Source organism: Streptomyces sp. SDr-06 (genome assembly GCF_003324565.1).
Lineage (GTDB): Bacteria > Actinomycetota > Actinomycetes > Streptomycetales > Streptomycetaceae > Streptomyces.
In genome coordinates, this window is record NZ_QOLA01000027.1 from 55,343 (window position 1) to 97,890 (window position 42,548).

49 protein-coding genes (1 of these 49 cut by a window edge) are annotated in these 42,548 nt (G+C 70.1%); 26 read left to right on the plus strand and 23 right to left on the minus strand.

Annotated elements, in window-relative coordinates; translation table 11 throughout:
* A protein-coding gene (locus tag DT019_RS34155; RefSeq protein WP_114040917.1) for an IS5 family transposase crosses the window boundary here: on the plus strand, window positions 1-536 show its 3' portion. 334 nt of this gene lie to the left of the window's left edge; the window shows 536 of its 870 coding nt (coding positions 335-870); its start codon lies off the left edge, out of view; the stop codon is at window positions 534-536.
* Window positions 537-649: 113 nt separating this feature from the next.
* Here DT019_RS34155 and DT019_RS34160 read toward each other — a convergent pair whose 3' ends face one another.
* Together DT019_RS34160 and DT019_RS34165 are read right to left on the minus strand one after the other, a co-directional pair.
* Entirely contained in the window at window positions 650-1,270 is a 621-nt protein-coding gene (locus DT019_RS34160) for a LysE family translocator (RefSeq protein ID WP_114040870.1), read from the minus strand.
* A 26-nt stretch (window positions 1,271-1,296) separates the two neighbouring features.
* Window positions 1,297-2,040 carry a metallophosphoesterase gene (locus DT019_RS34165; RefSeq protein WP_114040871.1) on the minus strand — a complete coding sequence of 248 codons (744 nt, stop codon included), beginning with the start codon at window positions 2,038-2,040 and terminating at the stop codon, window positions 1,297-1,299.
* 165 nt (window positions 2,041-2,205) lie between these two features.
* Between DT019_RS34165 and DT019_RS34170 the strand changes: the two genes are divergently transcribed.
* Window positions 2,206-2,823 (plus strand): CGNR zinc finger domain-containing protein, encoded by a 618-nt coding sequence (locus DT019_RS34170; RefSeq protein WP_114040872.1) that lies wholly within the window; start codon window positions 2,206-2,208, stop codon window positions 2,821-2,823.
* Window positions 2,824-2,827: 4 nt separating this feature from the next.
* Window positions 2,828-3,346, plus strand: coding sequence for a hypothetical protein (locus tag DT019_RS34175; RefSeq protein ID WP_114040873.1), 519 nt, complete (start codon window positions 2,828-2,830; stop codon window positions 3,344-3,346).
* Window positions 3,347-3,607: 261 nt separating this feature from the next.
* On the opposite strand, the gene DT019_RS34180 is transcribed toward DT019_RS34175, so the two are convergent.
* On the minus strand, window positions 3,608-4,207 hold the full coding sequence (locus DT019_RS34180) for a hypothetical protein (RefSeq protein ID WP_147267379.1): 600 nt from the start codon (window positions 4,205-4,207) through the stop codon (window positions 3,608-3,610).
* A 448-nt stretch (window positions 4,208-4,655) separates the two neighbouring features.
* On the opposite strand from DT019_RS34180, the gene DT019_RS34185 reads away from it, so the two are divergent.
* Complete coding sequence (locus DT019_RS34185) at window positions 4,656-5,351, plus strand: alpha/beta fold hydrolase (protein WP_114040875.1); 696 nt, start codon at window positions 4,656-4,658, stop codon at window positions 5,349-5,351.
* 29 nt (window positions 5,352-5,380) lie between these two features.
* Here the strand turns inward: DT019_RS34185 and DT019_RS34190 are convergent, their stop codons facing one another.
* Complete coding sequence (locus tag DT019_RS34190) at window positions 5,381-6,148, minus strand: AraC family transcriptional regulator (RefSeq protein WP_114040876.1); 768 nt, start codon at window positions 6,146-6,148, stop codon at window positions 5,381-5,383.
* A gap of 93 nt (window positions 6,149-6,241) precedes the next feature.
* Between DT019_RS34190 and DT019_RS34195 the strand changes: the two genes are divergently transcribed.
* From DT019_RS34195 to DT019_RS34205, 3 genes are all read left to right on the plus strand, one after another.
* Window positions 6,242-7,051 (plus strand): sulfite exporter TauE/SafE family protein, encoded by an 810-nt coding sequence (locus DT019_RS34195; RefSeq protein ID WP_114040877.1) that lies wholly within the window; start codon window positions 6,242-6,244, stop codon window positions 7,049-7,051.
* A gap of 326 nt (window positions 7,052-7,377) precedes the next feature.
* The gene (locus DT019_RS34200; RefSeq protein WP_223279896.1) at window positions 7,378-7,590 is read left to right on the plus strand and encodes a hypothetical protein; all 213 of its coding nucleotides are present in this window, start codon (window positions 7,378-7,380) and stop codon (window positions 7,588-7,590) included.
* A complete protein-coding gene (locus DT019_RS34205) occupies window positions 7,587-7,985 on the plus strand; it encodes a hypothetical protein (protein WP_114040879.1) in 399 nt (132 codons plus the stop codon). Before DT019_RS34200 ends, DT019_RS34205 begins: the two co-directional genes overlap by 4 nt.
* Before the next feature lie 370 nt (window positions 7,986-8,355).
* Here DT019_RS34205 and DT019_RS34210 read toward each other — a convergent pair whose 3' ends face one another.
* The 3 genes from DT019_RS34210 to DT019_RS34220 all read right to left on the minus strand — a co-directional run bounded on the left by DT019_RS34210 (window position 8,356) and on the right by DT019_RS34220 (window position 11,379).
* Window positions 8,356-8,973 (minus strand): dihydrofolate reductase family protein, encoded by a 618-nt coding sequence (locus tag DT019_RS34210; RefSeq protein ID WP_114040880.1) that lies wholly within the window; start codon window positions 8,971-8,973, stop codon window positions 8,356-8,358.
* Between the two features lie 562 nt (window positions 8,974-9,535).
* On the minus strand, window positions 9,536-10,891 hold the full coding sequence (locus DT019_RS34215; protein ID WP_114040918.1) for an OFA family MFS transporter: 1,356 nt from the start codon (window positions 10,889-10,891) through the stop codon (window positions 9,536-9,538).
* 152 nt (window positions 10,892-11,043) lie between these two features.
* Entirely contained in the window at window positions 11,044-11,379 is a 336-nt protein-coding gene (locus tag DT019_RS34220; protein WP_114040881.1) for a toxin Doc, read from the minus strand.
* Between the two features lie 192 nt (window positions 11,380-11,571).
* On the opposite strand from DT019_RS34220, the gene DT019_RS34225 reads away from it, so the two are divergent.
* From DT019_RS34225 to DT019_RS34250, 6 genes are all read left to right on the plus strand, one after another.
* Window positions 11,572-13,134, plus strand: coding sequence for a right-handed parallel beta-helix repeat-containing protein (locus DT019_RS34225; RefSeq protein ID WP_189390183.1), 1,563 nt, complete (start codon window positions 11,572-11,574; stop codon window positions 13,132-13,134).
* 7 nt (window positions 13,135-13,141) lie between these two features.
* Window positions 13,142-14,494, plus strand: coding sequence for an MFS transporter (locus DT019_RS34230; protein ID WP_223279897.1), 1,353 nt, complete (start codon window positions 13,142-13,144; stop codon window positions 14,492-14,494).
* Window positions 14,495-14,532: 38 nt separating this feature from the next.
* Window positions 14,533-15,738, plus strand: a complete 1,206-nt coding sequence (locus tag DT019_RS34235; RefSeq protein WP_189390185.1) for an ROK family transcriptional regulator — start codon at window positions 14,533-14,535, stop codon at window positions 15,736-15,738.
* Between the two features lie 110 nt (window positions 15,739-15,848).
* A complete protein-coding gene (locus DT019_RS34240) occupies window positions 15,849-16,775 on the plus strand; it encodes a mandelate racemase/muconate lactonizing enzyme family protein (RefSeq protein ID WP_114040884.1) in 927 nt (308 codons plus the stop codon).
* A gap of 5 nt (window positions 16,776-16,780) precedes the next feature.
* Entirely contained in the window at window positions 16,781-17,515 is a 735-nt protein-coding gene (locus DT019_RS34245; protein WP_147267380.1) for an SDR family NAD(P)-dependent oxidoreductase, read from the plus strand.
* Window positions 17,516-17,744: 229 nt separating this feature from the next.
* Window positions 17,745-18,536, plus strand: a complete 792-nt coding sequence (locus DT019_RS34250) for a maleylpyruvate isomerase family mycothiol-dependent enzyme (RefSeq protein WP_114040886.1) — start codon at window positions 17,745-17,747, stop codon at window positions 18,534-18,536.
* Window positions 18,537-18,654: 118 nt separating this feature from the next.
* Here DT019_RS34250 and DT019_RS39940 read toward each other — a convergent pair whose 3' ends face one another.
* A complete protein-coding gene (locus DT019_RS39940; protein ID WP_189390188.1) occupies window positions 18,655-18,825 on the minus strand; it encodes a hypothetical protein in 171 nt (56 codons plus the stop codon).
* A gap of 99 nt (window positions 18,826-18,924) precedes the next feature.
* Between DT019_RS39940 and DT019_RS34255 the strand changes: the two genes are divergently transcribed.
* A complete protein-coding gene (locus DT019_RS34255) occupies window positions 18,925-19,125 on the plus strand; it encodes a hypothetical protein (protein ID WP_114040887.1) in 201 nt (66 codons plus the stop codon).
* 330 nt (window positions 19,126-19,455) lie between these two features.
* Here DT019_RS34255 and DT019_RS34260 read toward each other — a convergent pair whose 3' ends face one another.
* Both DT019_RS34260 and DT019_RS34265 read right to left on the minus strand, forming a co-directional pair.
* Window positions 19,456-20,280 (minus strand): ABC transporter permease, encoded by an 825-nt coding sequence (locus tag DT019_RS34260; protein WP_114040888.1) that lies wholly within the window; start codon window positions 20,278-20,280, stop codon window positions 19,456-19,458.
* Window positions 20,277-21,197, minus strand: coding sequence for an ATP-binding cassette domain-containing protein (locus DT019_RS34265; protein WP_189390190.1), 921 nt, complete (start codon window positions 21,195-21,197; stop codon window positions 20,277-20,279). Before DT019_RS34265 ends, DT019_RS34260 begins: the two co-directional genes overlap by 4 nt.
* Window positions 21,198-21,405: 208 nt before the next feature.
* On the opposite strand from DT019_RS34265, the gene DT019_RS34270 reads away from it, so the two are divergent.
* Both DT019_RS34270 and DT019_RS34275 read left to right on the plus strand, forming a co-directional pair.
* Window positions 21,406-22,581: a sensor histidine kinase gene (locus tag DT019_RS34270; protein WP_223279898.1), complete on the plus strand. Its 1,176-nt coding sequence runs from the start codon at window positions 21,406-21,408 to the stop codon at window positions 22,579-22,581.
* Window positions 22,582-22,663: 82 nt separating this feature from the next.
* Window positions 22,664-23,326: a response regulator gene (locus DT019_RS34275; RefSeq protein ID WP_114040891.1), complete on the plus strand. Its 663-nt coding sequence runs from the start codon at window positions 22,664-22,666 to the stop codon at window positions 23,324-23,326.
* Window positions 23,327-23,848: 522 nt separating this feature from the next.
* On the opposite strand, the gene DT019_RS34285 is transcribed toward DT019_RS34275, so the two are convergent.
* Window positions 23,849-24,052, minus strand: coding sequence for a hypothetical protein (locus tag DT019_RS34285; RefSeq protein WP_114040893.1), 204 nt, complete (start codon window positions 24,050-24,052; stop codon window positions 23,849-23,851).
* Window positions 24,053-24,449: 397 nt separating this feature from the next.
* Between DT019_RS34285 and DT019_RS34290 the strand changes: the two genes are divergently transcribed.
* On the plus strand, window positions 24,450-25,406 hold the full coding sequence (locus DT019_RS34290) for a hypothetical protein (RefSeq protein WP_114040894.1): 957 nt from the start codon (window positions 24,450-24,452) through the stop codon (window positions 25,404-25,406).
* Between the two features lie 1,234 nt (window positions 25,407-26,640).
* On the opposite strand, the gene DT019_RS34295 is transcribed toward DT019_RS34290, so the two are convergent.
* The 6 genes from DT019_RS34295 to DT019_RS34320 form a co-directional block, all read right to left on the minus strand.
* On the minus strand, window positions 26,641-26,850 hold the full coding sequence (locus tag DT019_RS34295; RefSeq protein WP_114040895.1) for a hypothetical protein: 210 nt from the start codon (window positions 26,848-26,850) through the stop codon (window positions 26,641-26,643).
* Between the two features lie 130 nt (window positions 26,851-26,980).
* Window positions 26,981-27,298: a hypothetical protein gene (locus tag DT019_RS34300; RefSeq protein WP_223279899.1), complete on the minus strand. Its 318-nt coding sequence runs from the start codon at window positions 27,296-27,298 to the stop codon at window positions 26,981-26,983.
* A gap of 46 nt (window positions 27,299-27,344) precedes the next feature.
* On the minus strand, window positions 27,345-27,878 hold the full coding sequence (locus DT019_RS34305) for an SMI1/KNR4 family protein (protein WP_223279900.1): 534 nt from the start codon (window positions 27,876-27,878) through the stop codon (window positions 27,345-27,347).
* A gap of 205 nt (window positions 27,879-28,083) precedes the next feature.
* Window positions 28,084-28,263 (minus strand): hypothetical protein, encoded by a 180-nt coding sequence (locus tag DT019_RS34310; protein ID WP_114040897.1) that lies wholly within the window; start codon window positions 28,261-28,263, stop codon window positions 28,084-28,086.
* 42 nt (window positions 28,264-28,305) lie between these two features.
* Window positions 28,306-29,646: a hypothetical protein gene (locus DT019_RS34315; RefSeq protein WP_189390191.1), complete on the minus strand. Its 1,341-nt coding sequence runs from the start codon at window positions 29,644-29,646 to the stop codon at window positions 28,306-28,308.
* Window positions 29,647-29,671: 25 nt separating this feature from the next.
* Window positions 29,672-30,121: a hypothetical protein gene (locus DT019_RS34320; RefSeq protein WP_189390193.1), complete on the minus strand. Its 450-nt coding sequence runs from the start codon at window positions 30,119-30,121 to the stop codon at window positions 29,672-29,674.
* A gap of 63 nt (window positions 30,122-30,184) precedes the next feature.
* Between DT019_RS34320 and DT019_RS34325 the strand changes: the two genes are divergently transcribed.
* Both DT019_RS34325 and DT019_RS34330 read left to right on the plus strand, forming a co-directional pair.
* Window positions 30,185-30,448 (plus strand): hypothetical protein, encoded by a 264-nt coding sequence (locus DT019_RS34325; protein WP_114040899.1) that lies wholly within the window; start codon window positions 30,185-30,187, stop codon window positions 30,446-30,448.
* Window positions 30,445-30,933, plus strand: coding sequence for a hypothetical protein (locus DT019_RS34330; protein ID WP_147267381.1), 489 nt, complete (start codon window positions 30,445-30,447; stop codon window positions 30,931-30,933). The genes DT019_RS34325 and DT019_RS34330 overlap by 4 nt, the downstream gene beginning before the upstream one ends.
* Before the next feature lie 512 nt (window positions 30,934-31,445).
* Here DT019_RS34330 and DT019_RS34335 read toward each other — a convergent pair.
* On the minus strand, window positions 31,446-31,826 hold the full coding sequence (locus tag DT019_RS34335; protein ID WP_114040901.1) for a winged helix-turn-helix transcriptional regulator: 381 nt from the start codon (window positions 31,824-31,826) through the stop codon (window positions 31,446-31,448).
* A gap of 118 nt (window positions 31,827-31,944) precedes the next feature.
* Between DT019_RS34335 and DT019_RS34340 the strand changes: the two genes are divergently transcribed.
* Both DT019_RS34340 and DT019_RS41160 read left to right on the plus strand, forming a co-directional pair.
* Window positions 31,945-32,874 (plus strand): NADP-dependent oxidoreductase, encoded by a 930-nt coding sequence (locus DT019_RS34340; RefSeq protein WP_114040902.1) that lies wholly within the window; start codon window positions 31,945-31,947, stop codon window positions 32,872-32,874.
* A 979-nt stretch (window positions 32,875-33,853) separates the two neighbouring features.
* Window positions 33,854-34,549, plus strand: coding sequence for a hypothetical protein (locus DT019_RS41160; RefSeq protein WP_411292765.1), 696 nt, complete (start codon window positions 33,854-33,856; stop codon window positions 34,547-34,549).
* A 296-nt stretch (window positions 34,550-34,845) separates the two neighbouring features.
* Here the strand turns inward: DT019_RS41160 and DT019_RS39215 are convergent, their stop codons facing one another.
* From DT019_RS39215 to DT019_RS34360, 3 genes are all read right to left on the minus strand, one after another.
* A complete protein-coding gene (locus tag DT019_RS39215; protein WP_147267382.1) occupies window positions 34,846-35,202 on the minus strand; it encodes a hypothetical protein in 357 nt (118 codons plus the stop codon).
* 590 nt (window positions 35,203-35,792) lie between these two features.
* Window positions 35,793-36,086 (minus strand): hypothetical protein, encoded by a 294-nt coding sequence (locus DT019_RS34355; RefSeq protein ID WP_114040903.1) that lies wholly within the window; start codon window positions 36,084-36,086, stop codon window positions 35,793-35,795.
* Between the two features lie 29 nt (window positions 36,087-36,115).
* Window positions 36,116-36,634: a hypothetical protein gene (locus DT019_RS34360; RefSeq protein WP_114040904.1), complete on the minus strand. Its 519-nt coding sequence runs from the start codon at window positions 36,632-36,634 to the stop codon at window positions 36,116-36,118.
* Between the two features lie 342 nt (window positions 36,635-36,976).
* On the opposite strand from DT019_RS34360, the gene DT019_RS34365 reads away from it, so the two are divergent.
* The 4 genes from DT019_RS34365 (at window position 36,977) to DT019_RS34375 (ending at window position 38,604) form a co-directional block, all read left to right on the plus strand.
* Window positions 36,977-37,186: a hypothetical protein gene (locus DT019_RS34365; protein ID WP_114040905.1), complete on the plus strand. Its 210-nt coding sequence runs from the start codon at window positions 36,977-36,979 to the stop codon at window positions 37,184-37,186.
* Window positions 37,187-37,262: 76 nt separating this feature from the next.
* Window positions 37,263-37,943 carry a restriction endonuclease gene (locus DT019_RS34370; RefSeq protein ID WP_114040906.1) on the plus strand — a complete coding sequence of 227 codons (681 nt, stop codon included), beginning with the start codon at window positions 37,263-37,265 and terminating at the stop codon, window positions 37,941-37,943.
* A 131-nt stretch (window positions 37,944-38,074) separates the two neighbouring features.
* Window positions 38,075-38,206 carry a hypothetical protein gene (locus tag DT019_RS40845; RefSeq protein WP_262985361.1) on the plus strand — a complete coding sequence of 44 codons (132 nt, stop codon included), beginning with the start codon at window positions 38,075-38,077 and terminating at the stop codon, window positions 38,204-38,206.
* Between the two features lie 236 nt (window positions 38,207-38,442).
* Window positions 38,443-38,604, plus strand: a complete 162-nt coding sequence (locus DT019_RS34375) for a hydrophobic protein (protein WP_114040230.1) — start codon at window positions 38,443-38,445, stop codon at window positions 38,602-38,604.
* A gap of 387 nt (window positions 38,605-38,991) precedes the next feature.
* Here DT019_RS34375 and DT019_RS34385 read toward each other — a convergent pair whose 3' ends face one another.
* Window positions 38,992-39,549 (minus strand): GNAT family N-acetyltransferase, encoded by a 558-nt coding sequence (locus DT019_RS34385; RefSeq protein ID WP_114040908.1) that lies wholly within the window; start codon window positions 39,547-39,549, stop codon window positions 38,992-38,994.
* A gap of 422 nt (window positions 39,550-39,971) precedes the next feature.
* Window positions 39,972-41,456, minus strand: a complete 1,485-nt coding sequence (locus DT019_RS34390; RefSeq protein ID WP_114040921.1) for a pyridoxal phosphate-dependent decarboxylase family protein — start codon at window positions 41,454-41,456, stop codon at window positions 39,972-39,974.
* Window positions 41,457-41,913: 457 nt separating this feature from the next.
* Between DT019_RS34390 and DT019_RS34395 the strand changes: the two genes are divergently transcribed.
* A partial coding sequence (locus DT019_RS34395) for an RICIN domain-containing protein (RefSeq protein WP_189390195.1) occupies window positions 41,914-42,548 on the plus strand: 635 nt, incomplete at its 3' end.

A 42,548-nucleotide genomic window follows, 5' to 3' on the forward strand; every position in this document is an offset into this window, starting at 1 on the left:
GAGCCCTGGACGCGCAGAGCGTGAAGACCGGGCATACCGTCCCGTCCGCCACGCAGGGCACAGACGCCGCGAAGAAGATCGTAGGAAGGAAGCGCAGCATCCTCACCGACACCCTCGGCCTGCTGCTGTTTGTGCTGGTCACCGCCGCCAGCGTGCAGGACTCGGTCGCCGGCATGCCGCTGATCGCACAGGCCTCCCGAACCCTCCGGCGACTTCGCAAGATCTGGGTCGACGGCGGCTACCGCCAGCACCTGGTGGAAAGCGCCGCCCGTCTCGGCATCGACCTTGAAATCGTCCAACGCAAGCCTGGGACCAGGGGATTCGCCCCCATTCCCCACCGCTGGCCGGTAGAGCGAACCTTCGGTTGGATCATGATGCACCGCCGACTCGCCCGCGACTACGAGACCCTGCCCACCAGCTCCGAAGCCATGATCTACCTCGCGATGATCGACACCATGGCCCGCCGCATCACCGGAGAAGCGGTCCCAACCTGGAGAAACCCGACCCCCCAGGATGAGACACCCCGTCCGAGATGAAACCTCCTCTCACCGTGCGCTGACCAACCGGGCGTCGGGCCGCGGGCCCGTGTCAACAAAGAACGGACACCGACGCTCTGGTACAAGAAGCGATTCGGAAGGTGGCTGCTGGTCTACGTCGCGGCGGTTCGGATCCCGAGTACAAGAAACACCACGGCGGTGATCTTGGCGGCCGTACGCTTGAAGCGGGGTTTCCGCAGGGTGCGTGAGGCACGCCGTATGAGCGTGGTCCAGGCGAGGAGCCAGAACGTCATCAGCAGGGCGTGGGCGGTGGCAAGAGCAAGGATCTGAGCGTCGAAGGAGTGATCGGCTTCGATGAACTGGGGTACGAGGGTCAAGTAGATGGACGCCGCCTTCGGGTTGAGGACGTTGGCGAGCAAGGCTTGGGTGTAGACGGAGTCCGACCGCACGGGCGGGTGCCGGCGGGAGGGAGCGCTCGCCGACACCGTGGCGGATCGCCATGTCCATAGGGCCAGGCCGATGAGGTAGGCCGCACCGATGACCTTGACGGCCGTGAATGCCTGGCTGGAGTGCATGACCAGGGCCGAGAGGCCGGCTATGGCGAAGGTGGCGTGGACGTACAGTCCGGTTGTCGTGCCGAGGATGACGGGAAGAGCCTGGCGGCGACCGTTGTCGGTGACGTGCTGGACCAGAAGGGCCAGGCTGGCCCCGGGGGTGGCGACCAGCGGAAGGACCGCCACCAGGAACCCGAGGATGGCGTAGGGGTGGATCACTATGTCTCCGGGGCCGGCGGACGGGGTCAGAGCACGACGCGGTAGTGCGTGGTCAGGCGCCGGTCGTCGCCCAGGACGTGGAAGGCGAGAGCGGGCGGCTGGTCGCGGTCTGCAGGGCGGTCGCCCTCCCATGGCATGCGCAGGGTCCAGGTGACGGCCGGTCCGACGATCAGGGGCCGGGCGGCGAACGTCGAGGCGGCTGCCGTGTGGGCGTGTCCGGTCAGGACGGCAACCACCTGCGGATGTGCTTCCAGCAGGGCAGCCAGTTGCTCGGGCTGTTCGAGTCTGCAGGAGTCAGGCAGGGGGTGGTGGAGCTCGACGGGCGGCTGATGGAAGGCGATCAGCGCCGGGGTGTCCTGCGGCAGCCCGGCGAGCTGGGTGCCGATCCAGTCGAGCGTCTGGGCGTCGAGACGCCCCTCGTCCCGGCCGGGGATGGTGGAATCACACATCAGGATCGCGGTCCCGGCGATGTGGTGGATCCGGTTGACCGGTCCCTCGTCGGGTTCCTCCCCGAGCAGGGCCTTGAGATAGGCCGGACGCGCGTCGTGGTTGCCGGGGCAGGCGAGCACCGGAAAGGGGGCCGTCAGAATACGGGCGGCTTCCGCGTATTCGGCTTCCTCGCCGTGATCGGCGATGTCCCCTGTGACCAGGAGTGCATCGACCGGATGCGGCAGATCCCGCAGGTGGTCCATGACGCGGTTGGCGCGGCGTGTGGCCCTCTCGCTGCCGTCCAGGTGCAGGTCACTGATCTGGGCAAGCAACACAGTCATTCTCTGTCTTCCTCCTGTGGCGGCTCCCGGCCGCCGTTTCACACCGAGGTGGGGCTGTCACCCCACCCCGGCATCTAACGGAAGTTCTCGTTTTTCCGTTAGGGACCTTAGACTGTGCGCGGGAATGTGATCAAGTGACTGACGACCAGGGGGAAGGAGAGATTGATGGAGCGCTGGCTGGCACTGGAACTGGCGAGCACGATCCGCCACGACGGGGACGGTGGTGTCACCGACGACCTCGCCACTGCACACGGAGCAACCCGCTGGGTTCAGGCACAGGCCGACCTGCTGGCGGGCCATGTTCCGGCTGGAGAAACGGCAGTTGACGAGGACCTCAGGATTGAGATCATCGAACTCCGGCGTGCGGTTCGGGCACTTTTCGCCCGGGCGGTCAGTCCCGCTCCGCCCAGCTCGGCGGACGCCCGCCAGTTGATGCCGGCCGACCAGGCAGTGGCCTACCTGAACACGGTTGCCGCCCGTGAAACGGTCGTCCCGCAGATGGACTGGCCGCAGGACGGTGCCCCCACGGTCCGCCTGCTGTCGGCAGAGAACGATCCAACGGTTCGGCTCGTGGCAGCCCTGGCCCGCGCCGCCATTGACTTCCTGAGCGGCCCGCAGCGCACCCAACTACGGGCGTGCTCCGCGCCACGCTGCGTGCGCTACTTCGTCAAGAGCCACGGGCGGCAGGAATGGTGCAAACCGTCATGCGGAAACCGTGCCCGAGCAGCACGCCACTACCGGCGTCAACGCATGGCCGCCGATGCCGGTTCCACCCCGTCCTGACCGCATGGCCCTGATGCCCGTGGTCGACCCGGCCTTCGGCGGGGCCGGAGTTCCACTGGGTGGTCAGTCCCTGGATCACGGCATCCCGGTCCTTCTCCAGGCCGTGCGCGAAGGTGTGCGGTCCGGGCAGGTTCTCGGCGCGGACGGCGGTGATCCAGTCGTTGAGGTACTGGCCGGAGCGGGTGGTGAGGGCCTGAGCGAAGGCCCGGACGAGCTGGTCAGCGGCGGTGGGTTCCGGGCAGCGGGCGAGGATGTCGCCGAACTGCCGGCGTTCGTCCTCGCAGAGGCGGTTGGGGTGGCGCATCATCCAGCTGGTGACCTGTCGGACGCCCGGTGGTTCCGGGCCGACGGTGCGCATGCGGCGTCGGCGCCTCGGCCGCGGGTTGTGGCTGAGGATCCGGTAAGTGCCCTGGTGGCCCAGGCCTTTGAGCTGGCCGCGTCGGGTCGCGAAGCCGTCCACACCGAGGACTCGTGGCGGGGTCGGGCAGGGCCATCGGCACCCGCAGCAGCGTCGTACGGCTGACGGCACTGTGCAGGATCACGGCGAAACGGGCTCCGGCCCTTCCGGCCAGGGCGACCGCCACTGCCTCCAACACCCGGCGCCACACGGGCGTCCGTCGGCCGTATCGCCTTGTCAGGCTGTCGACTTGTTCGGCGAAGGTCCGACGCGGGCACTGCGCGTTCTCGCAATACAAACGGCGGACCGTGCCTGATCCCTGTTCTCATGGACAAAGCCACCTCCAGGTTTACGTGGCGGCCGCCGCGAGGCTGTCCGCGAAGCCCTTCAGGGGTTCGGATGGCTGCGCGGAAAGATGGCCAGCACGGTCCTGCCGTGGCGGAGTGCGAGGATGCCTGTCCGGGGGTCGATCAGCCGCTCCGAGCGTCGGCGCGGGTGGGTCCTGTTGAGGATCTCGAAGGCGGCGGTCCGAGGGGCGGGCTCCAGCCGGTCGGCCCAGGCCGGGACGTCGGGTTCCCACAGATGGATGGTGCGAGGCCCGCCGTAGGTGAGGTCTTTGATCCCGATGGAGAAGGACACGTCTCGAACCAGGCGGCGGGCGAGCCGGTCGCGGCGTCCGAGGATCTCCCGCCAGCCGTCCCAGTGGGTGGCCGGATCGACGACGGGTGGGGCGGAGGTCCATTTCTCGCCCCGGCGGCCGATCGCGGCGTTGCGCTGGGAGAGGAGGGCAGCCAGGATTCGGAACGCGGGCGACTGCGCGTCGTACTGGGCGGCGAGGCGCCGGGCCAGCCGTGCGCCGTCGGCGGACAGGTGGTGGCCGGGTACGAAGAGCCCTTCCGGCGGCCGGAGGACGTAACGGATGATCTTCACGAGGACGACGACGATCAGCAGGCCGCCGAACGTCCCTTCCACCAACTCCCATGTCATGGGTCGTCGTTCCCCTCGCCGGGCCGCAGGTCCGCAGTGACTGCCACTCCGCCCGGAGGACGGGCGGCCGGGGGTGGATGGTTCCCCGGTGCCTGGCGCCGCGCGCGGCGCAGGGGCCGGTTTTCGCGGTGGCTGGTGGCCGGGCGCGAAAGGCATGCCCACGTGCCCGTGCACGTGAGAGAGCGGCCCGGCCACCGTTCCGCAAGGAATGAGCGACCGACAGGGGCGCGGTCGGCCGCGGGCAGAACCTGCTGCTCGGCGCCGCTCCGCACGCCGCAGCCCGGCACGTCCCCCTCGGCCCGGGACCGCCCGCGGCCTCGGCGTCCGCGGCGTACCGTTCCGAAGTGCCTTGCGGGGCAGTATGAAGTGTCGCTTCAGTTGGGGCACTGGCCGGTTCTGGCGGTCGGGTCAAAGACCCGGATGGCAGGAGGGGAAAGGTGGCAGTTTCATGATCGGCCCTGGCGCGCCACGAGTACGGCGGATCACTCGCCCTGATGTGATCCTGCGCGGGGACGAGGTCGGTGGCGGACCGACCTTCCTGCTCCTTCACGCCGGTGGCGAGCGCCGTCAGGTGTGGCGACCGGTCAGCGAGGTCCTCGTCGATGCCGGGTACCGGTGTGTGGCCTTCGACCAGCGAGGTCACGGCGACAGCGAGGGCAGCGCTCGGACACTGTCCGCGTGCGCGGACGACGTCGCCGCGATGGTGCACGCCGAGCCACCGGCAAGCGTGGTCGTCGGTGCCTCACTCGGCGGGCTCGCCGCCGTCGCCGCTCTCATGGATCCGGCCGTGCGGGCCAGGGTGGCGGGGCTGGTGCTGGTCGACGTCGTGCCCTGCCTCGAACCCTCCAGGGTCCGCCGCTTCCTTGCTTCCGTCGGCCCGCTCGGCGCCCACACCGAGCTCGTCGAGGACATCCTCACCCAGGTTCCACGGCTACGGCAGGTCACCGCTCAACTCGACCTGCCCGTCCTGCTCGTCCATGGCGACAACGGCTCCTCGCTCACCGACGAGGACATCGACCAGTTGCTGCACCTGGCTCCGCAGACCACGGTCCGGCCCATCCACGGCGCCGGGCACCTCATCGCCCGCGATCAGCCCGTGGCCTTGGCCCAGGCCGTCATCGCCACCACCGCGGCCTGGCGGTAAGCGCGCCGCCCGGCGTTGCCTACGCACCCCTATCCGGCGGCCCGGTAGGCGCTCGGGGGGCGGCCCAGCAGGGTGCGGAAAGCGGTGGTGAACGCCGCCGGGCTGTCGTAGCCGAGGTCGGCCGCGATCCGGGTGACCGGCGTGCCGGCGGCCAGGTGCCGCAGGGAGTGCACGACGCAGGCCCGTTGCCGCCACTGCGCGAAGTTCAGGCCCGTGGCGGCGCGGAACCGGCGGCCCAGGGTGCGTTCGCTGATGCCAAGGGCCGCGGCCCAGCGGGCGGGCGGATCGTGGACGTCGGGGTGGCGCAGGAACGCCTCGCACAGCCGCCGAAGTGCTGGGTCGGCGGGCAGCGGGATGTCCAGGGGCAACGGTGCCAGGTCGGCCAGTTCGTGCAGGAGCAGGCCGACCAGGGCCGCGTCGCGGCCGTGCTCCGGATAGTGCGGCTTCATGTCGACGGCTGCCAGGAGCAGTTCGCGCAGCAGCGCGGAGACCTCGACCACGCGGCAGCGGGTGGGGAACCACGGCACGGCGGCGGGCTCGATGTAGAGGCTGCGGGTGCTGACCCCGGGCATGGAGACCTGGTGCCGGGTCCCGGCCGGGATCAGCACCGCGCGATCGGGGGGCACCGTCCACGTGCCCTGCGCCGTCGCCAACTCCATGACGCCGGTCGCGGCGTACAGCACCTGGGCCCGGCGGTGTTGGTGGTAGGGCAGCAGGTGGCCGGGCGGGTAGTCGGTACCGATGGCCAGCACGGCACGATCGCAGCCGTCGACCTCGTCGATCCGGACGTTGCGCACACCGCCAGACTAGGTCTCCGCTGTCCGATCCACAAAAGCACGTGGCATTCATTCGATTGCCCGCCATGCAGCCAGGTCCGTAGCGTCGTGGAAGTGCTGACTTCCTACCTTCTGCTTCTTCTGTTCGGCTGCTTGACCGGGGTGACCACGGTGTTCTTCGGGTTCGGCGGCGGCTTCGTCACCGTTCCCGTCGTCTACGGACTCTGGAGCGTCACAGCGCGCTCCGGCGCCGACGCGATGCACGTGGCGGTGGCGACATCGACGGCCGTCATGGTCGTCAACTCGGCCCTCGCCACCCTGGCGCAGTGGCGCCAGGGTCGGCTGCGCCGGGAGTACGTCTGGCCGATGGCCGCGTTCGTACTGGTCGGCGCGGTGGCCGGGTCCTTCGCGGCGACCCGGATCGGCGACGCCGCGCTGCGGGTGCTGTTCGCCGCGTATCTGCTGGCCACGATCACCGACAGCCTGCTGCGCAAAGGCTTCCTGTCCGTCCCGCAGACCCGAGAGCCGCGTCCGCTGAGCCGCCCGGCCAGGACGCTGGGCGGGGTCGGGATCGGCTCGGTCGCCGCGTGCCTGGGCGTGGGCGGCAGCGTGATGACCGTGCCGCTGCTGCGCCGCCGGGGCCTGCCGATGGCCCAGGCGACGGCAATGGCCAACCCGCTCAGCGTGCCCGTCGCCGTGGTCGGCACCGCCGTCTACGCCCTCGCCGCCCCCACCCTGCACGCCCGGGCCGGAGTCCTCGGCTACATCGACCTGCCCGCCTGCGCCGCGCTGCTCGGCGGCTCACTGCCCACCATCGCCCTGGCCCGCCGCGCCACGGCCCGCGTCCCGGACCGGGCCCACTCCGTCGCCTACGTCGCCCTGCTGGTGACCGTCCTGCTGGTCCTGCTTGTCATGGGGATCTGAACGGTGCTCGGGATACCTCGTTCACGGAGGGCGACCTGCGGGCGATCGAAGTCCTGGGGCGTGCTCTGGAGGGCACTGGCAAGTCGTTCGTTGGCACACCGCGCCGACGGGCTCCGTCCGTCAGTATGGAGAGGACGTGCTCATGGCCACCGCCTGATCCCGCGCTCCGGAACCTCCGGGCCATTGCCTTTCCAGTCAGGCCGGCTGGGAGCGGACCCCTGCAACCAGGACTGTGGCACCTCTATAGTGGCTTTATGGCGACGACGACGATTCAGGTTCCGCGGGAGACCCGTGATCATCTGGCGGAGCTCGCGCGGGAGCGGGGGATGAGTCTGGGGCAGCTGGTCGAGGCGCTCGCGGCAGAGCAGCCGACGGCCGCTCAGCGGGCGGAGCGCCTGGCCGCGGACCGTGAGACGGCGAGGCAGATGCTGGGCGTCGACCTCAGCGACGAGGACTTCGACCGGGCTCCGGATGTCCTGGGCAACATCTACCGGATCGCTGCGGAGAAGGCTCGGGCCGCTCGGGGCAGCGCCGCGTGATCATTCTGGACACCAGTGCCGTCCGCGCTCTCGCCGACGGCCACAGGGCGCTGAGCCTGCTCGCCGGGAACATGGCCAACACGCCGGGCGACCGTCTCAACGTCCCGGCCCTGTGCCTGATGCAGGCCGAGGCCGAAGACGCCCACCTCTCCCACAAGGTCCTCGCCTTCTCCTCCGTCACCGTCGACACCCTCGACACCATCGCCTCCGTCAGCGTCGGCACCATGATCCGCGACGGCTACGGCGGCCCCGACACCTGCCACGCCCTGTACTGCGCACTGCCGCGGGCGGAGTTTACGGGGATGTCGATCCTGCTGACCGGCGATGAGGACGCCTATCCGCCCGGTGTGGTGACGGTCGACATCGACTCACCCGGCATGCTGGGTTTCCACTGACCCGGCCCCGCGCCCGGACAGGCCTCCTGCGCACGGAGCGGGTGCTGATGTTCCGGATCACTCGGGTGCGAAGCACCGGAGTGAGAGGACGGGCGCTCAAAGTCTGAAGCCGACGTAGGTCACCAGGCCCTGCTCCTCGTCCTGTTGGCGCCAGAGAGGGTGGCGCGGGGTCAGTGGCGTCCAAGCCAAGCAGGGACAGCATCCGGCCGCGTGGTCCTGGCACGAGGGAGCAGGAGCAGGCGGCGGTTGCGTCGGCCACCCTGAGACCAGGACGTCCCGACGCGGACGGTGGTGAGCCGCATGCCGAGGGGCGAACGGGCAGGAGGGCGTTCCAGTGGTGGCCCCTTGGTGCCCCAGGGGTGGAAGGCGGCTAGCGTCGTACTTTGAAGCGCAGGTGCAGCACCCTGTCGCCCTGGATCACCACGTGGGGGTCCTCCAGCAGATGCTGCTCGGCGATGGTGCCGAAGAAGCGCAGGCCGGATCCGAACACCACCGGGACCACGTCCATCGCCACCTCGTCCACGAGACCCGCTGCGAGGATCTGGGCACCCGCGTCGCCGGCGTTCACCGCCACGATCCGGTCCCCGGCGAGTTGCTGTGCCTTCTCGATCGCGGCCGTCACGCCGTCGACGAAGTGGTACGACGCCTCGGGGTGCCAGCCCTCCGGCTTCGGCCGGTGCGACACGACGACCACGTGGTCGCCCGCGGGCGGCCTGCCCTCCCAGCCGTTCACCTGGTCGAAGAGGTTGCGGCCCATCACGATGGTGCCGACCGATTCCCACGTCGACCGCACGTAGTCCGCCGAGGCGCGAGATACCTTGAACGCGCTTCCCGAGCCGGAGTGGTCGAATTCCTCACCCTCGCCCTTTCCGAGGACGATCGGCACGTCACCGCTGAAGTACCACTCGTGCAGGGGGCCCACGTCGCCCTTCTCGTCGGCGATGAATCCGTCCACCGACACCACACTCTGCAGGATCACCGTACCCACGGGGCCTCCTCGTCGTCTCCCGGCGTTCGCACCGCAATACTCGCGTGGCGCGACGGCCACGTGAAGTGCCTCTCATCCCGGCGCGTCACCGTCCCTGGGAAATCAAGTGCTGAACGGGCCCGCACAGTTGGACGGCGGTGACCTTGGCCGCGTCGTCGACGGGGCCGACGGCGTCCGGCCGATGCGGCCGTATACATGGCAGAACAGGTGCTCCGGGCTGCAGGGTGCGCCCGGGCGCGGCCAGTTGGTCACAAAATGTCGTGGCCGCCGCCCGGACCGCTCTGCGGACGGAAGCCCATCGCAGCACGAGTCCCGAACTCCTCTCGCCGCCCAGTCGCTGCCCGCAGATGGCCTGGGCGAACACGTCGCCGCTCCGGTTCCTGACGGAGGCGGCGGCGCACGCGCGAGCCGGGCCACAAGCGGTTTCGCGCCACGGCGCGGCGGGGCGTTCAGGAGCTGGTGAGCAGTTGTTTGAGCTTGAGTCCCAGTTCGTACATGCCGTACGCGAACGGCACGCCGACCCACAGCCAGGCGACGGCGAACAAGGCTCTTTTGCGGACGGTCATGACAGTGCTCCCTCCTCCGGGGTGAGGAGTGCCGATTCGCCTGCGGCGGCGGGGGGTTCATGGTGGCGCGGGTGGACGGGGCGTACCAGTTCGTTGGCCGCGAAGCCCACCGCGAGGAGCCCGATCATGATGAAGAAGGAGGTGGTGTAGAGGGCGGGTCCGGTGCGTCCGGCATGCTTCTGCGCGTCGGCGATGGCGTTGACGATCAGCGGGCCGAGGACGCCCGCGGTGGACCAGGCCGTGAGGAGCCGGCCGTGGATCGCGCCGACCTGGTAGGTGCCGAAGAGGTCCTTGAGGTAGGCGGGGATGGTGGCGAAGCCGCCGCCGTAGAAGGAGAGGATGACGGCGGCGCAGATGATGAACAGCGGCTTCGAGGCGTTGCCGGTGAGCGCGATGAGCAGGTACATCAGCGCTCCGAGGCCGAGGTAGGCGCGGTAGACGTTCTTGCGGCCGAGGACGTCGGAGGCCGAGGACCACAGGATGCGGCCGAGCATGTTGGCGAGCGAGAGCAGCCCGACGAAGCCCGCGGCGGCGGGCGCCGCGACTGATGACGTCGTACCGGCGAAGAAGTCCCTGATCATCGGCGCGGCCTTCTCCAGGATGCCGATTCCGGCGGTCACGTTCATACAGAGCACAACCCACAGGCACCAGAACTGCGGGGTGCGCACGGCGTTGCGGGCGGAGACCTGGTGGGTGGCGGTCGGGGCGTCGCTCGCCGGAAGCGAGGGGGGCCGCCAGCCGTCCGGGGGCAGCCGCACCAGGAGCACGCCGAGCGTCATGAAGACCGCGTAGCCGGCCCCCATCACGAGAAAGGTCCGCGCGATGCCTGCCGAGTCCGCGCCGAAGGAGGAGAGCAGCTGGGTGGAGAGGGGCGCCGCGATGAGGGCGCCGCCGCCGAACCCCATGATGGCGATGCCGGTGGCCATGCCCGGCCGGTCGGGGAACCATTTGATGAGGGTGGAGACCGGCGAGATGTAGCCGATGCCGAGTCCGATGCCGCCGATGAAGCCGTAGCCGAGGACCACGAGCCAGTACTGGCGAGTGGCGGCGCCGAGCGCGGCGACCAGGAACCCGGAGGAGAAGCAGACCGCTGAGACGGCCATCGCCCACCGGGGCCCGTTGCGCTCCACGAGGGTGCCGCCGAAGGCCGCGGACAGGCCGAGCATGACGATGGCGAGCTGGAACGGCAGGGCGGACGCGGTGCCCGACAGGCCGAGCGAGGATTCCAGGGGCGGTTTGAAGACGCTCCAGGCGTACGCCTGGCCGATGGCGAGGTGGATGGAGAGCGCGGCGGGCGGCACGAGCCAGCGGCTCCACCCCTGTGGGGACGGCGTGCGCGAGCGGGCGAGCATGCCGCGGACCGTACAGCAGACCGGCAACGCGCGGAAGACTGCCAGCCGTCGGCGCAACAGGCGCATCGCATCCACAGATCCCGGCCGCGATGGCGAAGAGCTGCGGCCGCTCCCGCTGGAGCCGGGCTGACGACGGTGGCGAGCCGCGTGGCCTACAGACGCCAGCCGCGGATCCTCTCGGCGCAGGTGAACACGTCGGCTCCCGCGCGTACTTCACGGGCGAGGTCGATGAAACCGCCGTAGGGCTCGACGAGCCCTTCGCCACAGGCCCGCATGTAGGAGATCGCGATGAGCGCGGCGAAGGCCGGGTTGCGTGCGGGCAGCGGTCGCACGCTGACGATCTCGTGGAAGAGCGCCGCCGCGCGCCAGGAGGCATCGGGTAGGTAACCGAGCCATGGAGTGTTGACCTTGTGGCGCGCCACCGCGGCGACCAGGCCGGAGAAGTCGCTGACGTCGAGGGCTTTGGGCAGGAACGCGGCCTGCTTCACAGTGTGACCTTTCCGTACCCGTCCGGCCGGGCCTGTCTGGTGGCCACGATGCTCAGGCGGAGGTCCGTGATCACTGATCCCGGCGGGACCCAGACCGGCCACGCCACGTATTGCAAGCGCATGACAGCTCCGGCACAGCCCCTTGACGCACCTCCCGTGGACTTATTTTCTTTCCACACACAACTTGGAGGTGTGACCGTGCTCCGCCCCTTCGCCTTGGCCCTCGCCGCGCTTGCCGGTGCCGCCCAACTTGCTCCAGCCGGTCCCGCGTTGGCTGCGCCGACCACGTACTACGTCGACTGCTCCGCCGCGACGAACGGCACCGGCTCCCTGACGTCCCCGATCAACTCCATGCCGGCGGCCAACGCCCTGACCCTCGCGCCGGGCGACGCCCTGCTGTTCAAGCGCGGGGTCACGTGCAAGGGCCAGCTGTACGCGCGCTTTTCCGGGTCGGTGAGCGCGCCCGTCACGTACGGGAGATACGGGACGGGGGGTGCCGCCCGCATCGATGCGAACGGCAACTACGCCGCGGTCTGGCTCAAGAACGCGTCGTACGTGACCGTCCAGGACCTGGAGCTGATCGCGCCCGGCGACAACACGACCGCACGCCGCGGTGTATGGGCACAGGCCGTCGACTCCGGAGACCTGACCGGAGTCGTCCTTCAGCGTCTCGACATCCACGACGTGCGCGGCACACTTCCCGCCAAGACGGGTGGCGCCGCCGCCAACGGGAAGTACGCGGGAGCGTCCGGCGGCATCGTCGTCGAAGCGCTCGGGAGCACAACCCCTTCCGCCTTCAAGGGGATGCGGATCGCCGACAACGACATTCACGGCGTGGACCGGGCCGGCATCTACTTCTGGTCGAACTGGTGCCGCAGACCGGACATGGTCGGCTTCTGGACCTCGCTGTGCACCGCTGCCTGGCATCCTCACACCGGGACCGTGATCCAGGACAACACCCTCACCGACATCGGCGGCGACGGCCTCGTCGTCAAGACCAGCAGCGACGCACTGGTGCAGCGCAACGACCTGGACGAGTTCAACGAACGTGCCGGCTCCGTCAACGCGGGCATGTGGACGGCCAACAGCGACTGGGTCACCTTCCAGTACAACCGGTCCGCCCACGGCAACACCACCGCGGACGGTCAGGCATACGACGTCGACCACTCCACGAACCACATCACGTTCCAGTACAACGTGTCCCACGACAACGCAGGCGGTTTCTTCCTGCTGTGCCCCTACGGCGCCGGCGTGCCGGGGCAGAGCAAGGACTTCGTGATTCGCTACAACCTCTCGGTGAACGACCACGCCCGCACGTTCCAGGTGTGCGCCGGCGGCCTGGTGCGCGGGCAGATCTACAACAACACGGTCCAGCTGCCCGACGACTCCCACCACCAGATCGTCACGGAATCCGATGCGAAGGACAACGAGTTGGACGTTGCCTTCACCAACAACCTGCTCCGGGGCGGCAGTTCGCCGGCCTCGGCGCAGTGGACGCTGAACGACTCGTCGTTCCGCATCGACCACAATCTCCTCTATCAGGTGCCCGTCCCGGCCGCCGCGACCGCCACCGTCACCTCGGCACCCCTGCTCGCCGCGCCCTCCGCCACGTCGCACGACCCGGCCGCTTTCAAGCTGCTGCCCGGCTCTCCCGCGCTCGGCTCGGGCAGCCCGATATCCGGCAACGGCGGCCGGGACTACTTCGGGGCCCCCCTCGCCTCCCCGCCCTCCATCGGCTTCCACGAAGGACCCTGACGCTTCCATGACCACCACCCCTTCCCTTACGAGCGCCCCGGCCCCCGGGGGCATCAGCCCCGAGAGAGCGCGGTTCGCCAGGCGCTGGACGCCGCGGCTGGTCGCATTCGGCGAGTTCATCGACGGTTACGACCTGCTCGTCATGGGCTCGGCCCTGCTCTTCCTCAAACCCGCCTTCGACTTGACGGCGGGGCAGGTCGGCTGGCTCGGGGCCATCGCGTTCATCGGTGCGGCGGTCGGCCTCGTCGTGTTCGGCGACCTCTCCGACCGGTGCGGACGCAAGGTCATCTTCGTCATCAACCTGGTCTTCTTCGTCGTCGCCTCGCTCGCCGCCGCGTTCGTCACCGAGGTCTGGCAGCTGATGCTGGCCCGGTTCTTGATCGGGGTCGCCGTCGGCATGGACATCCCGACCTCACACGCGTTCCTCACGGAGATCGCGCCGAAGGCCCGGCGCGGCCGGATCGCGGGCTCGCTACCGAACATGATGTGGCTGGGCGGCGCGATCACCAGCGTGCTGATCGCGCTCACGCTGCGCGACGTGGCGGGCGCGAACACCTGGCGCTGGCTGTTCGGGCTCGCCGCGATCCCTGCGCTCGTCGTGCTGATTGCCCGTCAGTTCCTGCCCGAATCGCCGCGCTGGCTGCGGGCGCAGGGGCGCCACGAGGAGGCTCGTCAGGTGTTCGCACTGCTCGGTGTCGAGGAGCCGCCCGCACCGGCCGGACCCGTCGAGAAGAAGCGGGACCTGGGGGAACTGTTCGGCCAAGGTGCCGGACGGCGGCTCGCTGCCGTCACCGGCTTCTTCGCGCTGCAGGCCTTTGGCGGCGCCGTCGCCACCGTCGCGGGCCCGCTCGTGATGGAGGCCAGTGGTATCGGCGCGAAGAACTCGCTGTGGTTCTCGCTGGCCGGATTCGCCGCGGGCCTGATCGCGGTCGTCGCGGGCGCCCAGCTCATCGACCGCGTCAACCGCAGGACCCTGGGCATCTGGGCCTGCCTCGGCGTCTTCGCCGCCGGCCTCGGCATCGCTTTCCTCGGCCCGAAGGCCTACGGACTTCTGCTGACGTTCTACGTCCTGTACTCCCTGCTCACATGGTTCGGACCCGGCGTCCTCTCCTGGGTGTGGTCGTCGGAGGCGTTCCCGACACACCTGCGCGGTATCGGGTCCGGCATCGCCCAGGCCGTCACTCGCCTGATGATCGCCCTGAACGTGGTGCTCGTCCCCAACCTCCTGGAAAGGTTCGGGCTGCGGACCGTCGCCCTCTACGCATGTGCCTATGTGCTGGCCGCGATCATCGTCGCGGCCTCGCCGTTCCTCGCCACCACCGGAAAAGAACTGGAGGAAGTCAACGTGCATCAGGCATAGCCGAGTTGAGAGAACCCCGAACCCAGGAACGGAGCCACGTGACCGACGACCACCGCACACCCGCGGGCCTGCGCCGTGCCAACACCGCCGCCGCACTGCGAGCCGTACTCGACGCGGGTCCTCTGCCCCGCGCCGACCTGACCGAGCGCCTCGGCCTGGCGGCGGGCACGGTCAGCCGGATCGTGGCGCCTCTGGTCGCCGCCGGTCTGCTGCGCGAGCTGCCCGCGGTGCCCGGCGCCGGCGGCCGTCCCCGGATACCCGTCGATCTGGTGCCCCGTGCGCGGTATGCGATCGGCGTGCATGTGGGGCGGCAGCGTACGACCGCGGGCCTGGTAGATCTTCGGGGCCGAGTCCATCAGGTGCGTACTCACGAGCGGAGCCCGGGACACATACCCCAACTCATCGAGGGAGCAGCCGACTTGGTGACGGACCTGCGCAAGGAGGCGGGCACCGTGCCCGTACTCGGTGTCGGGGTGGCGACCGGTGGCTGGGTCGAGCCGGCCACCGGAGTCGTCGTCGACAACGAGGCGCTGGGCTGGCGGAACGTGCCGCTGCGCGCGCTCCTGACCCGGGCACTCGGCCCGGACCTGCCGGTCCTGGTGGACTCGGGTGCCCGCGCCCAGGCCACCGCCGAGGTCTGGTTCGGGTGCGCGCGCGGCGCCGAGACATCGGTGCACCTGTTCACCGGCAACGTGATCGACGCGGCCCTCGCCATGGGCCGCCGGATCCACACGGGGGCGCGGTCCGCCGCCGGAATGATCGGGCACCTGCCGGTCGGCGCGGCCGGCCCGGCCTGTGCGTGCGGTCGCCGCGGCGTGCTCCAGGCCGTGGCATCCGACCGAGCCGTGGTCGACGCCGCGGCCAACGCGGGGATCGTGACGGCGGACGAGGGTCTCGCCCGACTCCACGTCCTGGCGGCCACCGGGACGGAAGCGGCCGACAGGCTGCTGCGCGAACGGGCCCGGCAGATCGGCACGGCCGTCGCCCACCTCGTGGACCTCTTCGATCCCTCCCTGATCGTCCTGTCCGGCGGGGTCCTGCCCTACACGGACGAAGTACGCGACGAAGCGGCCCGCCTCGTCGGCGGCTCCTGGGAACCCGACCGTGTCCGGCCCACCGCGCTCGGCCCGCACGCACTGGCCGCCTCCTCCGGAGCGCTGCTCCTGTCGGCCTACTACGCCGACCCGTTGGCCTACGAGACCGCGGATGCCACGCGCGTGGCGGAAAGGCCGGGCCGGCCGTGACCACAGCGCCCGCCGACGCGTCATGTACCGTTCCGCGCCGTCCGATCCGCGTCCGCGTCACCGAGCGCACGACCTGGCTCTTGGTCCAACAGGGATGCGGGTGGGGCGAAATGTCGGACATCCCGGAGGCCGAGGCTGCCCGTCTGCTCACGATGGCGGCAGCGAGCAGTGCCCTCCTGCCCGACACGTTCGACGGCCGCACTGTGGCAGGAGGCCTGCGCACGGCCGAGGCGGACGCGGCCGCACGGCAGGCGGGCCTGCCCCTCGCGGACTGGCTGGCCGAGCGAACCGGCCGCCCGGTGCTGCGCAGGACGATCCCGCTCTACGCCAACATCAACCGCACGCTGCGCACGCGCACCCCGCAGGCCGCCGCCGACACAGCCCGTCAGGCGATCGCAGCGGGTTATGCGACGGTCAAGGTCGCCCCCTTCGACGGGTTCACCGGCTCTGACCGGATCGCCCGCGGCTTGGACATCGCGCGAGCCGTCCGCGAGGCCATCGGCCCGGAGCGGACCCTCCTGCTGGACGCACACCACCTGCTGACGGCCGATCAACTGACCAAGCACGCAGCGGCGTTCACCGACCTTCGACTGGGCTGGCTGGAGGACGCGGTCCGCCTCGACGACATCGAGGGCCTACGCCGCGTCCGCGCGGCGATCGACGCGCCCCTGGCCGGCGGGGAGTTCGCGGCCACCCCTGCCCAGGTGCTGCCCGCACTGCGGTCGGGCGCGCTGGACGTGTTGATGCCGGACGTGAAGCACGCGGGAGGCCCCCTGCACGTCCTGCGGCTCGCGGCTCTGGCAGCGGAGCACGGGGTCGCCCTCTCACCCCACAACCCGAGCGGCCCGGTGGCGACGGCGGCCAGCGCCCACGTCAGCGCGCTTCTGCCGTCCGACGGGCCGCCCCTGGAGGTCATGTTCGGCGAGGTGCCCTGGCGCCCAGCGACGGTCACGCCGCCGGAACCCATCACGGGGGCGACCTACGAGCTCCGTCCGGAACCGGGGATCGGCATCACGCCCCGTACGACAGAAAGGTGAACACCATGACCACCGCACTCGTCATCGGTGCAGCGGGTGGCATAGGCCGGGCCGTCGTCGCCCGCCTGATCGCCGACGGTACGACCGTCGTCGCCGTGGACCGGGATCCTGCCGTGGCCCAACTCCCTGGCGTAGCGGTTTCGTTCACAGGCGACGCGACCGACGAAGACCTGCTCGCCGCAGCCTTGGACGCGGCCCCCGAACCTCCTTCGATGCTCGTACACGCGGTGCTCAGCGAACATCGGGCCCCGCTGGGGGAGCTGGAGCCCCGGCATTGGCACCGGGTGTTCAACGAGGGGCTCGTGTCAGCGTGGCAAGCGGCCGCCGCACTGGTCCGGCGCAAGCCCGCCGGAGCGCCCGCGTCCATCGTCCTCGTCGGCTCGGTGCACGCGCACGGCGCCGCGCCCGGCTTCGCCCCGTACGCCGTGGCAAAGGCGGGACTTGGGGCGCTGGCGCGTGCGGCGGCCACCGAGTGGGGGCACCTCGGGGTCCGCACCAATGTGGTCGAGCCCGGTTTCGTCGCCGTGCCACGCAACGCCCACCGTTGGCGAGAGGCCACGGCGCGCGAACGCGTCCGGGCGGCCTACCCACTGGACCGCCTGTGCTCCCCCGAGGAGATCGCCGAGGTGGTCGCCTTCCTTGCGGGACCCTCGTCCTCGTACGTCAACGGGGTCTGCCTGCCGGTGGACGGAGGGGCTTTGGCCGTCCTGCCGGAGGTGCATCTTGGGCGCCGCGAGTAGACGTGGGCGTCGACGCTGTCGGCATGCCGAACTTGGCACTGCAACGGTGCTCGTCGTGACTGGTGGCCAGGCCGGTCGTGGGTCTGGTCACAGTTGGCCGCGATAGACCTGGTTTCGAAGGCGGTTCGAGGTCGGCGGCGACGCGGGCGGATGGTGGGGACGGCGGCGTCGGCAGGCGGCGGCTGGGAAATTCGCTTTCGGTCGCCGGAGTGCGGTGATAGACAGCCGTGTGCAGAAGAATCTTGAACTCCCCGACCTGCTGCGGCTGATCGACGAGCGGGCGACGGCCTTCCGGGCCGCGATTGCCGCCGCGCCCAGCCTGGATGTGCAGGTGCCGACCTGCCCCGAGTGGACGCTGTTCGACCTGGCGCGACACGTGGGCTCGGGCCGCCCGTTCTGGTCCGCCGTCGTCGCGGCCGGTCCGGCCGACGCGCCGCCGGCCGAGGCCGTGGCGGCGCGCGCCGCGGCGCAGGCGCCCCGGGAGCGCGCGGCGTTGGTGGACTGGCTGGCCGCGTCGACGCAGGAGTTGCTGGACACTTTGCGGGAGGCCGGCCCGGACGCCGGGTGCTGGACGTGGTGGGGCGCCTCGCAGTCGCCGCGGACCAGCGGCGCCGTCGCCCGGCACCAGCTCCAGGAGATCGCGATGCACACCTATGACGCCCAGCTCACCGTGGGCGCCGCGCAGCCGCTGCCGGCGGAGGTGGCGCTGGATGGCGTCGAGGACTTCCTGTTCACCTGCTGCGCGTGGTCGGGCTCCTGGCCGCACGAACCGGCCGTCGTCGACTACCACGCCACCGAGGGCCGCTCCTGGCGCTTCACGGTCGAGGCGGACGGCGCCCGCGCCGTCCGCCTCCCGGCTGCCGGCGAGGGCGAGGCCCAGGCCCCGGCCGACGCCTCCGCCCGGGGTACGGCCGGTGAGCTGGTCCTGTGGTTCTACGGACGCACTTCGCTGGACTCGGTGAAGATCGACGGTGACCAGGGCATCTTCGAGCGGCTCTTCGCCTGGGACCCGACCGCGTAAGGCGTGGTCGACGACGGTGCCCGTTCGCTGAGACGGTCTCAGGCCGCGGGGAGCAGAGCTGCTGGCGGCTGGTGAGCGGGAGCTCGTCGGCGTACTCGTCTGAGGAATCCGTGGTTGATCACTGCCCCGCGGCCGGCACGGCGGGGGCGGCTGAGGCACTCCGGCCGCAGTGGCTCGGCTTGGGATCTGCGCGGTTCTGGTCGGCGTCGACGAGCCTGACCGAGTAGGCGTACGGATCCGAGTAGGCCTCGTACTCGGCTTTGGCGGCACCTTCGTAGGTGGAGGCCACGGGGTACTCGTCGCACCGCTGGCCGTAGCGGGGACCACACCAACCGCGTTGGGGTGTTCTCTGTGGCACCGCGGCCGTGTGCTGGGGCAGCATCCCTGCATGGTCAACTACGTGCCCTCCCCTGACGAGGTGACCGCCGCGCGGACTCCCAACGGCGGCTGGTCGAAGAAGCAGCTCGCGGAGTGGGGCGTCCCCTGGCCTCCTCCGACGGGCTGGCGCAAGCACCTGGAGGCGAAGTGGAAGGGTGAGGACGTCGGTCCGTTGCCCCGCGAGGAGCCGGATCAGGACGGCCTGTTCTGAAGGACCACGGCGACAACCGAGCCTGCTGACGCACGCTCGCCGTACCGTAGATCGCACGTACCAGCCGCCGCTGCGCCCGCCCTTGGGTCGGACGACAGCGTTGCATGAGCGCTCCGCTGACGGACGCGCACGGCCGGCACCGACTCTCGACTTGGCGTTCGCGCGGCGGATGTCCGGCTGTCAAGAATGGAGTTGGACGGAGTCAGCCAGTGATTCACCGCCCATGGCCAGGCCCCTTCGGGGCCTCTTGCCGCGGAGGCCAGGTCATTTATGAGAGTCCGTCATCAAGGCTGCGACGCGCCACCGGGACCTCGCCCCCTGGAGGCACACTCACACGTCGCGGCGCCTCACGACGAGAACGGCGAGTGCGACCGTGACCAGCGGCCAGAGCGCGTACGCCATCCAGGAGCCGGAGACCGTGGCTGTGTAGCGCAGGGATCCAGGATCCGGCTCCCAGGTCTGGACGAGCCGACTCCATGCGGCCGCCACCAGTGTGTGCTTGATGTCCGCCGACCAGCGATTGGTCTCCGAGAACATGGGGGGCAGCATCAGCAGGGTGAAGACGGCGGTGACCATGGTCCCGGCGGCGTGCCGGAGCAGAACCCCGAGGCCCAGACCGACCAGGGCGCAGACCGGGGCCAGCAACGCGGAGGCCAGCAGCGGCCGCAACACCCCGGGGTGGGTGATCGGAACGCCGGCATGGTGCCCGTCCAGGATGGCCTGGGCGACCAGGAAGGAACCGGTGGAGGCGGCCGTGCCGACCGCGGTCCACAGCGCGGCGGTGACGGCCGCCTTGGCCAGTACGACCGAGCCGCGGGCCGGGACGGCCACGGTGGTGGTGCGGATCAGGCCGCTGCTGTACTCGCTCACGACGGTGAGGGCACCCATGCTGCTGGCGACGAGTATCAGCGTCCAGTAGCCGCCTGCCGGGTAGGCGTCGTAGGGCCGGAACTCAGCAGGTCCGGAGCCCGCGCCCTTGTCCGCCAGCGAGGCCACGGCGGCGGAGCCGATGACGAACAGGACGGTGAGCGCGAGCGTCCACGGGGTGGAGCGCAGGGACCGGGTCTTGATCCACTCGGAGGCGAGGAGGTCGCGGAAGCGGGCGGGCACCCCGGCGGCGGGGGTGGCCTGGGGGGCGGAGGCGAGTGTGCTCATCGGGGCTGTCCTGCCAGGTATTCGGTGCTGTCGGCGGTGAGTTCCATGAAGGCTGCCTCCAGCGAGGCGGTACGGGTGGTCAGTTCGTCCAGCCGGATGTGGTGTTCGAAGGCGAGCGCGCCGATCCGGTCCGCCGGGAGCCCGGTCACGGCGAGCTTTTCGGCGCCCGCCGAGCCCTCGGGCTCGACGGAGGCGCCCGCCGTGGTGAGCACCGCTGCCAGCTCGGCGGCCTGCGGTGTTGCGACCACGACGCTGTTACGGGTGCCGCGCGCCGCGAAGTCCCGGAGCGGCTCGGCGGCGATGAGGCGGCCCCGGCCGATGACGACCAGATGGTCGGCGGTGTTCTCCATCTCGGACATCAGGTGGCTGGAGAGGAAGACCGTGCGCCCCTCGGCGGCCAGGCGCCGGAAGAGCCGGCGTACCCAGAGCACGCCCTCCGGGTCCATGCCGTTGATCGGCTCGTCGAACATGAGCACGGGCGGGTCGCCGAGCAGTGCGGTGGCGATGCCCAGGCGCTGCTTCATGCCGAGGGAGAAGCCGCCGATGCGGCGGCCGGCCACCTCGGCCAGCCCCACCTCCTGAAGCACCTCTTCCACCCTGCGCCGCGGTATGCCGTTGCTGCGGGCCAGGGCGGACAGGTGGGCGGCGGCGCTGCGTCCGCCGTGGACATGTCCGGCGTCGAGAAGGGCGCCGACGTGTCGCAGTCCGCGCGGGTGGTGGTGGAAGGGGACGCCGCTGACGGTGGCGGCGCCGGTGGTGGGCGTGTCCAGGCCGAGGATCATCCGCAGGGTGGTGGACTTGCCGGCGCCATTGGGGCCGAGGAATCCGGTGACCTGGCCCGGCCGCACGGTGAAGGACAGATGGTCGACGGCCGTCTTGCTGCCGTAGCGCTTGGTGAGTTCGCTGACTTCGATCACGGCACCCACACTGCCGAGAGGACCCCCGCCCGGACATGGGGCCGTGGGCGGCAATCGGGCGGCCGGGTTGGCCCGTGGGCGTACGTCCCCGGGCTGATGCCGCGCCGGTGGTGGCAAGTTAGTCTCGCGGCGTGCACCCCATGACGATCACCTTGTTGCCTACGTGCGTCGCGCACCGTGGGATTGTTCCCGGGAGGGAATGCCACCGATGACGAGAACCAACGCTGCGGCCTGGGCGGGGGGCGCCGCTTACCTCCTCGCGGTGGGTCTGCTGGTGGGGGGCGCGCCGCGGGCGTCGGGCACCGTTCACGGTGTCGGGGCAGTGCTGGCTGGGAGCCTGCTCGCCGGCGTGGTGCGACGGATGCCGCTGCTGGCTCTGGCCCTGGCACTCTTCGGCTCCACCGCTGTGGTGGCGGGCACTCCGAGCTCCGTTCACGAGAGCCTGGCGGTCGCGTATCAGGGCCAGTTCCTGTCGTATCTGGCGGCGGACCTCGTCCTGGGCTTCATCGTCACCACCTGTGCACGGCGCGCTTCGGTCGTGGCCGTGGCCGTGTCTGCCGCCGTGCAGCTCCTGGTGATCGGCGTCTTCGCGCACGGTGACAACCTGACCGTCAACGCGGTGATCGCCCTCCTGGCGCTGGCCGCATCCTGCATGGCCGGTCTGCTGAGCCGCGAGCGCCGCGAGCACGCGGTGGCGCTGCGCGCACAGGAGGTGGCCGAGGCCGTGACCGCCGAACGGCTGCGGATCGCGCGGGAGCTGCACGACATGGTCGCGCACAGCATCGGCATCATCGCCATCCAGGCCGGTGTGGGCAGCCGGGTCATCCAGACCCAGCCGGCACAGGCGCACGAGGCCCTGCGCGCCATCGAGGCCACCAGCAGAGAGACCCTCTCGGGCCTTCGGCGCACGCTGGTCTCGCTCCGCCGGGCCGACCAAGGTGCGGCCCCCTCGGAGGGGGCATCGCTCGCACCCTCACCGGGGCTGTCGGACGTCGAACGGCTGGCGGCAGAGACAGCGGGCGCCGGGGTACACGTCGAGGTGCGCCGCAGCGGGGAGCAGCGTCCTGTGCCCACCGACATCGATCTGTCCGCCTACCGCATCGTGCAGGAAGCGCTGACCAACGTGGTCCGGCACGCGGGCACCGGGCGTTGCAGGGTGGCCATCAACTACGGAGAAGAGGAACTGTCCGTGGAGGTCGTCGACGACGGGCGCGGCACTACCGGGAACGGCTCGGCCCACGGCTTCGGCATCATCGGGATGCGGGAGCGGGTCGGTCTGCTGGGTGGTCACCTCAGCGCCGGGCCCCGCCCTGAGGGCGGTTTCCAGGTGGCGGCCAGGCTGCCGCTGCCCGCACCCGTCGGAGTCCCGGTGGAGAGCCGATGACCACCGCGGGCCGTCACCCCGGTTCTCCCCGGAATCCAGCCATGGGCACCTTCGCGGAGCCCGTAGACAGGAGGGTCCACCAGTGACCGTCCGCGTTGTACTCGCCGACGACCAGCCCTTGGTGCGGTCCGGCCTACGCGTGCTCATGGCTGATCACAGCGACCTGGAGGTCGTCGGTGAAGCCGCCACCGGCGCCGAGGCCGTCCAGCTGGTCAGGGATGCCGACCCCGACGTCGTGGTCATGGACATCCGCATGCCCGGCATGGACGGGATCGAGGCCACCCGCCGGATCACGGCCGGTCCGGCAGCCACACGCGTCCTCGTCCTGACCACCTTCGACGAGGATGACTACGTCTACGGCGCGCTCCGGGCCGGTGCGAGCGGCTTCATGGTCAAGGACATGGCGCTGGACGACATCCTCGCGGCGATCCGCGTGGTCGCCGCCGGCGACGCACTGATCGCGCCGAGGGTGACACGCCGTCTGATCGCGGACTTCATCGGACGCCCCGCGGCTGTCCCGGAGCGCTCCCCACGCCCGGTCGAGGGCATCACCGAGCGGGAACGGGAGGTGCTGACCCTGGTCGGACGCGGTCGGTCGAACACCGAAATCGCCGAAGACCTCTTCATCACGGTGGCCACCGCCAAGTCGCACGTGTCGCGGCTGCTCACCAAGCTGGGCGCCCGGGACCGGGTCCAACTCGTCATCACCGCCTATGAGATGGGGCTCGTCACCTTGTCTCGCTGAAGCGTGGGGGGTGATGCCGCTGGGCCCCGATCGTCCTCCCACACCGCTCGCCACAGACCTGCGCCCACAAGCCCGCGCCGTACCCGCCGGCCGATTCGTTGACACTCCACGATCAACACTCGGATTGTGACCGCAGCCTGCCTACTGGCAGCAGCCGTCGTCGGCGCTTCGGCCCCAGCCTGCGCATCCGCGCCGAGCCATTCGGTGGCCAGCACTCCACCCCTCATGAGCGGCTTGGCCCTGCTGGTTACGAACCTGGACGGGTACCCGCTGCTTGACGAGTTCGCCAGGCCGGGCTTGGACGACGGACACGGCCTCCTGGACGCCCGCAAGAAGATCAAGGTTCTCACCGCCGGTTCCATCTCGCCCCGTAGAGCGGACTGCCCAAACGCCGCTCGCGGCCCGGGGCTTCTGGCCAGCGGGGTCAATCTTCCCTACGTTGCTGAGGGTCGTGGCAGGACCGGTGCGTGTGAGTGAACGTTCGTCGTCGGCGGCTTGGCTTCCTCGTGGGCGCGTACGGTTTCAGGAATGCTCGGCGAGATGACGGAGGGGTTCGAGCGCAAGCACGGTTTCCCGCCGGAACAGATGCGCATCGCCAGCCACGATGATCAAGGAGCCGTTCGTGCTCCGGGTGCCGATGCTCGCGTGCCCACTGGCCTGGTCGTCTTCTACGGCAGCATCGGCGAAGTCGTATGAGCCGACGTTGGCAGCGGCCACTTCGTTCATTCCGCAGCCGATGTCCTTACCTACCTCTCGGACTTCGGTCCTGTTGGTGTGGCGGCCCGAGGACTTACAACACATCCTTCCCGGCCCGGGCAAGGTCCTGCGACCTGCTCCGCTCCTGGGCCCACCCGGCGGGAAGCTGCCCCGCGGCACGAGCCACCAGGGGCGCTCAGGTGTGGGCCGTGACAGGGCCTGGGGACGGCTGGCCTGGTGTGCGCGGGTGGGTGTTGTCACGGGCCCGTGACATGGAGCGGACGCTTCTCGGACAGGTGATCCATAGATTTCTTCTTGCAGCCCCGCCCAGCCTCAACGGCCCCACCCGGCAGAGGAGGCGGCATGCAACCTCTCCTTCCTCATTCTTTTTCCGGCCGTCCGGCCGCCCTCTTCCATGGAGTCGTTCATGTCGACCTACGTCGTTTCTCGTCGTCGCACCCTTCTTCGCGCCGCTGTCGCCACGGCCGCGCTTGCCGGTGCCCTGCTGAGCCCGGCCGCCGCGTTCGCGGCCGACGCACCGCAGTCGGCCGGGGCGGCGAAGCCGGCCGCGCCGGCCCGGGCGGCCGCGTCGGGCGGGGAAGTTGTGGGGCACCCGGTGCTGGCCGACGGGACCAAGGGGGAGCTGTGGCAGAAGGGCAAGGGCTGGTACTTCCTCGACCTCCACACCGATGCGGGCATGCCGATCGGCAGCCTCCAGGTCGGCGGCCCCAGCGGACGGACCGAGGACGGCCAGCAGATCCGCGGCATGTGGGTCACCCTCACCAGCTTCGGCGCGGTCCACTCCTGGAGTGACAGGGCCACCGGGCACGGCTTCGACGCCGGCGGCACCGAAGTGATCAAGAACTGCACGGTCACGTGGGGTACCGGCACCCCGTTCGACGGAGTCAGCCTGCGGCTCTCCAACGGCCCGGCGGGCCCGGTCGCGGAGCTCTTCGACGCCACGAACGGCAAGACTCTCGACATCCTCACCACCGTCAACCGCACCGGCCTGTCCGGGGGCGCCCGCATCAAGGACGCCGACGACCCGAAGACCCCCCAGTTCCAGATGCGCGTCATCGGCGGCCAGATCCCGTGGGAGGGCATCAACTTCCCCAAGCCCCCCACGAACTGCGGCGACAAGGCCGCCCCCGCCCCGGCCACCGCCGCCAAGCCCGCAGCCCCGATCACCGCCGCCCAGCCCGCCTCCTTCGCGAACCACGCCTCACAGACCGCGGTTGTGCCCAAGGGCCCCGTCGCCGCGGGCGCCGAGACCGCGAACAACACCGGCGACCACACTCCCCTGATCGCCGGTGGCGCGGGCGCCGCCGCACTCGGCGCGGCCGGCTTCGCCGCCCTGCGCCGCCGCGCCACCCGCCGCGACTGACGACCTTGCCCCCGCCAACCCCGGCCCGGGCGGGTCGGGGGCAAACGCCCTGGCCGCCGCTCTGAGGCCGGGCCTCCATGGGGGCGGGGCGGCGCAGGGAGCCGTGCGGGGGGAGGGTGTAGCGCGGATGCCGGCTCACCCGCGTACGGCTGAGGCAGCCGGTTGCTTCCAAGTCGCTGAGGATCGTCTGGGCGCGGGCTCGCTGAGGTGGCACGCCGCTGCTGTGTCCCGCACTCGTGCGGCTCGGTTGCGCGCCAGAGCCAGGAGCACCCGCGCATGGGGGGTAACGGGGGTATCGAACTGGCGACTTCGCTGAGATTCCTGACGGAGAGGTGTACGTCGCCCGCGGTAGAGGCGCCGTTCAACAGCACTCTCTGTGCGACATGTTGGGCGACGCCGAGGAGCGGCATGTCATGGGGGACGGCGAAGGAAGTCCGTGGATCCGTCCCCTGCGGGGAAGCGGGCCAGCAACGCCCAGCGGCAGGCCGGCCACGCTGCTGTGAGACGGCTTGGAGGCCACGTGTTCTGCTCTGGAGGACGTCGGGCCGCCTTACGCCGATATGGCCCGGCCGATCACTGCGAGGTCGGCGAGCCGCCCCACAGTGGTTACCGGAGCTGCTGGGCGACCCTCCTGGCAAGGCGCAGGACAGCAGCCTGGCGGGGTGAGGACGTTCCCCGTTCTGCCCACGCGGAAGCGAGTGGCGTCGGTGCTGTCAGCTCCGCCGTGCAGTCGCCCGCGGGGCGTGGTGCCGCTGGCGCGGGCGACATCCTCGGACCGGTGGTAGTGGAACAGAGCGGTCTTGACCGCCACCGCGGCGAGCAAAGGACGCGGCATGGTCTGCCGACGGGCACAAGGCCGGCCAGGCGGCGTGGGCGTGCAAAGTAGACCAGCCCGCCCTCCGGCCAATGCCGGCCGGCGGAGCACCTTGGCGAGACCAAGGAGGGCGGGCCGCTCGGCCGTGGCCGGACGATGGGGAAGTCTCCAGCTCACTTCGCGCAGTGGGCACAAGGTCGTTGCCCCAGATACCTGGCGGGGTGGCCGAACCCCGGCCGGTGCTGCTGTGTTGACGTAGAGGCCCTTATCGAAGCGGGGCGGGCGGCCGCGCCGCCTGCCGTGCCGGGCCCGGTTGCGGTCTCGCCAGCCGGACCCGGGGCGTCTGGCAGTACCAACCTGTCCCGGCGTCGTCACCCTCGCCTCGCTCCTGATGGGGGCGTGACCCTTCGACGACAACTCCTAGGGAGCAGGCAGTTCGTGATGGTCGGCGGGCTCCCCGCAGGTCTCACCGAACAGGTCGGTCGTGCACGGCCCGCCGTCGCCGGTGTAGGCATGGTGACGGATCGGGTCCAGGGGAATGCTGGACTGTCCGCCGATCGGCGGCGGCGTCCGCTGCGCGAGCTGCGCCTCGAGCTGGGTGATGCGGGCATACAGCTCATCGCTGGTCACAGGCGCTTCTCCATCCGTCGCGGGTCCTGAGGTGATCTCCCTACCCGCTCTCACGCCTTTCGCTTGCAGTCTGTCTCGTCTTGCTCAAAGTGAGGTAATCGGCGTCGTCTCGCGCTCGGCAGCGAACTCGTCAAGGAGTTCGAACAAGTCCTTGATCGCCTGTGTCTCGTCCTCGGGCGGTGGGTCCCCCTATGTTCTTCAAGCCGTCCGGGATCGCGATGTGGAGGACTTGGCCGGGCCATGCGTGGTTGCAGTCACGGCCGCGGCGCGCGACGAGCCATTCGTGCCAGCCGGCGAGTCCGTGCCCGCCGTGCCGGAGCGCGTGCTGGTCGTAGCCGATCAGGAACGCGGTGAGCGTGTGGAAGGAGGCCTTGCCGACGAACATGCCGGGGCGTTGGCCGACATGGGCGAAGTATTCGCGCTCGCTCATCTGCGCAAGCTGCTTCATGTCTTTCTCCTTGGCCTGACTCGCTTCCGGCTTCAGGCGACCGGATTCAGCGGCAGAGTTCCGTGATGGTGTCGTCGAAGTCGGGGAACTCCTGTGTCGCCTGCTCGATGACGGTGACTGCCGGAACCCGCTTGTCCGGTGCGAACTCTTCGGCGATGGCGGCCAGTTCGCGATGAGGGCGGGGGACCCAGCCGGGTTCCGGGTCGTGAGCAGTGGACGCCTCCCATGGGCCGAAGCCGTCGGCCAGCAGCCAGAGGAAAGCAGCGAGATTCCGGGCGATGACGCCCGTCTCTCCTTCGGAGCCGAGGAAGACAACGGGCTGCTCGACCAGCTGCTGACCGGGGCGGATCAGCCAGAAAGCAACGTACCCACCAGTGCCGTCCTGGCCGAATACCCGGAAGTCGTCCCCGTTCAGCTCGCCGTTGCCGGTCCATGCCCGGAACCAGTCGGTTGTCTCGTCAGCGGTGAGGAAGGCTTCGAAGGGCTCGAAGTCGACTCCGTCCTCGCCGATGCAGTCGAGCCGGACCGCCATGGCTGAGGCCAGGGCTCTGGGGAAACGACGGTCCTCGTTCGATGTCACGCGAACAGATTAGCGAGGCGACTCGGCGTCACGTCCTCCGTTCACGAGGTATCAACGCACAAGCAGGATCCCGCTTGCCGCACGGCTGCAGCCCCAGCACGTCGGCCACACGCCCGCCGTCCTCGACCGCGTCACCACGGCGGCAGGGAACGTACCGGGCGCGTCGGCGTTCCCGTCCGCGCTCTGATCAGTTTCGTCCGGCTCCTTAAGCGGCGGGACTGAGATCGTCGCGGGTCGCCTCGACGCGCATTGCCGCAGCCCACTCCACCAGCAGGTCCAGGTACGCGCCCGAGCCGAGCCCACCGCCCTCGATCAGGGCACGAATCTCCTCATTGATCACCGACGCGGGGCGCACGGAACCATAAGGCAGGGGAGTGGGAGACATGGATCAAGGCTACTCCCGGGGGCTGACAATGAAGCTGCCGCGTCAGGAACCTAGAACGTCCATCAAGTGATCGTCGAGGTCGGCGACCCAGTCCTCCCGCCGCCACGGCCGCAGCTCCTGGCGGGCCCGCCGCAACCGGATCGCCGGAACCCTGCCGCCCGTCGACGCGGCGGTCAGCAAGCACTCGTGCAGCAGCTCCGCCGCCGAACGCGGCTCGCCCATACGGATCCGCGCCAACGCCTGATCAGTACGCACGATCGCCCGCTGCACCTGCTCCCGCGGTGCCGACAACACGGCGGCCGAAGCAGCGAAACGGTCGTGTGCCAAGGACGGGTCGCCCACCCACAGCTGACAGACACCCTCGAAACCCCGCAGATGCCCGGCCGCGAAAGACGTCGCCGACGGGTCGCCGCTGTGGTCGCGCTCCATGTCGAACCAGGCCAGCCCGAGCGCCGCCTCCGCCTGTCTCCGCTGACCGGCGCGGGCGGCGATCTCCGCCTGGAGAGCGTGAGCGCGGGCCCGCACGACGACACTGCCCCCGGTCCGCGCATCCCGCACGGCCGTGTCCACCAACTGGCGTGCCCCGTCGAGGCCATGGGTCGAGTACAGGGTGGTCAGGGCGTGACTCATGTGGACCGTCGCCCGCCGCCACGGGTCCGGTAGCAGCCCAGCCTCGCGGGTCGCCGCCGCGTACAGGCCGCGGGAGGCGGTGTCGTCACGGGTCTCGAACGCCAGCCGTCCGGCGAGGGTGTGGGCGGCGACGGACACACCCCGCAGTTGGGAGGCCAGTTCGTCGGGCAGCGGGCCGGTCAGGAGCTGGCGGCAGGCCTCCAGGGCGGGGGCGAGCATCAGCTGGAGCCGCACGAACGGAAGCGAGCTCACCTGCGCGTTGACGTCGGACACCACGCCCGCCAGGCCCGTGACCAGGTTGTCGTCGGTGCGGGACGGGTCAGCCATCGCCGCGGCGAGCCCGGCCTGGACGCCGGTGGAGAGCAGGGCCAGCATGCCGCCGCCCTGCTCCGTGGCCGCCCGCACGAGCACCGAGCGCAGCATCGCCAACTGGGCTGCGCTCTCGCCGAGATGAGTGAGCGCGTCCATGAGTTCGGCGAAGTCGGAGCCGGCGCCGAGCGCGACTGCCCCGGCGGGGGTGCGCCCATACAGGTGGGCGAGGAGCAGCTGATGGCGCTCGTCAGGACGGGTGGGGTGTGCGGACTCCCAGCGGGCGACCGAGCGCTGCAGCCCGGCGATGGACGGCAGGGACGTGCGGGGCTGGCCGAGGCGCTCGGCGATGGAGATCAGGGCGCGGGCCGTCTCCGCGAGGGACAGGCCGCGGCGTTTTCGCAACGCCTTCAGCATCGCCGCGCCAGCCGCTCCATCGTCCATCACGCCATCGTGGCGCAAAACCCGGCTACACGGGCACGATCAGTCGCGGTTTCCCTTGCTCTGCCGTGTAGTTGAGGGTCTGCCACGTCCCGCCTGTCGGCTCGTCGGCATGCGGGAAGCCGATGGTCATGGAGGCATGGTCGACCATCCACCGGTTCCGGGCGTGGTAGGCATGGGTGCCCAGCTCGGCCGCTCCCAGCTCGACGATCTCCTTGATGCGGTCCCTCGTCCGGGCGATGGCCTGTCGGGCGTCGGCAGGCTGCTGTGTCACTGTCCCGGGGGTAACGACGGTAAGCCTGGCGCCGGTGTTTCCGGCGAGCCAGAGCAGGGTCAGGCTGTCGATGCCCTTGGCGCCGCCCATGTAGAAGTGGGCGCCGGTCGCGAAGGGCCGCAGGTAGGCCTCGAAGAGGCTGGCGTAATCGTCGAGGCTGCGATGTCCGGTCTCGCGTGTGCCCGTGATCGCCACCGTCCGCATGATCAACTCCGTGTCATAGGGTGTCATATCCCGCCCAGCCTGCCCTGTTGAGATCGTCTCTACATGGACACCGACCTGCAGAAACTCGCAGGCCACCTGCAGAAACGCGGACTCTGCGCCGCCCTCGACGACAGCGAGACCACCCTGCGGACGGCCAACCCCCTCAGCGCACACCTCACCGAGCAGATTGCCACGACTGAGGGGCGCTACATCACCTCGTTCGGTTACGAAATCGGCGAGCGCGGCCACGAGGCCAGCTGCGCCGAGCGCATCGCCCACATCCTCGCCGTACCCGTCCAGACCGGTCCGCGAGAGAAGGCGTCGTGAGCAGCACAACCGACACCGCACAGAGAGAAGCCGTGACCGCGTGGCTGGCCGAGAGCCTGAACCGGCCCGGCAACGCCCGCCAGGAGTGGGAGGAAAGCCATGTCGCGGTCCTCGCTCTCGGGCGCCGCTTCTCAGCCGTCCGCCTGACTGAGGAGCTGGTCCATGCCGTGGCTGCGGCCGAGGGCGCGAGCGCGATCACGGTCCTGCGCACGCTGAACGGCCCCGTCATCCACGACCCGTACGGCCACCGCTTCTATGCCCTGGTGCCGTCCTCGCCGGGCTCGGACCTCGGCCCGTACGCACAGCACTTGGGGCTTGGCCACTACGTGGGCGTTCCGCGCGTCGGCGACCACGAGCCGGACGGGACCCACGCCAGCTACTGGGCCGTCCCCATGCGGGCGCCCGGCCACCTGTGCGACCCGGGCCGCGTGGTCGCGCTGATCGAGGCCGGCGCCGCAGCGCTCGACAGCGGAGACGAGTCGTGACCCAGTCCCGGACCAGTCCGGCCTACGTGACGCCCGAGTGCCGCGAGGCCCACAAACTTGGCTGGGCCAAGGGCCACTCGCACTGTCCAGGCCCGCTCGACGTACGGCAGCGTTCGGGACCGGTGCCCCTCGAAGTCCTCCAGTGCGCCTGCCCCTGCCACGGCAGGGCCCGTTGACTCCCCGTCCCAGCCGACCAACTCCCTGGCAGGAGTGCGGCCGGGACGGGGGTCCGCACCGCACCTCCATCCACTGAACGGAGGCACGACGTGAGATCCCACGTCCCTTCCTCACGCAACGACAGAGAAAGGCACACGCAGGTCACACCTGGCCGTGGCAGTCCCGCACACGGAGGCTGCCGGTGAAGTGAGGTGTTCGGCGCTTTGCAGCGCTGCCCGGACCAACCCGTACCAGGCCGTGTCTTCGCGTGTCCTCGATCTTCACGTCAACCAACCCAGCGCCCGGCGCCACTCGCAGACCGGGTCGTTTGAGAGGGGGCTGCGGGGAGCGGGGGCTCAGTCGCCATGGGCCACCGGCTCGGGGTCTGCGTCGAGCGCATCGAGTACTGCGTCGCCGTTCGCTCTCGCCCACTCGGTCAGCATGTGGATCGGATCGATCAGTGTCTCCCCGAGCGGGGTGAGCTCGTACTCGACGCGGGGCGGCACCTCGGCGTAGGCGTGGCGGCGGATGAGTCCGTGCGCCTCGAGCCGGCGGAGGGTCTGGGTGAGCATCTTGCGGGAGATGCCGCCGATCATCTCGATCAGCTGGCCATGGCGGACCGGGCCCCTGCTGAGGCCGTAGAGCACGACGACCGTCCACTTGTCGGCGATCAGCTCGACCGCCAGACGCGCCGGACAGTCGGCGAGAAAGGATTCCCCGGGACCGAAACCGCTCATGGCGCCAAAGGTACCTGCGCCGAAGGTACCTGCTGGTTCCTATCACCTTCCTAGCCTGGGTCCTCTCCCCCTTCCGAAGCGCAAAGCCCAAAGCCCAAAGCCCGAAGCCAGGAGAGTCATGCGAGTCATCACCCAGCAGACGCTCGGCGGTCCCGAGGTGCTCACCATCGTGGACGCGCCCGAGCCCCAGCCCCTTCCGACCGAGGTCCTCGTCCGTGTCAAGGCGATCGGGCTGAACCCGCTGGAGGCGCGCCTACGCGCCGGCGAGTTCCCGCTGATCGGCCGGCCGCCGTTCATCCTGGGCTGGGACATCAGCGGCGTGGTCGAGGAGGCACCGGGGACATGGCGGCTCAGGCCCGGCGACGAGGTGTTCGGGATGCCGCTGTTCCCGCGGGCGGCGAGCGCATACGCCGAGGTCGTGTCGGCCCCCGCGTTGCACCTGGCACGCAAGCCGGCGTCGCTCTCGCACGTCGAGGCGTCGGCGCTGCCGGTCGTCGGGCTGACGGCGTGGCAGGGCCTCGTCGACCTCGGCGGCGTGCGGGAGGGCGACCGCGTCCTGGTCCACGGCGGCGGTGGCGGGGTCGGCCACGTCGCGATCCAGATCGCGAAAGCGCTCGGCGCGCACGTGATCACCACCGCCAGCGGATCCAAGCGGAAGTTCGTCGAGGGGTTCGGCGCCGACGAGGTGATCGACTACACGGCGGTCGACTTCACCGAGGCGGTCCGCGACATCGACGTCGTGCTCGACACGATCGGTGGCGACACCGTCTACCGGTCGCTCGAAGTGCTCCGCCCGGGCGGTCATTTGGTGACGGCCGTCGCCGAGGAGGATTCGGAGCTCATCGCCAGGTACGAGGCGGCCGGCATGCGCTTCAGCGGCATCGCGGTCGAACCCGATCCGGTCGCCCTGCGAGGTCTCGTCGACCTCGTCGAACAGGGCAGGCTCCGGGTCCACGTGCAGGAGACGTTCCCGTTCGAGCGCGTCGCCGATGCGCACCGGCTGCTCGACGGCGGTCACCTCCAGGGCAAGCTCGTCCTCACCGTCTGATCCCGTGGCCGGGCCTCGCGTGACCGAGGCCCCGCCGAGGTGTCCTCTGAGTCCCCACAGGCCGGCTTCGGCCTTCGTCTTAACGAACCGAGTGGGCCTGTCTCATCCAACTCAGTCCTCGCAGGTCACCGTCATGCGGACGCCGAACTTCACTTCCCCTGCGGGCGCCTTGGGGCCCACGAATGCAAAGATGCCCGTGTCCCGGCGGTGTTCGCAGGGACACGAGCCTTCGCTGTACTGGTCATGAGGTCAGGGCGCCCAGGTTGCGGGCGCTCCGTCGTCGGGGTTGGGAAGGTCACCGACCGCCGACTGGGCGGCTGGGTGACGCAGGGCGGTGACCGCCAGGGCGCCGGGCTCCGCGCTGGGAGCCCAGACCATCCGCCAGGTGCCGTCCCCGTGGCAGGCGCACCTATGGTCCGGATGCTTGTGGTCGGGGTTTGCGGTTGACCGTTACCCCCTTCCTCAGCTGGTTGTCGATCGCCCCGAGGGGGTGGCGGTCAGGTGAGTGACCGCCCCTGGCTGCCTCAAGTTCTTCTGTGGCCGATGTCCGGCGGCCGACTCGTTGCTCACACCAGGGTGACGTGCATGCCAGCCTCGGCCAAGACCTCGCGTCATCGCTGTCGCCAGCAAGGCTGCGGGCCGCGCCGTGGTGCGCGGTCTGCGGATCCTGCCGCCCGGCGCTGCACCAGTGCCTGGTCCGGCCTATGTTGTCCCGGCAGACCCGGCAGACCCGGCAGACCCGGCAGACCCGGCAGACCCGGCAGACCCGGCAGACCCGGCAGACCCGGCAGACCCGGCAGACCCGGCAGACCCGGCAGTCCCGGCAGACCCAGCCCCGACCGCACGCACCGGTCCGGTCAGGATCAGGGAGACGGCGTGCGAGGGCTACCGCCGCGCGCTCGCCGCGCACCAACTGGTCGCGCGGCCAAGCCGGGTTGACCCGGGCATCGCGAAGGCGGAGGAGCGGCGGACCGCCGCGATGCGCGAGCTGTCGCGCCGGGCGTTCCCCGAGCCCGACGTCGTCGCGGACGATGCGCCGGCGCCGATCGAGCAGGCCCGCGCACAGCCCCGCCGCCAGGCCGTGGCGACCGAGGCTGCCGCGCTGCGCCGGGCCCGCGGGAGAAGGCTGGTCGTTGGACGAAGCCGCAGCGCCTGGGGCAGACGGCGTGACAGGCTGTCCGAGGTGAGTGGCTTCGGACCAGAGCGTTGTTTCACCAGCACACCTGGCGCCGCAGGGCGCGGAAGGAGACCACCGGTGTCGAAGAAGAAAAAGGCCGCCATCCGTCGGCGGCAGGCCAAGCAGCGCAGCTTCCAGGTCCGATACCCCCACTACGTTGCTTGCCGGCCGGAGGAGATCCTGCGGGAGCTCGGGGCGCAGCGGACATCAGAACTGGAGAAGATCTACAGGGCGCCCCTGCAGAAGGCGGACCTGGAGCTGGAGAAGTTGCTGCGTGCGGGGCGGTTCACCGTCGTGGACTCCGCTCACCCTGAGGGGCGTACCTGGACGATGGACGAATACCTGGCCTCCTGGAACGAGGATTTGGCTCAGGACGCCCGCAGGAACCATGAAGAGCCGGATTTCATGGACGCTGCCGAGCTCATGGAAATCCTTCACCACAACCATGCCGTTGGAGCGTTATGGCTGACCGGCGACCTCACTTTCCACCGGTCTTGAGTGCCAAGCGCGTGGCGTTAGTGATGCGCCGGTAGGGATGCCTCAACCGGCGAGCGCCCCGGCATCTGCGGGCCGGGGGAGCGGTTCGGCCTCATCACGGTGCATGTGTACGCGGCCCCTGACGTGCCGACCGGGCAGACGATCCTCAGCGCCTTGGAGCGCGCACGCATCATGCAGGGCCTGTAGTGGCAAGCGAGGCGACGGGGGCATAGGCGATCCTGCGCCTATGCCCCCGTCGCCTCTCGTGTCTTCTTCACCTCTGGCAGGTATTCAGGGGCAAGGAGGACACATGGCGCTCAGATCGCGTAGCAGTCCGTCCAGTCGCTGGGCTGCGACTTGGGCACAGTGCAAATCACCGTCTGATCGAGGTGGCGGCCATTGTGTTCCCCCACCCCCCGAACTGCTACGTCACCCTTCCACCAGACACCGTTGATGCGGGTCCAGGGGTTGGGAGTCGCAATCCAGCCCGTGCAGTAGTAGGTACCGTTTTGGTTATGGCCGCATGCCTGGATGTAGTCCGCATAGTTCGTGTGAACGGTGAGGTGCTGGCCGTTCGTTGCAGCGCTTGCGGGCGAGGCCCCGAGCACTGCGGCCGCGCCAAGCCCGAGGACAGCAGCCCCCAGAGCCGCGCTCCTCTTCAGATGGAATGTCACGCAAATCCTCCCCGTAGTTGCCGGAACATCATTCCGGCCTTGAAGCCCCCGTCTTCGAATTCCCGAAGACTGCGGCCCCATTGACTGATCGGCACGCTACCCAGCCTGACTTGCACGGCGAATCCATCACGGGGTGGAGTTCCGTGTAAACCCAGGGCGTACCTCGGGCGTAGATAGGTAAACCCACGCGGTTCACGAGTCAGAGGATCAAGTCGATCGGCGACTGGACGCGAGCCCCCACCGTCGGGGACGCGCTCGTGTAACTGATCGTTTCGGAATTCCGTCCTGCGGAGACGCCAGTGGCCCAGGGAACAATCCCTGCAACCATGGGCTCAGGGGGATGCGGGCGGTGGGCCCCGGTGCGCGACGGCGTCGACAACGCGATGGAGATCCTCGTGGAGATCGCCGCAGACGAGAAAGAGGCCCCCGGACCCAGGGCGAAGCCGTCGGCTGCCTGTTGACCGAGCACTGCCCCCCCTCACACCGACCCGGCGGACCAGGGCATCCTGGAGCCGCTGTTCAAGCTGGCGGAGGAAGTCCCGTTCGGGATCGCCCGGGACATCAAGAGCCGCTGACCCCAGCGTCGTCGCTCAGTCCTGTGGCGCCGCGCCGGGCAGTTCGCCGACGAAGCCCCACCACTGCTGGATGGTCCACACGGCGACGCTGGAGCGGTCCGTGGACATCCGAAGCCACACTTCTTCACCGCCGGGCATGAGGGCCACCTCCAGGTGCGGGTCGTCCCATGTGCCCATCGGGTACATCCACTCGATGCCGTCGGGCCAGGTCCGCATCGCCACCGTGCGCACGCTCAGCGCCGCGGCCAAGGCGTCCAGCGCCGCCTTGGGGATCCGCACTTCGGCCGGCTCCCGCTCAATCCCTGCCACCTCAGGCCCCTCCCGGTAGGTGTCCTACGTCAGTCCTGCGAAGCGCCCATGGACTTGAAGGTTTCGCGCATCAACTGGTCGATGGTGCCCGGCCGCTCGACGAGGGAGTCGAAGAGATCCGCGAGCAGCCACAGCACGAAGCCGTGAACCAGGGCCTCCTGCGGCTCAATCGTCCCGAACCGGTCGCGCCAGGCGACGGTGTCCATGCCCATGGCGGCGGCCATGAGGACTCCGGTGGCCATCGGCACCTGCTCCGGGTCGGCCATCTCGAAGGTGGGCAGCTTGCGGATCACCGCGGGGATGAGTTCGCCCAGCGGATCGAGGCGCTTCCCACCGCCGGGCGGCTCGGCGATCAGGTAGCCGGTCAAGACGCCCACCAGGAACACCGTGCCCCGAGAGATCTCCTCACGCCCTACGGAGTCCACCGCGGCCTCCACCCGCTGCTGCGCCTCCTGGCGCTCCTTGACGGCCGTCCGCTTCTCCAGGACGCGGTAGGCGTCCCACGCCGCCCGGACCGCCTCGTCCACCACCACGCCGTCGCTGCTCATGCAAGCGACCGTAGACGAGACGACTTGATCCGCGAAGACATGGAGCAACCGGGACCCCCGCTTCCGGCGGGGACCTATCACGCTCACAGGCCGCTTCCCCAGGTAGCCGCGGTGAACGATGAGGCGGTGAGGCGGAGCTCGCGCCCTGTGCTCCCGCACGCCGTAAGCCACTGTGCGATCCTGTGTGGATGCCGGCGGACGATCCGGTCAGGTCCGATGGCTTTGTGCCATTCGTCGGCAACCCACCTCCAGCATCACTGCGGTGCCGCTACACAAGAAGATGGGCGGCAACATCCAGCCGCCCCAGAGGTGAATGCCAGTCGGTGGGGGAGGACAGGACGATTGCTGACCATCAACGTGGCGGTGCTGCTCGCAGTCATCGTGTTCTTCCGGCTGCGGCGACGTACCCAGGCCCGCAGCCGGAACGAGGAGCGAACCACCGCCGTCATCATCCTGGCGCTGGGCGTCTTGATCGCGCCCACCCCGGCGGGCCAGGGGCTCGTGCACATCCTGGAACAGCTGGCGAGCGGTGTCACCCAGGCCAGCCGATGAGTCCTCGCACGCGTACGGGCCGGACGGCGCCCGTGGGTGCGCAGTGCGGGGCACGGGCTGGGGGAGCGGGGGAGTGATGGCGGCACGGCGACGGCGCTTGAAGAAGCGGACGCGCAAGCAACTGCAGGGCTGGGGCGCGGTGGTGGCGGTGGCCGCCGTGGTGTGGGTCGCGGGGCACTGGTCGCTGGTGTGGCCCGTCCTGGTGGCCGTGCTCGCCGCGGCCGTGGTGGGCGGGGGCGGCTGGGCACTGTGGCGGGCGCACCGCCTGGCGGTCGGCCAGGACCGTGCGTGGCGGGCGCAGGAGGAGGCCAGGGCACGGGAGTTGTCGATGGCCGAGGTCGACGCGTTGTCGTGGCAGGACTTCGAGAGGTACGTAGCGGAGCTGTGCCGCCGCGACGGCTGCCGGGACGTCGTCGTCAGCGGCAAGAGCGGCGACCTGGGCGCCGATGTCGTCGGCTACCTGGCCGACGGCCGCAAGCTGGTCGTCCAGGTGAAGAAGTACGCCGCGCACCGAAGCGTGGGCTCGCAGGACATGCAGAAATTCGTCGGCACGGCCCGCCTCGAACACGGCGCGGACGTCGCCCTGTTCGTCACGACCAGCCGCTCGTTCACGAAGGACGCGCTGGGCCTGGCGCTGCGCCAGGACATCGTGGCCCTGCACCGCGACCTCCTGGGCGCCTGGGTCAAGGGCGCCCACCTGGCGACCCTGATCCCGTTGAACGGCAGCGGCGGCGGGACACGGCGCCCGCCCGTCTGACGGGAAGCTGCCCGCGGTACGGACCACCAGAGGCGCTGAGGGGTGGGTCGTGACAGGGCGGGGGAGAACGCAACAGCGCCGGGCGATTGAGGAGTTGGACGGGCAGGCGGCACGGAGGGGAGGGTGACGACGTGCCGCAGCGATCGAAGAAGTACGTATGTCCCGAGCACGACACCCCGACGAAGGCGAGCCTGCGCAGCGGCCGCCTGTACGAGCATGACGCTCCCGACGGCCCTTGCCCGGAGTCCGGGGCCGTGGCCTGACCCTTTGGCCGAGGCTGACCAGGGCCGGCAGCGGCGTGCGCGCTGATGAGGAAAGGGTCACCTCCTCCGGCAGGTCGCCGCTGCGGGCGTGAAGCCACGAGAGATCGCGCCTCGGGGCTGGAGGCGGCGCGTACGCAGGCACACCGGATTCCCGGATAAGATTTTTATAAACAACCAGGCCGGGAGGGTGTCGGCGGGAGAGGCCGGGGCATTCGATGCCCTGGAGGTTGATAACTATGGTTCCCCTTCTTCTCGTTCTTCTGCTGGCTCTGATTCTCTTCGGTGCGGGTTTCGCTCTCAAGGCGCTCTGGTGGATCGCCGTCATCGTGCTCATCGCCTGGCTGATCGGGTTTGTCGCCCGCCCCAAGGGCGGAAGCGCACGCTGGTATCGCTGGTAGCCGGCACAGACGGCAGTGCGACTCCTGGTTGTGGGCCCCCGCGCTTCGGCGCGGGGGCCCACCCATTCTTTGTCGTGCGCGTCCAATCACGGGGGAAATGGGGGCCATCGCGTTCCGGATCGTGGGTATGGGCATTACGTGGCCGTGGCGCGGTATCCGCGCACGGGAACCGCGCCTCCAGGAAATCGCGCCACGGCCCGCCCGATTTGCGTCGTGCCCGTTGATGCGAAGGCGTCGCGGGCAGGCGGCTCACCGATGACGACCGGGAGGGCCAGGACCCGCTGTACGAAGGGATCCTCGACGAGCTCCTGCGGCACGCGGACCGGCTCCCCATGGCGATCAGCTGGTTCCTGAAGCAGTCCACGTGCCGGTTTTGGTTGGTTGCCGTCACGGGTGCTGTTGACGCCACCGGCTTGCCGTCAGGGCGAACATGAGCGTTCCGGCCTCGCCGGATGCGGGCTCTTGCGGGTATTCCGGCCGGCTGGCGTCGGCCTGCTGTGCGGGCTGGAAGCCGGCGCGTTCCAGGACTCGGGCCGAGGGGGTGTTGCGGGCATCGCAGTCCGCGGACACCTTCTGCAGTCCCCGCGTGAAGAGGTGCTCGACCATGGCCTGGACTGCTTCGGTGGCGTAGCCGCGGTGGTGGTGTGCGGGGGCCAGGGTGAAGCCTATGACGGCATGCAGTCGGTCGTCGCCGAGCAGCACACCGAGATCACCCACCAGAGCCCGGCTCGCCCGCAGTTCGATCGCGTACTGGAACCAGCCGGGTTCGTCGGGGTCCCCGTTGCTGTAGGCACGGACCTGTGCGACGGCCGCCTCGGCGGTGAGAGGAGAGGGCCAGCCCTGGTAGCGGGCGATCTCCGGATTGTTGCGGTAGGCGGCCATCGGGGCCGCGTCGTCGAGGGTGAAGCGGCGCAGCAGGAGGCGGGGTGTTTCTATCTCGATCATCCGTGCAGCCTGGTTGATAACTGACTTGCACGACTTTACAGACACACCACCGTCAGGGCGGCAAGCGTCCACAGGGCGATACCCGGGGTGCCGAGGCGGAAGAGCACGGGGGTGGCGGCGAGGCCGTAGGGAATGCTCCACCAGCGGTGGAGATCGCGGCGTTGGGGGCGTCGTGGCGGAAGAGGCGGTGGGCGATCCAGGCGCGGGCGTCGGTCGTGGCGCGGGGGCGGACGTAGGGCTCGTAGACGGCGGCCAGGAGGATCAGGTAGCCGTTGAGGGCCCCTGCTTGGCCAGGCCGGCGATCGTCCGCATCGCCGATGACCAGGCCGACGACCGCTGGTCGGCCACGGACTGGCAGCACGCCGCCGAACGCGCCTTCACCGCCCTGGGCTCCCTGAGTGTCCGAGAGAAGTGTGGTCGGATCATGGAGCGGTGTGGAGGACTTCGCGGATCAGCAGGTCGAGGTCGTCTGTGGTGGTGCGGTAGTTGCACAGGCAGGCGCGCAGGGCGGTGTGGCCGTGGACGGTGACGGTGGCGAGGTAGGCGCGCCCGCCCACTTGCACGCGGCGGGCGACGTGGGTGTGCAGGGCATCCGGGTCGCCCTCGACGGGGTCGGCGATGCGGAAGCAGGCGACTGGCCAGGGGCCGCTGGCCAGAAGTTCCAGCCGGGGCTCGGCGATGATCTTGTGGCGGAGCTGGTCGGCGAGGGCGAGGTAGTGCTCGATCAGGGTGGTGACGCCGTTGCGGCCCAGGTGGTTCAGGGTGGCCCACAGGGCCAGGGCGCGGGAGCCGGGACGGGTGAGTTCGATGGTGGCGTGGGAGAGCCACGGCAGCGCGTCGCGTTCGTCGGCGGTGAGGTAGGAAGCCTGGTGGGCGAAGGCCGTGTGCAGGTGTTCGGGGTCCGGGACGAGGAGTGCGCCGCAGCCCACGGGCACGCTGAGGGTCTTGTGGGGGTCGACGGTGAGCGAGTCGAGGTCCCCGACCCCCTGGTAGAGGGGGGCGAGAGCGGGGGCAGTGGCGCCGAGGCCGCCCCAGGCGCCGTCGGCGTGGTGCCACATCCCCGTACGCCGGCACAGGTCGGTGACGGGTTCGAGGGGGTCGACGGCTCCGGTGGCGGTGGTGCCCAGGGTGGTGACGGTGCAGAACGGCAGCAGACCCGCGTCCAGGTCGGCGGTCACCGCGGCCTGCAGGGCGGTGGGGTCCAGGCGGTCGTTGTCATCGGTGGGGACGGGGCGCAGGCGGTGGGCGGGCAGGCCGATGCAGGCGGCGGCTCTGGCCACCGACATGTGGGCCTGGGCGCTGTAGTAGAGGGTGAGGCGGGCGTGGTCGCGGTCGTAGGCGGGGCCGTCGGCGGAGCCGCGGCGGGTGAGATACCAGGTGCGGGCGGTGGCCAGGGCGAGGAGGTTGGCCATGGAGCCGCCGCTGATCAGCACCCCGCCTGTCGTGTCGGGCAGTCCCGCGAGTTGGGCGAGCATGTGGACGGTGCCGCGTTCCAGGTCCATGAGGGCGTTCTCGCCCATCCCGCAGGTCGCGTTGATGGCGCAGGCCAGGAGCTCGGCGACCAGGCCGGCCGGTGCGGGCGGGGAGTTGACCCAGGCGAAGAACGCGGGGTGCCCGTTCCCGGTCGGGTACGGGGCGATCTCGTCCCGTACGAAGTCCAGGACCCGGCCCAGGTCCTGCCCCTGCGAAGCGAGTGTTGGCGTGCGCAGCCGGGCCCGCTGCTCCGCCGCCATCGAACGGCACACCGCGCCCTCCGGGAGATCGTCCAGGTATTGGGACACCCACTCCGCCGCGCCGACGAGTTGGTCGCGCAGTACCTTCGGGTGGACCCCGAGCAGCCCCTGGCCCAGGGGCGGAACGGTTTCGGTCCACTGAGCCGGGTCCAGGTCGGGCGAGCGGTGAGCCATGGCGGCGGGAAAACCTTTCGTCGTCACAAGGCCCCAGGTCAGCGCGCCGAGGACCATGCTCGTAACGAGCAGTCCCGTCGGGCGTCACGCGAAGCAGCAAGCGAGGACGATCACGATCGTCACGTCCGTCGCAACCTGACCACGTAGCAGCGCCCCGGATCCGCCTGCACGGGTGCGGGGTGCTGCTGTGGTCCGGTGCGGATGAAGGCCCGCAGTGGCGGGCGGGTGCGTGACACGCCGGGGAATCGCAACCCTGGTGGTCTGGACCTGAAGGTGCGCGACATTAGGCGCACTTGGCGGGGGGTTTACCCCTGCTGGGGGACGCAACATGTGCAACGAGACGGCCATGACCAGGCCTTCCCTCGGGCTCACGTATGGTCCGGACAGTCCTTTGTCTGGCATGTCCACGGCGAGAATGCCTGAGGTGTGGGGCGCGCAGATCATGAGGAGATCACTGATGCAAATGAACATCCGGCGCACAGCTACTACCAGTGCCGTCGTCGCCACCGCGGTCGCGGCGACCATCGGCGTCGGTATGGGTGCTTCGGCGGCGCCGGCGACAGCGAAGTCCGATGTCCCGCGGCCTGCCGCCGCATCCGCCGTCCAGTCCGCCGGCGAGCTGACGCAAGGCGGCCTGTACCGGTTCGTCTCCCAGCGCTACGAAGCACTCGATGTCGACGGAAGCCAGGCCTCCGACGGCACCAAAGTCCAGACTTGGCAGTCGAACGGGTCGCCGGCCCAGACCTGGCGGTTCTGGGACGCTGGAGACGGCAGTCACCTCGTCGAAACCACGGTGCCCGGAGGTGCCGACAAGGTCCTCGATGCCGATGTGAACAAGGGCACGGCCAGTTTGTGGCAGCTGAACGGGGCCAACGGTGAGGCGAATCAGCGCTGGAGCTTCGAGTCGGCGGGCGGCGGCTGGTTCAAGGTCCGCAACGTGGCCAAGGGGTGTCTGACCGCCGGAGCCGCCACGGGCGACCCGGTCAGCGTGACCGACTGTGGTGACGACCTGTCGCAGTTGTGGTGCCTGGAGTCCGCCGAGCCTCGGAGCGGCCCGACTGCCGAGAAGGGCATCCGAGGCGAGACGGCCAG

Bases quoted from the DNA above. Each gene is read 5' to 3' on its own strand.
- DT019_RS34230 (WP_223279897.1), top strand. From the start codon at position 13,142: ATGACCACCACCCCTTCCCTTACGAGCGCCCCGGCCCCCGGGGGCATC.
- DT019_RS34215 (WP_114040918.1), bottom strand. From the start codon at position 10,891: ATGCTCGCCCGCTCGCGCACGCCGTCCCCACAGGGGTGGAGCCGCTGG.
- DT019_RS34175 (WP_114040873.1), top strand. From the start codon at position 2,828: ATGGCCCTGATGCCCGTGGTCGACCCGGCCTTCGGCGGGGCCGGAGTT.
- DT019_RS34165 (WP_114040871.1), bottom strand. From the start codon at position 2,040: ATGACTGTGTTGCTTGCCCAGATCAGTGACCTGCACCTGGACGGCAGC.
- DT019_RS34370 (WP_114040906.1), top strand. From the start codon at position 37,263: ATGGCGGCACGGCGACGGCGCTTGAAGAAGCGGACGCGCAAGCAACTG.
- DT019_RS34255 (WP_114040887.1), top strand. From the start codon at position 18,925: ATGGTCAACTACGTGCCCTCCCCTGACGAGGTGACCGCCGCGCGGACT.
- DT019_RS34385 (WP_114040908.1), bottom strand. From the start codon at position 39,549: ATGATCGAGATAGAAACACCCCGCCTCCTGCTGCGCCGCTTCACCCTC.
- DT019_RS34185 (WP_114040875.1), top strand. From the start codon at position 4,656: ATGATCGGCCCTGGCGCGCCACGAGTACGGCGGATCACTCGCCCTGAT.
- DT019_RS41160 (WP_411292765.1), top strand. From the start codon at position 33,854: ATGCGCGAGCTGTCGCGCCGGGCGTTCCCCGAGCCCGACGTCGTCGCG.
- DT019_RS34315 (WP_189390191.1), bottom strand. From the start codon at position 29,646: ATGGACGATGGAGCGGCTGGCGCGGCGATGCTGAAGGCGTTGCGAAAA.
- DT019_RS34240 (WP_114040884.1), top strand. From the start codon at position 15,849: ATGTCGGACATCCCGGAGGCCGAGGCTGCCCGTCTGCTCACGATGGCG.
- DT019_RS34340 (WP_114040902.1), top strand. From the start codon at position 31,945: ATGCGAGTCATCACCCAGCAGACGCTCGGCGGTCCCGAGGTGCTCACC.
- DT019_RS34270 (WP_223279898.1), top strand. From the start codon at position 21,406: ATGACGAGAACCAACGCTGCGGCCTGGGCGGGGGGCGCCGCTTACCTC.
- DT019_RS34335 (WP_114040901.1), bottom strand. From the start codon at position 31,826: ATGAGCGGTTTCGGTCCCGGGGAATCCTTTCTCGCCGACTGTCCGGCG.
- DT019_RS34180 (WP_147267379.1), bottom strand. From the start codon at position 4,207: ATGACATGGGAGTTGGTGGAAGGGACGTTCGGCGGCCTGCTGATCGTC.
- DT019_RS34285 (WP_114040893.1), bottom strand. From the start codon at position 24,052: ATGAACGAAGTGGCCGCTGCCAACGTCGGCTCATACGACTTCGCCGAT.
- DT019_RS34320 (WP_189390193.1), bottom strand. From the start codon at position 30,121: ATGCGGACGGTGGCGATCACGGGCACACGCGAGACCGGACATCGCAGC.
- DT019_RS34390 (WP_114040921.1), bottom strand. From the start codon at position 41,456: ATGGCTCACCGCTCGCCCGACCTGGACCCGGCTCAGTGGACCGAAACC.
- DT019_RS34360 (WP_114040904.1), bottom strand. From the start codon at position 36,634: ATGAGCAGCGACGGCGTGGTGGTGGACGAGGCGGTCCGGGCGGCGTGG.
- DT019_RS34260 (WP_114040888.1), bottom strand. From the start codon at position 20,280: ATGAGCACACTCGCCTCCGCCCCCCAGGCCACCCCCGCCGCCGGGGTG.
- DT019_RS34200 (WP_223279896.1), top strand. From the start codon at position 7,378: ATGAGTCTGGGGCAGCTGGTCGAGGCGCTCGCGGCAGAGCAGCCGACG.
- DT019_RS34325 (WP_114040899.1), top strand. From the start codon at position 30,185: ATGGACACCGACCTGCAGAAACTCGCAGGCCACCTGCAGAAACGCGGA.
- DT019_RS34170 (WP_114040872.1), top strand. From the start codon at position 2,206: ATGGAGCGCTGGCTGGCACTGGAACTGGCGAGCACGATCCGCCACGAC.
- DT019_RS34290 (WP_114040894.1), top strand. From the start codon at position 24,450: ATGTCGACCTACGTCGTTTCTCGTCGTCGCACCCTTCTTCGCGCCGCT.
- DT019_RS34375 (WP_114040230.1), top strand. From the start codon at position 38,443: ATGGTTCCCCTTCTTCTCGTTCTTCTGCTGGCTCTGATTCTCTTCGGT.
- DT019_RS34300 (WP_223279899.1), bottom strand. From the start codon at position 27,298: ATGAAGCAGCTTGCGCAGATGAGCGAGCGCGAATACTTCGCCCATGTC.
- DT019_RS34245 (WP_147267380.1), top strand. From the start codon at position 16,781: ATGACCACCGCACTCGTCATCGGTGCAGCGGGTGGCATAGGCCGGGCC.
- DT019_RS34310 (WP_114040897.1), bottom strand. From the start codon at position 28,263: ATGTCTCCCACTCCCCTGCCTTATGGTTCCGTGCGCCCCGCGTCGGTG.